The organism is bacterium (assembly GCA_037143175.1).
Lineage (GTDB): Bacteria > Verrucomicrobiota > Kiritimatiellia > CAIKKV01 > CAITUY01 > JAABPW01.
The window spans coordinates 1-57671 of sequence record JBAWZF010000003.1 but is presented as its reverse complement, the minus strand read 5'-3'; the positions used below and the strand labels follow the sequence as shown (position 1 = coordinate 57671).

Sequence of the window (57671 nt, the reverse complement as noted above, 5' to 3'; positions counted from 1 at the left end):
CAACGCCGCCCCACATCTGATCCATCGGATCATCCGGGAACGCCTTGCCCAGCACCTTTTTGACGCGTTCTTTGAACTTCTCGCACAACCCCTTCAGGTCTTCGGTGGTCATGTCGGTGTCGGATTTATATCCCTTTTTGGACTTGAGCTCGTGCATGATGCCTTCCAGCTGCATGCGGATGCCTTTGCCCTCGGCGGGTTCAACGCCTTCAGACTTCTCCATCACCACATCCGAGTACATCATGATCAGGCGGCGATAGGAGTCGTACACAAAACGCTCATTACCGGTTTTGGCGACCAGACCGGGAATGGTCTTGGTGCAAAGCCCAACGTTCAAAACGGTTTCCATCATGCCGGGCATGGATTTGCGGGCACCTGAACGGCAGGACAGTAGCAGGGGATCCTTGGCATCACCGAACTTCATGCCCATTTCAGTCTCCACCTGGCGCAGGGCCACTTCCACCTCGGTGGTCAGGCTCTTGGGGAAACAGGATTTGTTCGCAAAGAAATCAACACAACATTCGGTGGACACGGTAAAGCCCGCAGGAACGGGAAGACCGAGAATACACATTTCCGCAAGGTTCGCACCTTTGCCGCCCAATAGGTTTTTATCACTGGCTCCGCCCTCGGTTTTACCGCGGCCGAAACTATACACATACTTTTTACTCGTCGCTGCCATACCCAATTACTCCTCTTTATTTTGACTCGCGTCGCAACCCGCGCCGCGAAACTAATCCTCTGCTGAAAAAAATAGATCTATCCTGATAATTCAATTGCAGTACCCCCGCAAACCAAACCTTCGGCAAAGTTCGGCCACGAAATTAATATCGTGACAGGTGTTCGCCGGATGCCTGCGGAATTGCAGACTGGACAACCGAACGTGAATCGCTACCATTAACCGTCGCAATATAAGGAAGGTAAAGATTCTCCGCAAGGGGTTTCTTGCAGATTTTTGAATAAAACTGAAAGGAAGTTGTTCTGTGAGCAAAATTATTGATGTAGTGGCTAATACGATTCGCGGTCTTGCGATGGATGGTGTGCAAAAAGCAAATTCGGGGCATCCCGGAATGCCCATGGGTATGGCCGATGTTGCGGCCGTCCTGTTTTTGAATCATCTGAATCATTGTCCGTCTCGCCCCGATTGGGCGAATCGTGATCGTTTTGTATTGTCCGGCGGCCATGGCTCCATGCTGCTTTATAGCATGCTCAATTTAACCGGATATGACCTGCCTCTCAGTGAGCTTGCCCAATTCCGGCAGTGGGGCAGCAAGACGCCCGGTCATCCAGAGTTTGGCCATACCCTCGGGGTAGAAGCCACTACGGGGCCCCTGGGTCAGGGCTGTGGGATGGCCACCGGTATGGCGCTGGCGGAGCGCATGATGGCCGCCCGCTTTAATTCCGGCGTGTTTACCCCGGTCGATCACCATACCTATGTGTTCTGCGGTGATGGCGACCTCATGGAGGGGGTCTCGCATGAAGCCTTCTCGCTCGCTGGCCATCTGGGGTTGAATAAACTGGTGGTGTTCTATGATAGCAACCGCATCACGATCGAAGGTGGTACCTCGTTGAGCTACAGTGACGATGTGCGCAAGCGTTTTGTGGGTTATAAATGGAATGTGCTTGAGATAGACGGCCATAATGTGGACGCGATCGATAAGGCCATCGTGACCGCCAAGGCTGAGAAAGAGCGGCCCACCCTGATCATCACCAACACCCATATTGCCCACGGATCACCGAATCTGCATGATTCCCATAAGGCGCATGGCGAACCCTTGGGAGCGGCGGAAGTCAAAGCAACGAAGAAGGCGCTGGGCTTGCCGGAAGACCAGGATTTCTATGTTTCGGAGCAGGTGCGCGAAGTGTTTGCTGTCCGCGCCCGGGAGTTGGAGGCCAAAGTGGTGGCGTGGGAAGCCAATTACAAGAAGTATGCCGCGACCTATCCAGATCTGGCCAAAACCTGGCAGGACTGCGCTAAACAGGAATTGCCGGCCGATCTCGAAAAAGCGATGCCGGTTTTTGAAAAGGCGGAGGCAACCCGCGTTTCCTCAGGTAAGGTGATGCAGGTTCTGGCCAAGTCCCTGCCCTGGTTCGTGGGGGGCGCGGCGGATCTGGCGCCAAGTACCAAGACCTTCCTGGATGGGCTTGGCTCGGTATTGCCCGGTAAGTTTGATGGACGCAATCTGCATTTCGGGGTACGTGAACTGGGAATGTCGGCGGTGTTGAACGGCATGCAGTTGCATGGTGGCTTCCGGGTGTTTGGAGCCACGTTCTTTGTTTTCTCCGATTACTGCCGGCCCACCATCCGGGTCGCAGCATTGATGAGCCTTCCCACGATCTATGTGTTCACGCACGACAGTTTCTATGTGGGTGAAGATGGCCCGACGCACGAGCCTATTGAACAAATCGCCAGCTACCGGTGCATGCCGAACGTTTCGGTGATCCGGCCTGCCGATCCCACCGAAACGGTTTCTGCCTGGATCGCGGCACTCAAAAATCAGTCCGGCCCTACACTCCTGTTGTTGACCCGTCAGAATCTGCCGGTGATTGATCGCAAGGTCTATCCCGCGGCCTCGAATCTTGAGAAGGGCGCCTATGTTCTGTGGCAAAGTGGTTCGGGAACACCTGACCTGATTCTCATTGGGACGGGCTCCGAGGTCAGCCTAGCGCTGGATGCGGCGAAGGAATTGGTCAAGGAAGGCAAGAATGTGCGCGTAGTGAGTATGCCCTCCTGGGATCTCTTTGAAAAGCAGAGCGCGGAGTATCGGGCACAAGTGCTGCCGATGGATTGCAAGAAACGCCTGGCGATTGAAGCCGGCAGCTCCATGGGGTGGGCAAAATATGTTGGATGCAAAGGCCGCACGTTGACTATCGATCATTTTGGCGCTTCGGCTCCCGCCGGAGTCCTGGCTGATAAATTCGGCTTTACCACAGCCAATGTGGTGAAGTTGGCAAAAGAGGTTTTGGGGTGATCCGGTTTTATTTGCTCTTTGCCGATGCTAGCTCTATCATACGCTCATGAAGGTTGCTTTATCACCTATTGAATCACAATTCGCCACGACTGACGAAGCTGAGGCTTATGAGCAGTGGTTTTGTGCAAAAGTCCAAACGTCATTGCGGTTAGCTGATAAACCTGATTCAATCCGTATACCCCATGATGAAGTAATGGCGAAGGCTCGCGCCCGAATAGAAACAAGGATTAAGGATAATGCAGCACGTCGTCTGGCTTGAAACGGCAAGCCAAGATTTATCCGAAATCCTTGGTTACATAGAGGAACGCAATGTGCTTGCAGCCTTAAATTTGCAAGAATCAATCGAGTGCGCCGTTTCTCAATTACCTTTTCATCCTTACCTCTATAGACTTGGTCGCGTCTCGGGTACCCGGGAGCTGGTCGTACACCCAAATTATCTGGTGATATATCGCGTTTGCGTTTCCTCCATTGAGATCATCAACATCTTACACTCCAGGCAGCAATATCCAGATTGAACACCACCTATGGCACGCTTCATCATTCATGGCGGGAAACGGCTCTCAGGAACATATGTTCCAAGCGGCAACAAGAATGCCGTTCTGCCGATGCTGGCGGCCTGCGTTTTGACGGAAAAGCCGGTGACTCTGGAAAACGTTCCGCTGATCGAGGACGTGCATACCATGCTCGAACTCCTGTCGGGTTTGGGCGTGGAGATTGGGGTTAAGGACCACACGGTCACGCTTTGCGCCAAAGGGTTGCGACGCAGCAAACTGGATCCTGTTTTATGTCGCAAGGTGCGGTCTTCCATTCTGCTTGCCGGCCCGATGGCGGCCCGTCTCGGCAAGGTCACGCTCTCTCCGCCCGGCGGGGATGTGATCGGGCGACGCCGGCTCGACACCCATTTTCAAGGGTTGCAGGCTTTGGGAATTGAAGTGGAAGGCGGCCAAAATTTCGTTTTCCGCCGGAAACGACTCGAGGGTGCGACCATGGTCCTCGACGAAGCCAGCGTAACGGCCACGGAAAATGTCCTGATGGCTTCAACTCTGGCCCGCGGGGAGACGACCATTTTCAATGCTGCCTGCGAGCCCCATGTGACGGATTTGGCCATACTGCTCAACAAGATGGGCGCCCAGATCTCCGGCATTGGCACCAATCGTCTGGTGATCAAGGGGGTAGAGACTCTAGGGGGCGCGACGCACAGAGTTCAACCCGACTACATTGAGATTGGTAGTTTTGTCGCCGCCGCTTCCGCAACGGGAGGCGACTTGCGTGTGACGGGCGTGGAACCGGAGCCGATGATGATTATCGGTAAAACGTTCCAGAAGCTGGGAATCAAAATTCAAATGGATGGAACCACGGTGTTGCTGCCGCCCCGTAGATCGTTACGGGTTACCCGGGATTTTGGCGGTGCCATTCCGAAGATCGAAGACGGGCCCTGGCCGAGTTTCCCTTCGGACTTGATGAGTGTCTCCCTGGTGGCGGCAACGCAGACGAAGGGTACGGTCTTGTTTTTTGAAAAGATGTTCGAAAGCCGGATGTATTTTGTGGACTACCTGATCGGCATGGGCGCGGGCGTGGTGGTGTGTGATCCGCACCGGGTGCTGGTAACGGGCCCTTCCCGTCTGCATGGCACCAACATGGCCAGTCCTGATATCCGTGCCGGTATGGCGCTTCTGATCGCCGCCCTCTGTGCCAAAGGGGAGAGCGTCATCCATAACGCCCAGACCATTGATCGCGGTTATGAGCGCGTGGAAGAACGCCTTCGCGTTCTCGGGGCCGACATCGTGCGGGAAAACTGAAACGAGACCATGTTTGACATTCACCAGGAACTGGAACGGCGCATTCTTCATGGACTGATCTGTGAGTGGAAGAATGCCGTGGGTTTTCTGTCACCCACGCTCAGGAGCCGACTGACACTCCCCGCCTTCGAGCTACGCGACTTCGAGAAGCGCTGGGCCGAATGGCATCGCGAACGACGCCTCATCGCTTTCAGCCGCAAATTAGTCCTGAACCATCGCTGGATGACTGTTCGCGAAGTGCTGCTCCACGAGTTGGCCCACCAGTTGACGGATGAGGTTCTCGGAGGAACCGACCAGCCGCATGGCGTACGGTTCCAGGAGGCCTGTCGCCTGCTGAATGCGGATCCACGTGCGGCCGGCGACTTCCCCTCGCTCTACGAAACAATCAATACAAGTGGGCTTGATGATAACGACCGGATCCTGCTGCGCGTGAAGAAACTGCTGGCTTTGTCGGAAAGCGCGAACCGGCACGAGGCCGAATTGGCCATGACGAAAGTCCATGAGACGATTGCCCGCTACAACATTGACCTGCTCTCCAGTCCGACAGGCCGGGCATACTGCAGTCTGTGTCTCGGCGAACCGCAATTACGGCAGTCGGCCGACGAATATGCCTTGAGTCGGTTACTACAGGACTACTATTTCGTTGAGGCTGTGTGGATATGCGCCTATGTAGTCGACAAAGAACGCATGGGCCGGATCCTCGAGATCAGCGGCACCACGGAGAATGTCAAGATGGCCGGCTATGTGTATGATTTTCTCAAAAGGACCATCAAGGACCAGTGGCGGGTTTTCAGGAAGGGGCGCGCCGGGACACCGGGCAGCAAGGTTGATTTTGCACTTGGTCTATTGAGTGGTTTCTCAGAGAAGCTGAAGACACAGGATCATAATCTCGAGAAGGATAGTCCCGCGACGTATGCGCTGATGAAGCGGGATGATGTTCAACTCACAACTTATTTGCGGACCCGGCATCCCCGGCTCCGGAAGATGTCCGGCTCCGGCCGCAGTATCGACGAACACGTCCACCGTGCCGGCCAGAAGGTGGGCCGCAATACCATCCTCACCAAACCCATCGAACACGGAACCGCCCGCCGCCGTTTCTTGTTGGGGTAAACGCAGGAACCACTTGGAGAAGGGCGAGGTTCGTCCGAGCCGTTGGTTGTGCCGGAATCAGAACAGCCGGAAGCACGGCCAGAGCGGGAGGGCCAGTAACTACCACTGGTGTTCGGCTCGGAATAGGGTGATGCATGTTGGGGGGAGACTCTTGAGAATTTCGGAAACCTGGCGGGATTCGCCTGGCAGCTTGAGAAAGGGTCTTACATCCGCCAGGGGCTGGACCACAAACCGGCGCTGGGCCCAGCGGGGGTGGGGGAGATCAAGGATGCCATCCGCTCGCGTGATGTTGCCTGCATAAAGTACATCAATATCAATCACCCGTGGCGCGTTCCGATCTTCCGTGCGAACCCGCCCCATGTCGGTCTCGATTTTATGAATGGCCTCTGAGAACGCTGAAAGATCCATGTCAGTCTCGATGATGACGACGGTGTTGAGGTATTGCAGGGTCTTGTATTCCGGCTTCACGTCCTCCGGTGCCGTTTCATAAATCGGCGCCTTGGCAAGAACCTGGACGCCAGGGAGCACGTCAATACGATTGGTTGCCTCCCGCAAATTTTCAAGTCGATGATCCAGATTGGATCCCAAGCTTAATCCGATTTCCATAAGAGCACTCCGTGGTAAAGTTGTTGAGTTGTCCGGTTGTTGAGTTGTTGAGTGGAATTTATCCCCAGCAACTTAACAACCCAACAACTTGACAACTGATTTCAGCGCAAGCCTAACACGTCCTGCATGTCGTAGAGGCCGGGTTTCTGAGTGACGAGCCAACTTCCGGCGTGGAGTGCGCCTTTGGCGAAAGCGTCCCGGCTGGTGGCGCGATGACTGATCTCAATGCGTTCCCCTTCTGTGGCAAAGAGGACGGTATGATCCCCGATGATATCTGCCGCCCGCAGGGCATGGATTCCAATCTGACCCTTAGGCCGTTCCGAACCCAGCCCCTCGCGACCATAGATGGCGACATCCCTGAAATTCTGATTCCGGCCATGGGCAACCTTCTCTCCGAGCCGCAGTGCCGTTCCGCTGGGCGCATCTTTTTTGAAACGGTGATGGGCCTCGGTAATCTCAACGTCGTAGTCCAAGCCTAGCGCCTTGCCCGCCTGTTCTACCAGGGCGAACAGGAGATTAACGCCGAGGCTCATGTTGGGGGCTGAGACGATGGGAATGACCTTGGTCGCCTGATCTACGACGGCGCGTTCGTCGGGATTCAGTCCCGTTGTGCCAATGACTACGGCTTTCTTGTATTCGACCGCATACTTGAGGGTCACGGGGACATTTTCGTGGAAGCTGAAATCAATGAGAACATCAGCAGCTTTGACTGCGGCGGCGATATCGCTGGAAATAAGCAAACCACTTTCGCCAACTCCGGCGATCAGGCCGATATCCTTACCGCACAATGGACAGGACGCCGATTCAACGGCCGCCACCAGTTGAAGCTGTGGCATCAATTTTGAACACCGCGCCAAAGCCTGCCCCATCCGTCCCGCTGCACCGACAATCGCTACTTTAATCATAATAGTACTCTCCGAATTAGATGAGGGTGAGAATAGGACGTATCGGCGGTGTCGTCAACGAAACAGGAAATCCAATCAGTATACTTCGTCATGTGTCCCTATGTTTACAGGGATGATGGTCTTCCCCTCGACAAGGAATTCGATTGTAATACGATAGGAAATGTTGATCGAAACGGAGTGGAGATCTTCGAGCGGGCCCTTGAGTTTGTGGAGGCGAAGGGAAGGATGGAACGGGTCAAGTTCCATTAACTCCAGAGTTTTCTCGTACTGTTTTAGCAGTGCGGGATGCTTGCGGATAAACTTTGCGGCACGTCGGGTATAACTATGCGTGAAAACAAGATTATAGTTCATCCTGAATCCGTTGAATGTGCCCCTTGATCGTGGTGTCAGCAATACGCCCGGCATGATAGTCGGCACGCGCTTCACGTACGGCTCCTGAAAGCTCCAATTCGCGTAGGGCGTCATATTTTTCGACGGTCATCACTACATAGCGGCTTTTGCCGTGAACGGTGATAATGGCCTCGCCATCCTGACGCAAAACAGACGGAAAGGCCGAGACACCTCTACGTTTAAGATCAGCAGCAGTTAAAGTACTCATATGAACCTCATTAACAATATCATTAATAGTACTAAAGCTTGTCCTCTTCGTCAATTCTGTCAGCATGATTCATGTCATAAGATGTTGGTGGTGTTAGTATTGCATTTAGAATTCTTCTGTCAGTTATAGGCAACTGACAGGAGTAATTTTCGCAGATATAGGCGGTGGCTTTACCGTCAACCATGCAGACATTTTTCAAAAAAGGTAAGTATTGTGCCAGAAATGCCTGCCCGGTTTCGCCCTCTGCCAGCAGCAGGACCTTGTTGGGAATGAAGCGTGAATGAACTTCCCGCAGGAGCGTCCGGGTGTCGGTTGCTTCCGGGAGCCCGGCGATAATGATCTGCCTGGGAGTGGTGAGCTGAAAGTCGAGCGCCACAAGCAACTGTGGCATGGCCGACGGGGTATGTTGTAGCCGATTACAGAATGTGGAGAACAGTCGCCCGGCACGGGCACGATACACTTGGCTGTCAGTCATCTGGGCGAGACGCAACAGATTCAGTGCGGAAACCGAATTGGATGATGGTTCGGCGCTGTCATAGTCCTCCTTCATCCGTAACAAGATGCTCGGGTCGCTGGCGTCGGTGCTGAAATAGCCGCCAGCTGAGCTATCCCAGAATAATTCATCCTGCTTGCATTGTAATTCAATGGCCCGCTTCAGCCAGTTTACATCAAATGAAGCCTCATAAAGATCGATCAAGCCCTGAATGAAAAAAGCATAGTCATCTGCAAAACCATAAACCGATGCAGCTCCCGCCCGGTAACAGCGCATGAGCTTGCCGCTCCCGGGGTGTGAAAGATGTGAGTCAATAAACGTGGCCGCCCGAAGTGCGGCAGCCAGGTAACGGGGTTCGTCCAGACATTGCGAGGCGCGGGCAAAAGCTGAGATCATCAATCCGTTCCAGGCCGTTAACGTTTTGTCGTCCAGATGCGGCCGCGGGCGCACGACCCGGATCCCCAGAAGTTTCTGGCGGGCGGTCGCAAGTGCAGCGCGGATGGTATCTGGCGACTTTCCGAATTTCTTGCCGGCCTCCTCCGGAGTATGACGAACGATGAGGATGTTCTTGTTGTGAAACTCGTTCTGGGGATCGCTCTCAACGTTCCCATCAGGATTAACGCCATAGTAAAAATTGAAAATCTCCGCATACTCATGACCCAGTACAGTGACGATTTCCTGGTGCGACCAGACATAAAACGCGCCCTCGGCGTGTTCTGCTGGATTGCCCGGGACAGGACTGTCCGCATCCTCGGCGCTTAAAAATCCACCCTCCTTGCCAGTCAGGTCGCGCAAGACGTAATCCAGAATATCCCGAGCCACTTCTGCGTAAAACACGTCATGGGTGATCTGAAAAGCGTCCAGATACGAGCACACGAGCTGTGCCTGATCATAAAGCATTTTCTCGAAGTGGGGAACGTGCCATTGGGTGTCAACGGAATAGCGGTGGAAACCGCCGCCGAGATGGTCGTGGATTCCGCCCTCCGCCATTTTGCGGAGCGTGAACAGGCACATCTCGAGTGCGTCCTGTGTGCCCGTCTGCCCTGCGCCCTGTCGCAGGGTGCGGGCGTGGTAGCGCAGCATGAAATTAAGGGCGACAGGACGGGGGAATTTAGGGGCATTGCCAAAGCCGCCATTATGAGGTTCATAGGTGATCTTGAGTTGCTGGTAGCCTTGTTCAAGAAGTGCAACCGCGGGCGCGCTGCCTTCATCGGCATGGAAAGCGGCCAATTGTTGTAACTGCCGGGTTACATCATCGGCAGAGGTGATAATTTTAACCTTTTGTTCCCGCCAGGCCTTGGCGATTTGCAGCAGCAGGGATTTGAAGCCTGGCCGGCCCCAGCGATCTTCGGGTGGATAATACGTTCCGCCAATAAAGGGCTTCAAGTCGGGGGTGAGCCACACACTCATGGGCCAGCCGCCTCCGCCGGTCGTGGCTTGCACGTAAGTCATATAAACACGATCCACATCAGGCCGCTCTTCGCGGTCTACCTTGATGGAGATGAAATGATCATTGAGGATGGCCGCGACCGCCTCGTTCTCGAAAGACTCATGTGCCATGACGTGGCACCAGTGGCAGGTTGAATAGCCTACTGACAAAAAAACGGGTTTTCCTTCACTCCGCGCTTTCGCGAAAGCAACCTCACCCCAGGGATACCATTGAACCGGGTTGTGGGCGTGCTGGAGAAGATAGGGGCTCGTTTCGTCGATCAGGCGATTCGTGTGCATCAGAAAGGGTTTCTATCAAAGGGATATGAGGGGCGCTGTCCCTTGAATTGCCAATCCATAAAATCAAGAAAAACGCTCCAGTCTGCCAGGTCATGGGCATGGCCGCCTTCCCGGTAAGCGATGCCAATTTTCTCCTCAGCCTTGAGGAAGCGGTAGACTTCCCTCGCGGCCAGATAGGTTTGCCAGGTTCCGGTCGGATTTGCCCAGAGATCCCCTAGCGCTTCAGTTGTCAAGAGCGCGCGCGGGGCAATCAAGGCCTTGAGATAATGCTGGTCAAACGGGAGTTCGGATTCCCGCCCCAGATACTCTTTTAAGGTCGGACCATACCAATAGGGAAAGCCGCGCAGACAGTCGGCCAGGGTTTCGGATTGGGGGCCTTGGATTTTGTAGGAGCCTGCTCCGCCCGCCCCCGAATTGTTGGCCGCCGTGAGGGCAATGCGTTCGTCGGTGGCCCCTGCCAGTAAAACCGTTTTCCCGCCGCGCGAATGCCCGGTGACAGCGATCTGGTCTGCCCTGACAAGACTCATTTTGACCAGGGCGTCAATGCAGCGGTGATAGCCCCAGGCCCAGGCGGCAAGGGCCCCGTAGGTTCCTTCAGGATAAACCCGGTAGAGACCCGAAACGCGCTCGGAGTTGTTGATGTCTGGAGCAAGTTCAACGCGGTTGAATTGGGCCAGAATCGCGCCCCGGCTCAGGACTTCCCGTGCGACTTCATCGGTGGCATAGCGCCAGCAGGTGTCGCCGGTAAGGACGACGGGGAAGGGGCCATTTCCCGGCGGTATGAGTGTGGTCATGAGGAAGCTGAACTTGCGATCCAGTCCAATGATGATCCGCCAGGAGATAAAACGACTACCTTCAGGATTTTGAATTGTGGTCGTGTGAAGCTCCTCTGCATAACAGCAGTCCGGTTTAGGTGGGAGTCCGCCGTATTCAATCCCTACGATCAGATCTTGCATCTCGCTACGGCGTTTGAGCCAGCTCGCAGGTGAAGTGACTGGGGTACCATTCCGGAAATGAAACAGGTCACGTAATACTGGGTCAGGTTTCAGGTTCATTGGTTTTCAACTTTCAACTCGTAACTTTCAACTCGTAACTCGTAACTAAAAATGTTCCTCATGCATGATTCCGAAGTTTGAGCTCCAGCGGGTGAGGATCAAGATAATATTGTTCCTTCAAATACTCGATGCCGTGCTTAAAGACGTAATGGCGCAGCATGGTAACAGGAACAATCAACGGGAGCAGGCCTTTGTGGTATTGGGTGATAATGTCGGCCAATTCCTTCCGGTCTGCGTCGTCAGCCTTCCCTCTTAAGTATCCGGCCATGTGTTGGAGGATGTTGGTATGCTTCGGGACAGTGGCCAGAATTTTCAGAGCGCGCATTAATTTGGCTTCATAGATGGGGCTGTGAGCACGCGCTTGCGCAGGTTTGAGCGTCGCTAGCTCGCGCCCCATTTCCCGCATGAGGGATTCGTGATGAGCTTGAATGAGCAGCTTGTTCCGGGCGTGGAACGTCATGAGTGCCGCCAGGGTAGGGGCGGTACTGACGGCCTTTCTGAAACGCCAGAGTGTAAAAACACGTTCAATGAAGTTCTCGCGCAGATCCGGGTCATTCAGCCGGCCCTCATCCTCGCAAGGTAATGTGGGAAAATGGTCCATGAAAGCCTTGGCAAACAGGCCAGCTGACTTGCCGCCCACCATCCCTTTGTCAGTATAGACCTTGACGTTCTCCATGCCGCTACTGGGTGAACGGGATTTGAAAATGTAGCCGTAGAGACCCTCCTGCTCCAGTTCGGTGACCCGGCGCGCGGCCCATTTCAACATGCGTTCGGTGTGGTCGATTTCGGTACGGGTTGTCATGAGTCGTGGATTGGCAGGATTGCCGACCAGCCGCATCGACTCACGTGGAACGGTCAGCCCGCATTCGACTTCAGGGCAAACTCCGACGAACTCAAAATACTGACCCAGCGTATCCGTGATGAAATGGTCATGCTTATGCTGGCCGTCATACCTGACCGGTTGACCAAGCAGGCAGGCACTGACACCGATCCGGATTTTTTCAAGTTCTGCCATAGGATCCCTGCTTACGTAGCAGTTAATCTTGTTTATTTCGTTCCCGGCGTAACCGGAAGCAACAGTGCCTTCTCGATGGCCGCAATGATGTTCTTGTCTTCGGGAGTCGTCCGGCTGCCAAAGCGGTTGAGGATATGGCCGTCGCGTCCGATCAGGAACTTGTTGAAGTTCCAGGCGATCTTGCCGCTAAATTCCGGGTTTGTCGATTTGTCGGTCAAGTATTTATAGAGAGGGTGGATATCCCCGCCTGTGACCACAATTTTTTCAAACATGGGAAACGTCACGTGAAATTTCGAAGAGCAAAACTGGGCAATCTCCTGATTACTGCCGGGCTCCTGGAAGAGAAAATCATTGGAGGGGAAACCTAAAACGACCAATCCGCGATCCTTATAGGTTTCGTAAAGTTTTTGTAAGCCGGAATACTGAGGGGTGAACCCACACCGACTGGCAACATTGACGATCAGCAAAACCTTACCTTTATATTCCGAAAGGGAAGTTACGGTTCCGTCGATCTGCTTCATATTGAATTCATAGATGCTACTCATGGTGTTGGTCTCCTTTTGTTGTCCCTGCACGACGTTCGCCAGGAATAATCCCGGAATAACGAGCCGGAGGGCTTTAAGCAGATTGTGTCGTGTAAATGATTTCATAACTGTCACTCCTCCTTGTCAGACTTGCTGATGAAAAGTATGTTGCATGAGCGTTTCATGGGATCCAGGACTATCAGCGTTCACCGGCTTGCGCTGGACGTAAGTTCCGTCAGGTTGCATGTCCCAGGCGCTGCGTTGGTCGGACAGGTGTGTTTGCAGGATCCAATGAAGTTCCGTTTTTAGTGCCCTATCCTCAATAGGGGTAATCGCCTCCACCCGACTTTCCAGATTACGGTGCATCCAGTCGGCGGAACCAATATAATACTCGCCATCAACCTCCTGCTCTGCGCCATTCCGGAAATGGTAAATTCTCGAGTGTTCAAGGAATCGGCCGATGACGGAGATTACCCGGATATTTTCGCTGAGGCCCGGCACCCCGGGTTTCAAGGTGCAGAATCCCCGCACGATAAGATCCACCGTGACCCCCGCCTGGCCAGCCGCATACAGGGCAATGCAAATATCCCGGTCTTCCAACTGATTCATCTTGGCAAGAATATGCGCAGGGCGTCCGGCCTGGTGATGCTCGACCTCCCGCTCAATCATCGATAGGAATCGACGCTTCATATTGGCTGGAGCGATCAGGAGCTTGCGGTAGTCACCCTTACGGTTCCGGCCGGTCAGGTAGTTGAAAAGATCAGCAATATCGGCCGTCAAGTCCGGCCGGCAGGTTAGGAGACTGGTGTCCACATAGAGTCGCGCGGTTTGCCGATGATAATTACCCGTTCCGATATGGGCATAGCAACGTGACTCGCCGCTCTCGCGACGGACCACCAGAGTGGTTTTGGTGTGGGTTTTCAGGCCTTCTACCCCATATACGACATGCACACCGGCACGTTCCATTTTCTGGGCGAGGACAATATTCTCGTGTTCATCAAAACGGGCCTTCAATTCAACCAGGCAGGCCACTTGCTTGCCTGACTCCGCCGCCCGGATGAGTAACGGCACAAACGGGCTGTCCTTGCCGGTTCGATACAGAGTCATTTTGATTGCCAGCACATCGGGATCGGCGACGGCATCCTTAATCAGGCGCAAGACGGTGTCATCAAACGATTCATAAGGATGATGCACCAGGAGATCTCCCGCCCAGATCACATCAAAGATCCGCGAATCCTCACCTTGGAGTCGGCGCGGAACCAGCGGGGTCCAGGGCTTGAACCGGAAATCAGGGAACGGCAATGCGGCAATGTCCCGCAGGCTACGGTATTCCACCAGGGCGGGCATCTCGTAAACATCCTCCGCCCCGAGTTCAAGGGCTTCCATGAGGATCAGTCGGTTGATGGGGTCGGCCCCCTGCGGACATTCCAGCCGAACAACGCATTCCATGCGACGCTGGCGGACTTGCTCCTCGACCGCCTGAAGCAGATCCTCGACATCATCAAGATCGGCATCCACCTCCGCATTCCGGGTCACCCGGAACGGCATGACGCCGCTTATCTTCATGTCGGGGAACAGGCGATCAAGATGATGGGAAATTAAATCCACTAGCGACACAAACCGATACGCCCCCTTGAATCCCGCCGTTTCGATCCGGATCCATTGCGGCAGGGTATCAGGGATCTTCACCCGGGCGAAAGAGCTTGCCCCGGTGGAGGGGTCGTTCAAGGTGATAGCAAGGGAGAGCGAGAGATTGGAGATGAAGGGGAAGGGGTGCCCTACATCCACTGAGAGAGGGGTCAGAACGGAGAACACGGTTTTATCGAAAATGACAGTGGCGACGCGCTTTTCCTCATCCGTCAGTTTATCCCACCCGAGAAGGTGAATTCCCTGCGCTGCCAGAGCGGGCTTGATGGTGCGGTGATATCCTTCAGCTTGCTGGTTCAGCATTTCCTGAATGGTGACATGGATGGCGTGCAGGAGGCCTTCGGAAGTCTTTTCGCCAGTTGAATCTAAATTTTTAGCGCCAGTCCAGATTTGCTCGCGTAACCCGTAGACCCGCTTCATCACGAATTCATCCAGGTTGGACGTAAAGATCGCGAGGAAGTTGACCCGTTCCAGCAGCGGGGTCCGCTCATCCAGGGCCTCGCTCAACACGCGCCGGTTGAACTCCAACCAGTTTAAATCGCGATCCAGAAAACGCGATCCGGGTGCGGGTTTGTTACGGCTTCTTCGGGGTTTAGGTTTTGGAGCGCTCATACCCCCGGCACATCCCCCATGCAGGTTCCCACCAGTCGGGCCGTCTTCACCCATGGGTGGTTGGTCGGTACATATTTGACGATGCCGGCGACTTTTTCCAACGGGACCGGAATACACTCTTCGCCTCGTACGGCCACCATCACGTTATAAGTCCCTGCCAACAGCAACTCTCCCGCCTTGGTGCCCAATCGTGTGCAGAGGAGTCGGTCAGCTGCAGAAGGCGTTCCTCCGCGCTGGACATGTCCCAGTGAGGTTACCCGCGCCTCGAGGCCGGTTAACTGCTGGATATGCCGCGCCACCCGACTCGACATCGGCTCTTGAACCAGGTGGATGCCATTGGTGTCAATACTCGGGGCGAACGGGTCCGGTTTCTTTTTCCCCGACTTCAGCCCTTTTGCCAACGCCTTGGCTTCATCTTTAGAAATGGCCCCCTCCGCAATGGCAACAATTGAGAATCGTTTACCCTGGTGACGGCGGTTACGGAGATGTTCTGCGATAACATTGAGGTCATACGGAATCTCCGGAATCATGATGACATCCGCGCCGCCGGCAATTCCGGCCCCGAGGGCCAGCCATCCCGCCGCATGCCCCATGATTTCGCAGACAATGACGCGATGATGGCTGGTGGCGGTGGTATGAAGCCGGTCAATGGCTTCGGTCGCGATGCCGAGTGCGGTATCATATCCGAACGAAATATCGGTCAGGGCGACATCATTGTCGATGGTCTTGGGCAGCGTCAGTACATTGATGCCGCCCGATTTGTGGAGATGCAGGGCATTCTTCTGGGTTCCACCGCCGCCAAGGCAAACGAGACAGTCTAATTGCAACCGGCGGGCATTGGCGATGGCGACATCGGTCATGTCCATAATCTTGTTGCCCATCTTCATCTTATGGGGCTTGTCGCGGCTGGAGCCCAGAAAGGTTCCGCCAAGCGTCAGGATTCCACTTACTTGGAGATCCTCAATCGGAATGGTACGGTTTTCAACCAGGCCCCGGAATCCATCAAGAATCCCGATGACCTTCATGTCATGGTGGAGTGCGGCCTTGGCGACGCCGCGAATGGCTGCGTTTAATCCCGGGCAGTCCCCGCCAGAGGTCAGGATTCCAATGCAACGAGCACGTGTTTTTTTGGCCATGATAATGTCCTTTCCGTCGGGGAGCCATGATGGCGGCCCAAGTGGATAAGACCAAAAAGAGGGGGGCATATCAACCTTAGGATTGTGGCTCAACGGTATGACGCACAATTTTCCCCTCGATCAAGTAGATTAAATCTTCGGCAATATTTGTTGCATGATCACCGATCCGCTCCAGATGGCGGGCGATATGCATGAGTTTGAGCAAGGGTTCCAGGTGATCAGGCCTGCGGGTAATCTCCGCCTTGAGGCGGGCGGCCATCGCCCGGTTCAAGGCATCCAGTTCCGCATCCGCCAAACGTATTCCACGCGCTGCCGCGACATCGACGTTAACAAAGGCATCCAGTACTTTTTTTAACATCTGCTGCGACTTGGCGGCCATTTCGCCCAGTTGCAGCGGAATGACAATGGGCGGCATATCGCATAAGAGTAGCGCGCCTTGGGCAATGTGGGCCGCAAGATCACCAATTCGCTCAAGGTCATGATTAATTTTCAAGACGGCAATCAGATACCGGAGATCAGCGGCCACGGGTTGATGTAAGGCCAGAATTTTAAGGCACTCTTCCTCAACGTTGACTTCCCGGGTGTTGGTCTGGGTTTCGTGATCTATAACGGACCTCGCCAGGGCGGCATTGCGGGTCTCTACCGCGCGAACAGCATCCGAGACCGAGTCCTCAACATTGGCGCACATCTCAAGAATCTGCAGCTTCAGTTTGTCAATCTCACGTTGAAAATGAATTCTCATAATACCTCTTTCATCAACCAATAACATCACCCTCACCCCAACACTCTCCCCTCAAGGGAGAGGGAGTTATTTGTCTGTTTCCTCTCCCCTTGAGGGAGAGGATCAAGGTGATGGGTTTCTTCTCACCCGAATCGGCCTGTAATATAATCTTCCGTCTGTTTTTCTCTGGGCTTGGTAAACATGGCCGTCGTTTGCCCATACTCAATCAATGATCCTTCATACATAAAGGCGGTCAAGTCTGATACCCGCGCCGCCTGCTGCATGTTGTGGGTCACAATGATAATGGTATATTTCCCGCGCAGATCATCTATCAAGTCCTCGATTTTCAAAGTGGCCCGTGGATCCAGTGCCGAGGTGGGTTCATCCATCAACAGGACTTCAGGATCCACGGCCAGAGCCCGTGCGATACAGAGGCGCTGCTGTTGGCCCCCGGATAACCCCAGCGCATTCTGTTGCAGGCGATCCTTGACCTCATCCCATAACGCCGCCCCGGTCAAACTGCGTTCGACAATCTCGGCCAATTCATTCTGGTTAACCTGCCGGTGGAGACGCGGGCCATAGGCCACGTTGTCAAAAATCGATTTCGGAAAGGGATTCGGCTTCTGGAAGACCATGCCGATCCGCCGACGCAGGGTGACCACGTCAATACTTGGTGAATAAATGTTTTGGCCGTCAAAAAGTAATTCACCGTCCGTCCGGCAACCCGGGACGAGGTCATTCATCCGGTTCACTGCCCGCAGCAAGGTGCTTTTGCCGCAGCCGCTGGGGCCGATGATGGCGGTAACAATCCCGCTACCGAAAGACAAGTGGACATTTTTGACTGCCTGATTGGTCCGGTAATAAACAGAAAAGTCAGAGGCCTGAACATGGGCGACTCCATCTGGTACTTTTTCCAGCCGTTCCTTATCCATTGCATTTTCAAAGTGTTTCATTTTGGAACTCCTCTCATCCTCTCAGCCGCTTAGCAACCCGGGCCCGCATCAAAATGGCCGCCAAGTTTAACAAGAGCACCAGCGTGACAAGCACCAGTACAAGCCCGTACTGGACATGTCGGATCTCATCCATAGCCTCATGTTCAGTTGCCAGGTTATAAATGTTCCAGGAAAGTGCGGGTGTCGGATGGCTGAACACCTGCCACAGGGCAAGGGGTTTGCCAACGCTGACTGCCGCCGTAAAAATAATCGGGGCCGTTTCCCCGGCCGCGCGGCCCATGCTGATCACAATGCCAGTAAGAATCCCCGGTAATGCGGCAGGGAGAATAATCGTCATGACCGTGTGCCAGCGTCCGGCGCCCAGACTCAGGGCGGCTTCCTTGTAGGTTCGGGGCACAGACAATATGGCCTCCTCCGAGGCACGAATCACGGTCGGGAGAATCATCAGCGCCAAGGTCATGGATCCCACCAGGACACTTTTAGAATGCGACACACCCAACGTGTTAATGAAGAAGGCGAGGCCAAACAGACCGAAAACGATACTTGGTACTCCCGCCAGAGTGCTGATGCAGGTCCGCAGAAAACTTACGAAGGCGTTCTCCGGAGCGTATTCGGTCAAATAGATAGCCGCAATCAAACCCATGGGGATGGCAAAGAGCATCGCGCCAACCGTCAGATATAATGTGCCCAACAACTCGGGCCAGATGCCTCCAAAGAAATGCGAGTCAAAGGATTCATCTGTCAGAAATTGCCAATACACCGTCTTGCGGGGTAGCAGCATACGGTCGAGATTCTTCTCGAGATACGGGAAGAGGGCCGCCAGAGAGGTACCGGCAAAATCATCGACCCGTGGCTGCATGACCTTCACGCTTCCCCGTTCAGGATGACTGTAGTCCCATTCTTCGCGGAACATTACACGGGCCAGTTTGACCTGGGCCCGGTCCCAGCGGGTCTGCCCGAATTGATCCCGCATGAGCATCGGACGCTGAGTGCCGGGGGCCGGCCCCAAAAGGGCATGGAGTGCTTTCTTAAGTTCCTTGAAGGATGGCATGACTTTTCGCCGTTCGGCGGATGGCATGGTTTCCAGTTGTTTTTCAAACTCTGACATCATTTGGAAGACCGGTTCCCGCGCGGTTCGTGCGGAGGCGATTTCCGCTTCGATTTCCGGCCGGTTTCCCCGCTCAAACTTTTCCATCATCAGCCGGCGGTGTTCCACTGTGCCGGTAAAGAAAATGGCACCCACGCCACGGACAAACATAGGGGCCAGCAAAATGAGTAGTGCGGAGGTCATCAACACAATCGCCAGCACCCCCGAGGCGGTGAAGGAACGGTCCAGCATTTTTCGGGTTTCCAGGTGCATGGCTTATTTCCCCACTTTCCGGCGGGTGCGTCGTACACCCCATTCGCTGACCAGATTACAGATAAACGAAAACACCAGAAGGCAGAGCGCCATGGCGAAAAGCACATGGAAACGGGAGGAACCGGTGGCCTGGTCAGCCTCGCCCATATCTCCTGCGATGGTGGCCGTAAGGGTGCGGACCGGTTGGAGCATGTTGTACCAGGGTTGTGGAATCTGGGCGGCATTACCCGAGGCCATCCACACCACCATGGTTTCGCCTACGGCCCGCATCACGCCCAGAAGGACAGCCGCCATGATGCCGCTGCCCGCCGCCGGAAGAATGATTCTGAATATGGTTTCAGATCGCGTGGCTCCGAGCGCATAGCTTCCTTCCCGCAGCTCGCGGCCAGTGGCCTGAATGGCATCTTCGGCGACGCTCACCACGGTAGGCAAGGCCATGATGCCCAAGATGATCGAAACATTCAGCGCGTTGGTGCCGCTGCTGACTGTGATTCCACCCAGTAACACGCTGAGTTTCCAGAGGCCCCAGAAGGTAGCCACGCCCAAACTGGCTATTAACGCCCATCGCAACCAGAACCGGAGGTTCGTTGCCAGTCGATCCGTTAACAGGTCGCTGATCACAACGATAATAAGCACAGACAACGGTGTGCCGATGATCCAGCCCGCTACCTGGAGAATATGCCCACCGCGCTCCTGCAGGAGGGGCGCAAAAACAACCAGAGCGAAAAACCCGTAGGCGACCGAGGGAATGGCCGCCAGAATCTCAATCACCGGCTTGACCACTTGCCTTACTGAAAATGGAAGAACATCACTCAGGCATACTGCGGCCGTGATGCCAAGAGGGACGGCCACTAGCGCCGCCCCGAGCGTCACCAGACCGCTTCCAATAAAAATGGCTAGAGACCCGAATTCCGGGGCCGCCGCCGAGGGATACCAGTGGGTGCTGGTGAAAAACTGTTTAAAGCCCTGCAATTGGAAAAAAGGCAGGGCATCTCGTGCAATAAAATAGAAAATAAACAATACCGCAAACGTTGAAAGAGAGGTAATGGCCAATAGGAAGCCCGATCCCAGAAACCCCATCAAACGTTGCTGCCGCCGGGCGCGATGGCTCAACAACAGAGATGAGCCCTCACGCCCGGTGGCAGCTGTTTCAGATTGGATCGAACTCTTAACCATAATGCTTTCAAATGGCTATTGGTTATTCGGTATTTGCTATAGGGTAAGTCCCAATAACTCGTAACGAATAACCAATAACCTTCGCCTTCCGGAGAAACTACTTCACCGGAACATAACCGGTATCTTCGATGATCCGCCTGCCTTCTTCGGTCTTGCACAGGTTCACGAAGTCATACAGGGCTGTTCCCTCTTTCGGCCGACCGTTCGTGTACATGTACAGCGGGCGGGCAATCGGATACGTTTTTGCGATCACCGTTTCGGGTGTAGGGGTGATGCCGTTGACCTGCAACGTCTTAACCCCCTCCGTGAAGGCAAGCCCGACATAGCCGATGGCTGCTTCGGTGCTCAGAACGCGCTGGCGAATGGCGCCACCGCTGCCAACATATTCCGCTCCCCCCATCAGTTTGGCATCCATCAGCACCAGGGTGTTGAAGCTTTCGTAGGTGCCGCTGTTGGTGTCACGGCTGATGACCACGATCTTCTGATCCTTTCCGCCAAGCTCTTTCCAGTTGGTGATCTTTCCCGTGTAGATATCCCTGATTTGCTCAATGGTGAGATTGCCGCGAGAGTTCGAGGGATGTACGATGACCGCCAGACCGTCCAGCGCCACGACATTCTCAATCGCGAGCACGCCGGCTTCCTGTGCGGCCTTTTTCTCCGAGTTTTTCATGGGGCGTGACATCGTGGCAACGTCACAGGCTGCGTTAATCAGGCTCTTGGCCCCATTCCCGCTACCGGATTCGCTCACTGTAATGTTCACCCCCTGATGTTTGCCCATGTAGTACTCGGCAAACGCCTTTGCCACCGGTCCAACTGTAGTTGAGCCGTCCACCACAATCGAATTAGCGTCTCCGGCCATCGCCGCCCCGAGACCCATTCCCACCACCGCCATCATCGTCATCACTTTATTAATCTTTTTCATGTATTTTTCCTTCGCGTCTCACATCTTACGTCTCACGTCTTACACCTCAAAACGCCGCCACCAGATCCAACTGCATGCGGTCATAATCCGTTCCGCCTTTGGCGATTCCTTTATCATCCTTGAAATAAGCCGCACCCAACTGGAGGTTCTTCATGACCTGGTACTTGGCATAGACCTTGTGGCCCTTGCCGTCGGTACCGCCGCCCCAACGATCGGAATCCGTCCACATTCCCAGCGTGGCATCCTTTTCAAGTTCGGTATAGCTGTAGCCAGCTTCAAAAGTGCCAATCCGCTTGGCCTTACCCACTGAAACACCATACAGATGGCCTTGATCGAGGGTGTCGGCATCGGTGTTGGAGAGCTCCTGGGCGAAGATCGAGACCGGGACGCCGGCGACCCACATATCAAGTGAGGCGAAGTACACCACAGGGGTGAATTCCGTCGCCCATGCCTTGTTGGTGGTCGTTCCGCTGACCGTTCCTTTTTTGGTGCTGTTACCATAGCTGTTGTTCTTGCCTTCCCAGTCAATCACGTCATATCCCTGCATGTTCTGGAAGCCGTAGTAGCTGGCACCCACCGTCAGGGCCACTTCGGGAATGAACTGGAATTTCAATGCGCCCTGACCGGCCAACAGTTGAGCCGCATCCTTGCTATCGCGTTCCTGAATCCAGATATACCCGGCGTTACCGTAGGCCGTAACCACGTCATTACCGGTCTGGCCTTTGAACGCCAATCCTTCGGGAGACAGGTCGCCATCCCAGATCAGGTCGTCATTCATGGTGATGAAGGGATTCTTCATTTTGCCAGCGTAAGCGTGCGCCTCAGTCGTGGTCGCATCACCCAGGAAGCTATAGTCAATATAAGCCATATCCAGCTTCATATCCTTTTTCTGTCCGCCGTCACCGAGGGTCTGGTTGCCTGAAATGGGGTCATTCCCCCCAGTTGAAAGGCCGATCACCGCCTTGGTTTTATCGTTTACCTTGGCTTCAGCCGCGAGCCTGGCGCGAACCCGGTCGCGTTGACGTGTATAGGTTTCCTTGTCCGCATTTTTCTTGGCATCGTCGTTGATCGTCTCGTACCGGTACCGGAAGTCGCCCTTGAGGGTGATAGAGTCCGCCCAGGTTTTCGAGGCTGGAGCCGGAGTCGCCGCGGGCGCATTGCTTTCCGCCGCCAGGCACGTCCCGCTCACACCTGCCATCAAAACTAATCCCGCCATCACTTTCTTCATATCCTTGTTTCTCCTTATTGTTAGTTGTCTGTTCATGGCGGCCATTAAACAAAACCCGTGTAAGAAGAAGATGAGCGGCAGGTTAGAAAATGGTTAGGGCTTTTGGGGGTAAAAACTGGCCCGCCCACGATTGACAGAGACACCTGAAAAAACTACGGTTGTAACTTGCCGGTAGTGGTTATGCAATTCAAGGGAAACACCATGCAGACCAACGTGAATAAAAGCCGCTCAGATTCTGTCGAGGCCACGGCCCGACGAATCCTGAATGCGCAATTACTATTGATGGAGGCTAATGCTGAGCGCGCTGCCCGGATACACAGTGTTAAAGCCGTCCATGACCTGCGGGTGGCGATCCGGCGTTTCCGTGTCGCTTTACGCGTCTTTGGCGATCTGATGCCGCATACGGTGGTGAAGCGGCTCCGGCGGCGGTTTCAATGGTTGAGCCATCAATTGAGCCCGATCCGGGACGCCCAGGTTTGGCATGGTTGGTTGGCGCGAACCGTGGGGCGGAGAAAAGCGCCACTTCCCGCGGAATTGCATCAATGTGTGAAGGAGGCGGAGACAGCCTGTCTAGAACAAGTCCAGACCCTTGATCAGGTCTTGAAGGGGGCGCCTTTCAGGGTAACTCGAAAATGTTGTCAGCGGCTACGCTGCGATCGGTCTGCCCGCCCTTTTCTGGCGGGAAAGTTGCATCGGGCGTATGAGCGCCTTTGTCGGGCCGGAGTGTCACTTGTTGACGCAAAGGGGGAGAAGGTCCATACCCTGCGTCGCCGTTGCCGGCGCCTCAGATACCTATCGGAATTCGCTGAGCCCATGTTAGGCAGGTCTGTTCACAAACTGACCCACCATCTAAAGCACGTATCCACTGCGCTTGGTGAACGGCATGATGCGGAAGTCCAGTTACGGATATTGAATGACATGGAAAGGCCGCCCGAAGATCTTTGCAAGATGGTGACCCGCCGGAAACACGAAGCGCGAACTAAGTTTACTAAGGCCTGGAGGAAGCTTATGGCTTCGCATTTCAGGCAGCGCGTTCTGGCGGAATTGCAGGCAGCAAAGCAAGAAGGGACGGGAATATGAAAATCTATCTTTTGCGGCATGGAAGTGCTGTCAGCGTCGGTGAACAGGGCGTGTGTACTGATGAGGAGCGGATGCTTACAAAGGAGGGGCGGGAATGTACCGCGACCGTCCTCCGCAGATTGCGTAAGGTGTGTAAGCTGCAGCAGATATGGACGAGTCCGCTCGTCCGGGCACGGGAGACGGCTGAAATTGCCAGTGAGATTCTTGAACCGCATGTGCAGGTCTCAACGTTGGAACACTTGAGGGCAGGGGCGGATCCGGCGAGAATCTTGCGGTGGCTGAAGACCTGTACCGACGATTCAATCATGCTCGTTGGCCATATGCCAGATCTGGCCATGCTTGGATCTTTACTCACTTTGCAGGTGGAGGCGGAGGGGATGGCCCTCAAGAAATCCGGGATCTGTTGTATTGAATTCGAGGGGCAGATCAAAGAGGGAAACGGCCGTCTTATGTGGCTGGTTTCTCCCTCATTTCTTTCAAAGATAGAAGATCACTGAAAACAAAGGAGGGTGTGATGGCCAAAACAATACTTGGGATCGTTGGAAGCTACCGGAAAAACGGAATTATTGATCGGTTGGTGACAGAAGCCCTGTTGAGTGCTGAAGCCTCAGGTGCTGTGACGAAAAAGATTTACCTGACAGATGCGCAGATTGAGTTTTGCACGAACTGCCGACATTGTATGCAGGAGCCCGGGCCGGAACGGGGAAAATGTATTCATGATGATGATATGGAAGCCATTTTGAAAGAATGGGAGAAATGTGACGGACTTATCATTGGCTCTCCCGTAAACTTCTATAATGTGACGGCAGTTACCCGTAAGTTTATGGAGAGACTGATTGGCTTCGCTTACTGGCCCTGGGGTCAGCCCAGTCCCGTGATGAGGAGCAAGAAAAAAGACAAAGCCGCCGTTCTGATTACAGCGACGGCGATGCCCGCCATAATGGGCCATTTTTTCACAGGCGCCCCGCGAGCCCTGAAATTAACGGTAGAGACCATGGGCGCCAAACCTATCAAGACCATTTTTGCTGGTCTCGCTGCGCAACAGGAAAAGTCGCCTCCATCGGAGAAGGCGATACGTCAGGCTCAAGCGGCCGGTCGTCATCTGGCAGGGTGATTATTCATCAGGTTGTCAGCATAGGACGCAAGGTGTCGGCCCAGATTTGATAACCAGTCTCATTCGGGTTGGCCAGGGGCTCACCCCCCCCATAAATGGGTAATAGAATCCCCAATCAACACAATCTCCGGATCGACGGCATCCTTCACCCTGAGGACATCCGCATGACGCGACCACCAGTCATAAAAGTCGTTTTCCAATTTTGATTTTGGGACTACGGCGGAATTGGCCGGCTGCTGTTTCATGAGGCCTGAATCTGTCATAAAATCCGCATTCTCTTCAAGATGAAAGACAGCAATTGTAATTATGACAACGCCTCCAGTAGCAGGGTCTTCATTGTAGGGCCGCCGCTTGCCGGCTGGCCGTTAATATTTGCGTTTATACAGTCTTTCGGCCAGCCGACAAGCGGCGGCCCTACGAACATAATCCATAATGCGAATTGCTGGATGAAATAAGGATGGGATTGGATTTGCAAAGGTATTGGCGTATAAGAGCTGAAAGGAATTTTTGTTTCATGAGAGCAGTAATATTCGATATGGACGGGGTACTGACTGACTCCGAGCCACTGATTTGTGCGGCGGCGATGGAGATGTTCCGGGAAAAGGGTGTGACGGTACAACCTGAGGACTTCCATCCGTTTGTTGGGACGGGTGAAAATCGATATCTTGGGGGCGTGGCGGAAAAATACGGTGTGACAATGGACATTGAGGTGGCTAAGGAACGCACCTATGAGATCTATCTGGCCATGGTGCCCAAGCAACTGGAAGCGTTTCCGGGCGCGGTTGAGCTGATTCGAAAATGCCGGGCGGCTGGGATTCCCTGTGCGGTTGCCTCTAGTGCTGATCGCATCAAGATCGAGGCCAACCTGAACAAGATTGGACTGCCGCCCGATACCTGGCAGGCCATTGTGACGGCGGAAGATGTCGAGAAGCGGAAACCCGACCCCGCAATCTTTCTGATGGCGGCCAAGCGGCTTGGGGTGATTCCGGCGAAATGCACGGTAGTTGAAGATGCGGTCAACGGGATTACCGCTGCAAAAGCAGCCGGGATGCGCTGTGTGGCAGTGGCTTCTACCTTCCCTGCGAGTCTGCTGGCCCAGGCGGATCTCGTTCGTTCCTCCATTAGTGAGGTTGCGTTAGCGGATATCAGTTGAGCGTTAAAAGTGTGAAGACCTTTGCAGAGATTGTTGCCAGCCGGTTCAGTTGCCGGGCCTACCGGCCTGACCCGGTGCCCCATGCGGCAGTGGAGCAGATTCTTGAGGCGGCGCGGGTAGCACCTTCCGCCTGCAATCGGCAGCCGTGGCGGTTTACCGTAGCCACGGAGCCGGCGCTCCGTACCCAATTGTTGGACGAAGGGACTCTCCCTGGCTTGGGAATGACGTGGGCGGCAAACGCGCCAGTCATTCTGGTATTGGGCATGAAGAAGTCCCTGATCACGCATCGGATGGCGCCGCTACTCTCGAAAGTGGAGTACCCCCTGCTTGATCTGGGGATAGCGGGCGAACATGCCATTTTGCAGGCGACCGAACTGGGGCTGGGCACCTGCTGGATCGGCTGGATCCGTCCCAAAGAGGTGCGCCGGATTGTAGGCTGGCCCTCGGACATTATGCCCCAAGCCCTGATCACCGTGGGCTGGCCTGCTGCCCTCCCGCAACGGCCTTCCCCGCGCCTTTCTCTTGCTGAGATTGTGACTTGGCGCTAGTCTCGCCGACATGACCATGCCGATTCTCCTTAAAGATCTGACGGCTGTGGAGTTGCACGCTGCATTGGCGCCATGGGGGGTGTCGCTTCATTTGGCGCGGCAGCTCCAGGCGGCGGCGGTGCGACGTGACGAAATCCCGGAACGACTCCATGCGGTTTCGCCCAAACTACTGGACCGGGTCAGGGCAGAGGTGAGATTGCCCCGCTTGATTACGCGCAGTAAGGTGGTCTCGCCTCAGGATGGGTTCTCGAAATACCTGTTTGAGGGAGATGGTCCCGAGTCATTTGAAGCGGTTCGCATTCCGATCCTCCATCGCCCCGATGACCCAAAATATATCGTCTGCGTGAGTTCCCAGGCAGGTTGTGCCATGGGCTGCTCATTTTGTGCGACGGGTCAACAGGGGTTTAAGCGAAATCTGGCTGCCTGGGAAATTGTTGATCAGGTAATCCGTATTCAGGCCGATTCCGAACATCCGGTTCGTGGAGTGGTGTTTATGGGGATGGGCGAGCCACTCCTCAATTACGAGGCCGTCATCCGGGCGGCCCGGATCCTCTCGGAGCCCTGTGGCATGGCGATTTCGGGGAAGGCGATCAGCATTTCCACCGCCGGGGTCGTGCCGGGGATCCGACGTTTCACGGCTGACCGGTTGCCATTCCGTTTGGTGGTGTCGCTGACCAGTGCGGATCCCGGACGGCGGCGCGAACTGATGCCCGTCGAGGTGCTCTATCCGCTGCCTGAGCTGATAGTGGCCGTTCGTGAATATCATCTTGCCACAGGACTCAGGGTCACGCTGGCCTGGACGATGATTGCGGGCTTCAATACCCGGCCGGAAGACGCGATACAGTTGGCCGAGTTTACCCGGGGTTTGCCACTTACACTCGATTTGATCGATGTGAATGACGCCACCGGCCGATTCCTTCCGCCTTCTCCGCATGAACTGGCTGGCTTTCGGGACGCTCTGCGATTGCATCTCAAAATGCCGGTAGCTCGCCGGTATAGCGGAGGACAGGATATTCATGCTGCTTGTGGGATGCTCGCGGGGAGCATTGGGGTTAATGGTTATTCGAATGAATCAGGGATTCCCTGATTGTCAAAATCCCTGATTTTAATAAGTTACTGATAGTAGTATTAGGAGGACGCTCAATGAAACTCTGGCAGTTGGGGTTGATGGGTGTGTCGGTGCTTATGGTGGCAGGGGGAGGTTTCGGAAAGGAGCCTGACGTGAAGATACTGGCAGGGAAAAAGGTTGTGATGATCATTGCCTACCGTGATTTCCGTGATGAAGAATTTTTCACCCCGTATTCGGCGCTAACAGAAGCGGGGGCTGAAGTAGTTGTCGCCAGTTCACATGAGGGTAAGGCGAGAGGGATGTTGGGAAAAGTAGTCGATGTAAATCGTCTTGTCGGTGACGTGGCTGTAACAAATTTTGATGCCGTTGTCTTTATTGGTGGTTCCGGGGCGCAAGAATATTTCAACAACCCGATTGCCCATCGGTTGGCACAGGACGCCGTCTTTTACAAGAAAGTGCTTGGGGCCATTTGTATTGCGCCCGAAACACTGGCGAATGCAGGGGTTTTGAAGGGGAAAAAAGTAACCGGCTTTGCATCCATCAAGCCGGCCCTTGGTAAAGCCGGTGCGTTGCTCCAGAATCAACCGGTGGTGTGTGATGGTTCACTCATAACGGCCGATGGCCCGCAATCCGCAAGTGGATTTGGGGCGGCTGTTGTAGAGGCGCTGAAATGAAAATCAGCCGGTTGCTAGTTATTGGTTATTGGAGAATTTCTGATAACAATTAACAAATAACGTTTTCCTTACGCCAGCCCCACCAGTTTCAGGCATTCGGCCAATTTTTTCTTATTGGCTTCGCTGGTCTCGCAGAGGGGCAGGCGATAAGTCTCTTCAATCATACCGGCCATGGCCATGGCGGCCTTGATCGGGATGGGATTGGTATCAACAAACAGATCGGTGAAGAGCCGGTAGTATTTCATATGCAAGGCGCGGGCCTCATCCCAACGGCCAGCCGCGGCGGCATGTACCAGATCGGCAACAGGTTTTGGGGCAATGTTGGAAGCCACGCTGATCACTCCCTTGGCGCCTAAGATCATCATCGGGAGTGTCAGGGAGTCGTCGCCGGACAACACCGTAATGTTACAGGCGCTGAGAATCTGGCTGACACGATCTACGCTACCGCCGGCTTCCTTCACGCAAACAATTTTCGGGTGCTTGGCAAGACGGGCAATGGTGGCCACTTCAATTTCCCGGGCTGACCGGCCGGGGACGTTATAGAGCACCACAGGGAGACCCAGATCCGCCACAGCAGAAAAGTGACGATACAAGCCCTCCTGGTTTGGCTTGTTGTAATAGGGCGTCACCTGAAGTGTGCCATCAGCACCGACGTTCAGCGCATGGCGGGTCAGCTCAAGCGCCTCGGCAGTAGAATTGGCGCCAGTGCCGGCAATGACTTTGATTTTTCCGCGGCAGGCGGCAAGGGTGACTTCAATAATCTTCTCATGCTCCTCAACGTCAACGGTGGGGGATTCCCCGGTGGTACCAACAGGAACGATGCCATCGATGCCGCTGGCGATTTGCATGGCAATCAGATTCTGCAGTTTTCCATAATCCACACTCCCGTCCTTATTGAACGGCGTGACAATAGCTGTATAAGCACCTGTAAACATGACGGTCTCCATTTGCGTGATACAAGGACGATAGATCATCCCTGTGCGAATCGCCAATAAAATATTACTTCAGAGCTTCCCCGCGAACCAGATCTTCCCAGGTCTCGCGTTGACGGATTTGAGTGGCCTTGTTTCCGTCCACCATGATTTCGGCAGCACGCGGGCGGCTGTTATAATTCGAGGACATGGAGAAGCCATAGGCCCCGGCACTCAAGGCGACCACCAGATCACGTTCTTTTACATCCGGCAGTTCCCGGTCCTGCGCCAGAAAGTCACCAGACTCGCAGATGGGGCCCACGAGATCGCCCATCACCGTTTTGTCAGTAGCATTAACAGGGATGATTTCGTGATAGGCCTGATAGAGTGAGGGCCGGATCAGATCATTCATGCCGGCATCCACGACGATAAAGGTCTTGAAGTGGCTTTTCTTCACATATTGAACGCGTGACACCAGAATGCCGGCATTACCGACGATACTGCGGCCGGGCTCCATGACCACTTGCAGGCCCAGCTCCTTCAGGGTGGGTAACATGATGGAGGCGAAGATCCGGGGATCCAATGCCTGTTGATCAGGTTTGTAATTGATCCCCAGCCCGCCCCCGATATCCAGATGTTTGAACGTCGGATATTTGACTTTGAGCTGACGGCAGAAGTCGGCCACCTTGGCCAGTGCTTCGCCGAACGGGGCGGCATCCAGAAGTTGCGAGCCGATATGCATATGCAGGCCGGCGATTTCAATGTTGGGCAAGGTGGCGGCCATTGCATAGGCCTGCATCGTGCGCTCGAAATCGAGGCCGAACTTATTTTCCTTCTTGCCGGTGCTGATGTACTTGTGGGTTTTGGGGTCCACATCCGGGTTGACGCGGAAGGCGATTCGGCCCGTGACGCCGAGCCGTTTGGCGCATTCGGAGATGCGGAGGGCTTCAGGTTCAGACTCGCAGGTGAAAAAGGCGATCTGCTCAGTCAGGGCGTATTCAATTTCCTCGCGGGTTTTGCCAACCCCGGCAAAAACAATGGTGTTGGCCTTGGCGCCCGCCCGCAGGACGCGGAATAGCTCCCCGCCGGAAACGATATCAAACCCGGCGCCTTCTTCGGCGAGGGTCTTGATGATGGCGGCATTGCTGTTGGCCTTGACGGAATAGCAGATCAGCGGCTTGACTTCAGCCATGGCTGAGGCAATGGCCTGATAGCGTTCTTTGAGATGCGTTTGGCTGTAGACATAAAGCGGGGTGCCATAGCGACGCGCCAGCTCCTCAACGGATACCCCCTCGGCGAACAACTTCCCGGATTGATATGTAAATGCCTGCATAGCTTCCTTTGTCTTTCGTTTTGGAGCGTGCATAGCTATCAAAAGATAGCGGGAATGTCAAAAGTGTGTAGCGTTACTTTAAATTCGATCAAGTAAATCCCCCATTTCAGGGTCTGTTGGTGCCCGGACCATTCCCAATCAACATCCCATTCTGCCAAAGTTTGCCACTGGTAGTTCTCGCCCAGTAACTGTTTCTCTGTCTCGTATTGGCGGACAGGAATGAAGAAAACGAGGGCCCGGCCCGCCTTCAGGTTGGTATCAACAATCTTGCGCTTGCTGTTTTGCAGTTCTGTGTCCGGGGTCTTTTCATAGAATGTTCGCATTCGCTGTGTGCGTTCAGGCTGACGTCTGGGCTCTGTCTCCGCTCTTTGAGCATTGGTTGTCTTGAAACGGTCTAAGCCCTGCTTTTGATTGAAGGCCTCCAGTTCATAGAGGGTGTAGGCCGCGCGCTGTCCCATGGAATAGCACATGGGTGCTTGTGAGAAGATGACCGCATTTGAGGGAATATGGATTGCCAGCTGCTCTGCCGCTTGTGCCAGCGCCTGGGGATTCTGTCCGATGGGTTTCCCTTGCACTTGATGCTGCAAGCCCGCGAAGTTCAGGGAGCTGAACAGACTTACCAATACCAGGATGGTTCCTGTGCGTACCGCTCGTGAAGCTGGAAACTGATCGACCATCGCGTAGGCAGAACCGATGCACACCGGCAACGTGCTCATAAGGAAACGCAGCCATGCCCAATTTTCAGTCACCCAGTAGTAACTGGTGTAGGTGATGAATATGGAAAAGAACCAAAGCAACCTCACAGCGCGATCCACGGGTGGACCCCACAACAACAGGCCTACCAAACTGAGAGGGAAGAAGACCGGCAGAAAATTACGGGGTAACAATACGGTGAGACGCCCGAAGTGATTTATAAAATAGTCCAGGGAAAAGCCTCCCTGCTCGCCGGAGAGGGCGTAGCCTGTCACTGTCAGTCCGCCGAACTGAGTGTAATTGTAAAAGGCCAGCAGCCCGACGAATACCCCCCAGGCGCTCATCATTGCCGTGACTCCGAGCCAGGGTATCCGGCCTGCGCGGTACCCTTTCCAAAGTCCGGCGGCGGCCACTACGACCATTGGCAGAACGAACAATGCATCGGTGGGCCGCACGGACACAGTGGCCCCAAGAGCCGCCCCGGCGGCCAATCCCCAGCTGAGTTTCGGTTGTGCCATCCATCGCCACAGGAAATACATTCCCCAAGTGGTCAGACAAATACTGGTCGCGTGAGACAGCAGATAGGCACAATAAAATGAATATTCCGGTAGCAGCACCAGGGTTAATAAGGCCATGACCGCACTGAACGGCTTGAGCCACAGGCGGAATAGAAGTCCGGCCCCGATCAGGGCCAGCCCTCCCATGATGGGACTCACCATAAACATGCCCCGGTCACCGGCAAGCCGGTAAGCAATGGCCATGAGCGCCGAATAGCCGGGTGGATACTTACTGGTGACCTGTCCCGGGGCGGCCTCCACCCACATATGATGCTGATATTGAAACGGGTCGGTGGTGTTGACGAATAGAGGCTGTCCCTGGGCCATGCGCTTGGCCAGAAAGAGATAGGCGTCCGGATCCGTTTCGGCAAAGCCGGGAGAGAAACCGCGCACCTGACATAAAATGTAGGCCGACACTATGGCTGCAAAGGCGCCCCATGCCAGCCAGTGCCCGGCAGAGTGCAGAGGGGAAATAGTAAGATCACTTTTCATGGGTGAGAAGGTGCCAGAAGAGAGGTGGAAACACAAGGAGCGGCTTCATGCGATGGTAAATGGGACAGGGTATTGTGGTCTTTTATCAGGTACATTCGGGTTGAGCAACATGGGGTGATGTGCTAAATTTCTGTTGTGATTAATGTTGATACATACCTTAAGAATGCCGCTACCACGGCGGTTTTGATGGATGTGGGCATTGAGTTGATGCGCCAGAACCTGCGACGACGCAATCCTGTTGCGAATGAAACACAGATTGATCAGCTGTTGTCCGCGTGGTTGCACCGTACGGAGGATCCGATCCCCGGAGATACTGCTGGCAAGGTTCGAATTCGAGAGTGGGGGCAATGAATCATCTGGAATCTCTGTTACAGCAAATTGCCGCATTGTTCAATCACCAGCATGAAGCATGGGCCTTGGTGGGTGGATTAGCCGTTTCCGTCCGGACGGAACCGCGGTTTACGCGTGATTTGGATCTGGCTGTTTCCGTTTCAGATGATCGCGCAGCTGAAGCACTCATTCACAGCTTGCATACGGCAGGGTTTCGTGTTCTTGCGACAGTTGAACAGGATGCGACGCATCGCTTGGCCACCGCACGTCTGGCGTTACCAGGGGAACAGCCTTCCGGCCTGATGCTCGACCTACTGTTTGCCTCTTCAGGGATTGAGGCGGAGATCTGTGCTGAAGCTGAGATTCTGCAAGTATTTCCTCATGAAGAGACTCAACTGTTTCTCTCACCATTCTGAACATTATGTGAATTATGTCAAAAATTCCTGGTTTGCTTAAGTTTTAGATGCGTTTTCCCGGAATTTCTACTGGTATTTTATTGACGGGAAAATGAATTAGAATATTATTGTGGTATGAAAGTCAAGACATCCATCACACTATCAGGCGGCATCCTAGTGGCCATTGATCGTAACTTGGGCGAATTCAAGAGCCGGTCGGATTTTCTGGAATGCGCTGCAAAAAACTACCTGACGCAACTTGCTCGCAAGGAGAAGGATAGTCGGGATCTTGAAATCATTAATCGTAAGGCCAGTTCTCTCAATCGTGAGGCAGAAGATGTTCTGGACTTTCAGGTGGCGCTGTGAGGCGTGGAGAACTCTTCAGGGTTCTTCATCCAGGTTCGCAGGACCCCAAGCACTCCAGGGTTTTTGTCCTGGTTAGCCGGCAAGTACTTGTTGATTCCAAATTTTCCACAGTCATTTGCGCTCCCGTCTACTCTGCCCACGACGGACTCTCCACACAGGTCGTTGTTGGCATTGATGAAGGACTGAAGCACGAAAGCAGTATTCACTGTGACGAGTTGGTCAGCCTCCCAAAAGCGCGTTTGTCTCAATATGTTGGCGCGCTTTCCTCGAGAAAGATGCAATTGCTTGACGAGGCACTTTTAGCTTCGCTCGGGTTGGATTACTAATCAAATTAGATGAAGGAGAAAACGTGAAAAATATCGGAATCGTTGGTTGTGCGCACATTCATACCCCTGGTTTTGTAAAGGCGATCTTGAATCGCTCCGACCTCAAGGTGACCAAGGTCTGGGATCCGAATCCCGCCCGTTCGCAGAAGCGGGCCGCCGACCTGGGGGCGGCAGTGGTCAATAAGGATGATCAGCCGTATGATCAACTTCCTGCCGCTCTGCCTGCGGGCTTTGGGAGTTGGCTCGATGCGATCAGTGGTAACACGAGTTCCCGGGTGGTTTCTGTTCGCGAAGCCGCCTAACAACCCGCCGTCATGGAAGCCATGTACAAGGGGGCTGCGACCGGCAAATGGGTTGCTCCCCAGTCCATGAAATGATTCTGCTTTGTTTGCATCAGCATATAACGTAAACCATGGAGAACGAATTTGGCAGTGAAAGGATATTCGATGAAAACAGGGATCATATGGGTCATGCTGGCGGCGTTGTGTTTAGGCCTGAGCGGTTGTGGATACAATCGCATCCAATCTTCGGATGAACAGATCAAGGCTGACTGGGCGGAAGTGCTCAACCAATACCAGCGTCGCGCCGATCTCGTGCCCAATCTGGTTAACGTGGTCAAAGGCTATGCCGCCCATGAAAAGGAAATCCTCACCAAGGTCGCGGATGCCCGGGCGAAAGTGGGGGCGATCCAAGCCACTCCGGAGTTGATTAACAACGAGGAGGCATTTGCCAAATTTGTGGCCGCTCAACGAGAGCTTTCAAGCAGTCTGGGTCGATTGTTGGCTGTGGCCGAAAATTACCCGCAACTCAAGGCGGATGGCGTCTTTCGCGATCTGCAGGCGCAGTTGGAAGGGACTGAAAACCGGATTGCTGTGGCCCGTAACCGTTATATTGAAGCCGTCAAAAACTACAACGTCACGGTGCGATCCTTCCCTTCAAATCTCACCGCCAAACTGTTTGGCTACACGGTTAAGCCGACATTTACTGTCGAAAACGAAAAAGATCTGGCCAAGCCTCCCTCGGTTGACTTCAAGTGAATCACCTGTTTCGGCAGCATGTTGTTACGCTTTTAGCCCTGCTGGTTGTGGGGGCCACGGTTATGGCTGCACCGGTACCGGTGCCTGTCTTAAAAAGCCGTGTCACGGATTTGACGGGGACCTTGAACGCTGGCCAATGTCAACAATTGGAGGGGGTTCTCCAACAGTTCGAATCCACCAAAGGCTCACAGGTGGTCGTATTGATTATTCCCTCCACAGGCGAAGAAACCATAGAGCAATTTGGTATTCGTGTTGCGGACGCGTGGAAGATCGGACGACAGGGAGTCAATGACGGAGCCATATTGTTGGTCGCCAAGAATGATCGGACCTTGCGCATCGAAGTGGGGCGCGGGCTGGAGCGGGCGCTGGAAGTTTTTTCAAAGTTACATGTATGGGATACCTCCGAGAACAATGGCGTCCTGATTTACCTGTTACTTGCCGACCGGCATGTTGAAATTGTGGCGGACCGCGGAGTTGACAAAAAGGTGGGCTCAGAGGGCTGGGAACCGATCTGTCGTCACATGGAACACTGCTTTGCCGCCGGAGGTTTTGAAAAGGGCATTTTGGAGGGCATCCAGTCTGTAAGCGAAATTCTCGTTAAAGAATATCCCTCCCTTGGAGTTTCAACGAACGAATTGCCTGATGAACCGGTGATATTGAAATGAGTCGACATGACTGACATCGTATTATTCGTTTGTACCGGAAACTTTTATCGGAGCCGGTTTGCCGAAATGCTTTTCAATGCTCTGGCACCTGCGTACGACGTCAAAACCCGAGCGGTGTCGCGAGGATTGAGCACGGAGCGGATTTCAGGGGACATGGGTAGCATTTCCCCTCATGCATTGAAGGGGCTGCGGGCCCGTAAGATCAACCCCGGCGATGCGATTCGACTTCCCATCCAGATTCAGGAGTCGGATTTTGCGGAGGCTTCGCTCGTGATTGCCATTGATGAATGGGAGCATCGCCCCATGATTGAGCAATGCTTTCCGGAGTGGGTTAATCGGATCCAGTATTGGCAGGTGGCGGATATTCAGGATCTTGATCCTGAGGTAGCCCTTTTCGCCTTGGAGTCGCGCGTACGAAACTTGTTGGAGCAGATCAAAAATGAATGAAGCCAGTTCCCCCGCCATTGAGGTAAGCCACGTTGTCAAACGGTTCGGTACGGTGACGGCGCTGGATGATATTTCAATGTCCATTCCCGCCGGTGAGATGTTTTTTCTGCTGGGTCCCTCGGGCTGCGGCAAAACAACCCTCCTCCGGATTTTAGCCGGGCTGGAGACCCCCGATACCGGGAAAGTGTTCTTTAATGGAAGGGATGTTGCAGAGCTCCCGGCCCACGAGCGAGGGGCCCCGATGGTATTCCAGAACTATGCGCTTTGGCCTCATTTAAACGTTCATGATAATGTGGCTTTCGGCTTGGTGGAGCGCCGTGTGGCGAAGCTGGAAATCAGGAGCCGCACTGAAGATGTATTGAAGCGGGTCGGACTGGCGGGATTGGGGGAGCGGATGCCGGGGCAGCTCTCCGGCGGACAGCAGCAGCGGGTGGTTCTGGCGCGTGCCCTGGTGCTCAATCCGGCGGTCATTCTCCTGGATGAACCCCTCTCAAATCTTGATGCCAAGTTGCGGGTTGAAATGCGGCATGAAATTGAAACCCTCAGGCGCGACACGGATATAACTTTTATTTATGTCACCCATGATCAGGCAGATGCGCTGGCGCTGGCGGATCGTATGGCGGTAATCCATTCAGGGAAGGTGAGTGCGATCGGAACGCCGCTCGAACTTTATGCCCGTCCCCCCAACGTTTTTTGTGCGGATTTCCTGGGAGAAGCGAACTTCATCGATGGCGTGGTGAATGGGGCGCAGGTGAAAACCAAACTGGGGCAATGGGCCTGGCAGAGTGAGGATAAGGCGCCTCCGGTTGCCTCCGGCTCCTGGTGCTGTATGGTACGTCCTGAAAATATCCAGTGTGTGGAAGGACCGGATGCCAGCGTGAATGCGTTCCAAGCCGAGATCACGGGCGTGAGAGTGAATGGTGCCACGGTGACGGTGTCCTTGGAGGCGGCCGGGGTACCATTGAAAGCGACGGTGTTAACTCAGCGCTGTCTTGGGTTTAAGAAAGGTGACACCCGTTGGTGGGCGGTGACGCCGGAAAATGTCGTTTTGCTAGCCCCATGAAAATTCGATTAGGCACACCAATTTCTGTCACGCTCATTGTGGCCGCACTGGGAATCTTTCTGGTTTGGCCGATGGCGCATGTGTTCGGGCGCTCGTTTTGGGATGACCGGGGCTTCACGCTGATTTATGTGGCCGGGCTGTTCACCAATTCCGTTCAGCTTCAGGCGGGGCTGATGAGTTTTCTCATAGCCACCTGTGTGACCCTTTGTTGTGTCGGGGTTGCCCTGCCGATGGCCTGGGTATTTGCGAGGCGTTCCTTTCCCGGAAAGGCCCTGTGGTCGGGGCTGCTATTGCTCCCCATGATTCTTCCGCCGTTTGTGAGTGCCGTGGGAATGAAGATTATTTTTTCACGTGCCGGGGCACTGAGCACGTTGCTGATGAATCTCGGGATTGTGGATGGACCGGTAGACTGGCTGGGGCATTTCCCGCTATTCGGGATTGTCCTTCTGGAGACGTTGCATCTCTTTCCGATTCTCTTTCTCAATCTCGTTGCCGCCCTGGCCAACATTGACCCATCATTGGAAGAGTCGGCCCTGAATCTGGGCGCATCCCCGATGCGGGTATTCCGGCGTGTCACGATGCCCCTGGCGATGCCGGGGCTGTTTGCCGGAATGACGCTGGTGTTCATCTGGTCCTTCACGGAGCTTGGAACGCCTCTGGTATTTGGACTGCGGCGAGTGCTGCCGGTGGCGATTTATGACAGTGTGGCCGAAATCGGAACCAACCCTTCAGGGTATGCGATGGTCACCTTCGTCCTGGTCATTTCCGCTCTCGGATTCTGGATTAGCAAACGCCTGTTGTCCCGACATCGCTCAGTGGCCACATTGGGACGATTAAGCCAGGCCCGGCGTGAAGTTCCCTTATCCTTCAGAGGGTCCCTGCTGCTCTATTTGCTGGTGGGGGGCGTGTTGTTTGCAGCCGTACTGCCGCAAATCAGTGTCGTGTTGTTGTCGGTGAGTCATCGCTGGTTCCTGACGGTACTTCCGGAAGGATTCACGCTCGAATTCTTTGGGCAGGCGCTTAATTCGGAGCTAACGCGGACGGCCTTGGTCAACAGTCTTTCCTTTTCCCTGATTGCGACGGTGCTGGATCTGTTGCTCGGGTTCGGCATTGCCTGGTTGTGTGTGCGTAAGAAGATATGGGGCAGTGACTGGTTGGATGCCCTGGCGATGTTGCCACTGGCGGTGCCGGGGTTGGTGATTGCGTTCGGGTATATGGGCTGTTTTTCCGGTTCGTTCCCGAACACCCTGTTGGATCCGCGCATGAATCCCATGATTCTGTTGTCGGTGAGTTATGCGATCCGCAGGCTGCCCTACATGGTCCGGGCGGCGCATGCCGGGCTGGAGCAGGTCAGTTCCACCTATGAGGAGGCGGCGGCCAATCTCGGGGCGACCCCGTTCAGAGTGGTCTGGCGTATCACGCTCCCCTTGATTTCAGCAAATTTGCTGGCTGGCGCCATTCTCTGTTTCTCCTTCTCCATGCTGGAGGTGTCCGACAGTCTGATTCTGGCGCAGTCTGAAAACTTCTACCCGATTACCAAGGCGATTTATGCCCTGCTTGAAAGTCTGGAGAACGGGCTGAATGTGGCGGCCGCCCTTGGGGTATGGGCCATGGCCCTGCTTGGTGCCGGACTTCTGGTAGCTGCGGCCCTGATGGGCAAGCGCTTCGGGCAGATGTTCAAGGCGGGGTAACATGAGTCTCCTGCCCGACAAAATGCTCTTCGCGTCAAACGAGGCTTTTTGTAACATGCGTGAAATCAGTGAGTTGTGAAAAAGTCTCATCATGAGACTTTTATTACTCCGGCCATTAAATAGTAGCGACTCCGCGCGCATGGCGAAGAGGCAGTCTGATAAGTCAGACAGGGCGGACTCCCAGAATCTTATTTGAGCGGCTGGTGGTCTTCTGCTATAAGTCGTTCATGACAAGCAGGTTCTTATTTGAGCGGAAAACGTTCGTGTGAAAGTCTGAGAAAGATCAATCCATGAAGCTGTTGCACTACGTCGAGATCGAGAACTTTAAGCGCTACGGGAATATCCAGCGTATCGAACTGGATCATCCTGCCGTGCTCATTGGCCCGAACAATTGCGGAAAGACGAGCGCCTTACAAGCCATCGCCCTCTGGTCCATCGGCTTGCGGACCTGGCGGATGGAGTCGGAGAACTCGAAGGCGGAAAAGAGGATAGGGAAGGCGCTGAACCGGCTCGGCATCCTCTCGGTGCCGGTGCCAAAGACGAAACATTTCTGGCATGACCTGAAATCAGGGAGCGACCTGCGTATCACGGTGGCGGTGGATGTGAGCGGGCAGCCTGTGCCGGTGACGATGACATTCAAACACCATGCCAGCGATGAGATTGTGTATTGCCAGCCGACCTCCGAGACGCTGGCCAATGAAGGCGCCATCGAGGCGGGGGCAAAGCTGGATGTCTCGCTGCTCTACCCGATGTCGGGCACTTCGGCCGATGAGGCCGTGATCCAGCCGAACCGGATCAACTACAACCTCGGCTTGGGGCGCACAGCGGAAGTTGTCCGAAATTTGTGCCTGATGGTGCAACAGACGGAGCCGAAGGACTGGCTGGAAATCACGGAACTTATGCGACGGCTCTTCCGGGTGCGATTAACGGTACCGCGGGAGAATGAAATCGGGGCGGTGGAACTGGGGTATGAACAGGGTGGAACCGGGGGCGTACTGGACTTGTCATTATCCGGGCGCGGCTTCCAGCAAATGCTACTGATCTTTGCCCATCTCTATTCGCACAAGCGCAGTGTGCTGCTAGTGGATGAACCGGACGCGCATCTGGAAATCCTGCGTCAACAACAGGTCTATGTGCTGCTGCGCGACATCGCGCATCGGAATGGCTGCCAGGTGGTGATGGTGACCCATTCAGAGGTGGTATTGCGCGAGGCATTGGAGACGAACCTGACGCTCATCCTGGGTGGTCAGGCGGAGAATCTGGCAAAGAAAACGAACATCACGAACGCATTGAAACATTTTGGAGCCGAGCACTATGTCAAGGCACGGGAGACGAACCATGTTTTCTACGTCGAGGGGAGTACCGATGTGGACATGCTGCGCGCCTTTGCCGAAAAGTTGGAACATCCGGTTAAGGCCGCGCTTGACGATGGCGCCCGGCTGAATGTGTATTACCTGCAAGATAACTTCCCTGGCGCTGAACGCAATTCGGACGAAGAACTGGAACGTGTAGAAGGGGGTTATGGCATGAATGCCGCCGAGCATTACCACGCACTTCGCAGCATGATCCCGGACTTGCGCGGGTTGGTAATCCGTGACAACGATGGCCTGCAACACCGCGAAGGTATCCAAGCCGCCCTTGAGAGTCGCATGTGGAAACGCTATGAGCCGGAAAACTACTTCATTACGCCGGAACTTCTGCTGGCTTGGGCGAACAAAACCATGCCCGGGGAGGATCTGTTTGCCTCAACACGGCAGCGACTTTTGGACGAACTGATCCTTGAGCAGGTGTTTGATGGTAGCGACGTCGACTTCTCGAACTATCAGAAGGTGGACGCCTCCACCCGGAAAACTCTCTGGCGTGCGCAGACACAGAATAAAAAATTGAGCCTGTTCGCCGAAGAGTTCTATCGTCGGCTGGCCAAGGAAACCGGCACACGCATGCTGGCAAGGAAGGGGAGCCTGCATGAACTGGTGTCGCTCTGTGAGGCCAACGACCTGAACGGTGAAGTGCGGGAGAAGTTAGATGCCCTTCGGCGGTTAATAAATCCATGAAGACCGACACCACCGAAAAAGGACTCGAAACCCTGATCATGCGTCACATGACCGGGACGGACGGCTTTCGGGATGACTTACGAGGAGTTGAGTAGGGATGCAGGGGGATTTTCCGGGCATAATCAGGATTCAATTCAGGCTATTATTTGAAAGTGGAGGCGTAAATGACTGGTAAAAAAGTGGTGGGCAAGACCAAGGCAATTAAGGCAAAAACCAAGCCGGCAACGGAGACCACGCCGGTTCAGGAAGCGTTGCAGGTGACCTGGTTGCTGAAGGGAAAACTCAAGAGCGCCCAAATTGCCTTTCTCCGTATCGGCGAACTTCTGGTTCAGGTACGGGATAAGAAGCTTTATGCGGAACTCAAGCATGCGGACATGGAAGAATACGCCCGGGAACGACTCAGTCTCAGCCGGGCAACGCTCTACCGTTACTTGCAAGCCTATGACTGGGTCAAGTGTTCGCATCCCGAGTGGCTTGAGGATAAACCCAAGGGGTTCATCCCGGATCTGAGCGATATTGGCGATATGATTTGGATGGAGGATCAACTTAAGCGCACGAATCTTGCCGCCGGGGACCGGAAGGGGCTGGAAGAGCTGATGCAGAAAGCCCAAACCGGAGAACTGCGGCAAGGTCAAGTAGCCGCCTACAGGCAGAAGGATGGGAAGCCCACCGGAACCATCGCTGCCTATCTGGGGAAATTCAGGAATCTCCGGACCCAGTCGGCAAGGGTCAAGGGAATGCCGCCCGAAGTCATCCGCTACCTTGACAACGCCATCGAGATCCTGAAAAATCAGCAATAGGTAAAACAAGGAGGGAAGATTATGAAGGGAATAATTCTGGCGGGTGGCTCGGGGACGCGACTGTTTCCGCTGACGAAGGCGGTGAGTAAGCAATTGCTGCCGATTTACGACAAGCCCATGATCTATTATCCCCTCTCCGTTCTGATGTTGGCGGGGATCCGGGATATTCTCATCATCAGTACGCCGCACGATCTCCCCCTGTTCCGCCACTTATTAGGGGATGGCTCGCAAGTGGGTGTTAAGCTCAGTTACGCCGAACAGCCCAAGCCGGAAGGGCTTGCTCAGGCCTTTATTATTGGTCGCGACTTTGTGGGGCGTGATTCGGTGTCGCTGATCCTTGGCGATAACATCTTCTACGGACATAATTTTTCGGCTGTGTTGAAAGAGGCCAGCCAGTTGAAGGCAGGCGCTCTGATTTTCGCCTATCCCGTGGCTGACCCGGAGCGCTATGGCGTGATTGAGTTTGATGAACATGGCAAAGCGCTCTCCCTGGAAGAGAAGCCCGAGCATCCAAAATCGAAATACGCGATTCCCGGTCTTTACTTCTATGACAACGGAGTGCTTGATATTGCGGCCAAGCTGAAGCCATCACCCCGCGGTGAATTGGAGATCACCGATCTGAATCTGGCCTATTTAAAGGCGGGGACATTACGGGTACATTCCCTGGGGCGGGGTTTTGCCTGGCTCGACACCGGTACCCATGACTCGATGTATCAGGCGGCCAGCTTTGTCCAGACGGTCCAGATACGACAGGGGTTCAAGATGGCCTGTATCGAGGAGATTGCTTTTGCGATGGGGTATATCTCCCGGGAGCAACTCAAGGCATTGGGCCGGGAAATGGTGAAGAATGAATATGGACAGTATCTGATTCGCATGGCGGAGGAAGAGTAATTATGGCACTGCAGGTAATCCCCCAGGCGATCCCTGAGGTCAAGTTGGTCATTCCGGATGTATTTGGAGATTCGCGTGGTTTTTTCCAAGAAACGTTTCATGCCGAGAAATACCGTGCAGCTGGCATTACGGTGTCATTTGTGCAGGACAACTGGTCGCACTCCACCAAAGGAACATTGCGCGGACTCCATTACCAATTGCCTAATCCCCAGGACAAGTTGGTTTGGGCGGTGAGTGGTGAAATCTTTGATGTGGCCGTGGACGTTCGGCGCGGTTCGCCCACTTTTGGCAAGTGGGTGGGTGCGGTTTTGTCAGCGGCGAATCACCATCAGTTTTTCATTCCGGCCGGTTTTGCGCATGGGTTTTGCGTCATGAGTGATGAAGCGGACTTTGTGTATAAATGCAGTGCCTATTATTCACCGAAAGATGAAAACGGTATTCTCTGGTCGGATCCCAGCCTGAATATTCCCTGGCCGGTGTCCGCTCCCATTCTTTCTCAGCGAGATGCAGGGCTGACGCCATTAACCGACATGACTCGGGCAGCACTGCCTGCATATAGGTGATGTAGGGCCGCCGCTTGCGGCGTGCCGAATTTCTGGCGTGCCGCAAGCGGCAGCCCTACTACTCCAGATCCGTCCGCGGCTTGAAGAACTTGGCCTGAATCTTCTCCATATAGAGATAGATGCCCGGCGTCACAAAAAGGGTGATCACCTGGGCAAAGATCATCCCCCCGACGATCACCAGGCCCAGCGGTTTCCGGCTGGAGGCATCCGTTCCGAATCCCATGGCAATCGGCATCGCGCCCAGGATAGCGCACAAGCCGGTCATCAGGATCGGGCGGAAACGGACCACGCAGGCATTGTGAATGGCGTCATAACTGTTCATCCCTTCCGCTCTTCTCTGCAACGCGAAATCAATCATCAGAATGCCGTTCTTTGTGATGAGTCCGAGCAAGACGAACACCCCGATGTAGGCATACAGTGAAAGGGTGCTGCCAAATATGAACAGCGTCAGAAAGCCACCGAACAGCGCCACCGGCAGGGTGGTGAGAATGGTGAAAGGATGAATGTAGCTTTCGTAAAGCATTCCCAGCACGATGTATTTCAAAAAGATGGCAATCAACAGCAGGATGCCGAGACTGGCGATCGACTTTTTGAATTCCACGGCATCCCCGATGAAGGCTCCTTGTACGGTGGGGGGAAGGACGGCGGCAGCCTTGGCTTCAATGGCGGCCGTAACAATACCCAGCGGTATTCCCGGAAAGGGGCTGAAGGAAATGGTGGCCGCTTCATGCTGTTGGGCATGAGGAACATTTTGAGGACCCGCGTCCTCTGACCACTTGATAATCGATTGCATGGGAACCAGCGGACCATACGAAGAGCGCAGATAGAGTAGCGCCAGATCGGTAGGAAGTCGTTGATTGGATTTCTGAATTTCAGGGATGACCTGATATTGATCCTGGTCGGTAGTGAACTGGGTCGCATAGCCGCCAGCAAAAGAAATCGCCAGGGCCTGTTCAATGGAAGTGGCTGTTATTCCCAGCGCCGAGGCTCGGGTCCGGTCAATGGTGATATTCAAACGGGGCATATTGAGTTTGACGCTGTTCTGGGTTGCGAAGGGGACCAGGAAGGGGATTTTGCGGATTTCCTGCTCCAACTGAAATGCCGTTTTATAGACCGTATCCCGATCTAATCCCTTCAGGAGAAAACCGTAATCGCTGCCCTGGGCGGTGGAGTCGACGCCGGAACTGATTTTGAGAACCGGCATCGCCTTCATGGCGCAGAGGCCATCCGGAATCATCATCGCCTTCATCATCAGGCTTTGGGAAATCTGAGCAATGGGAGCGCGTTCGCGTGGCGACTTGAGGCGGATGAATACAAAGCCCATGCTTTGGTCAGCACCCGGAAATATACCGGTGACGCTGCCGATACGGGTTACCGCAGGGTCCTGGCGTAACACGCCCATGACCTTGGTTTGATAGGCTTGCATCTGTTCCGAGGAAGACCCTTGGGGCATCAGCATAGCGCCGAAGATGAAACTGCTGTCGCCCGGCGGCAGAAAGTCGCCCGGAAGGGTGAAGTAAAGTATTCCGGCACCGATAATGCAGAGGACCCAGGCGACCAGTGCCAGCCACTTGTGTCGAAGTTGGAAATGAAGGGCTATGCCGTATTGCCGGATCATGCCCTGGATGAAGGCGGTGATGCTGCGTTGCACTGCATTGGGTGCCTTTTCATGATGCAGAATGCGGGCACACATCATGGGAGAGAGCGTCAATGCCAGGATCGTTGAGACGATGATGGCAAAAATAACCGTCAGCGCGAATTCGCGAAGGTTCCGGCCGACGGCGCCCCCCATAAATACCAGAGGCATAAAGACGATGATCAGGGCGGCACTGGTGGAAATGACGGTGAAAGAAATTTCCTTCATGCTTTGCAAGGCGGCAGGGATGGGTTTCTTGCCTTCCTCCAGATGGCGCACGGTGTTCTCCAGAACCACGATGGCGTCATCCACCAGAAAGCCGACGGCCAGAATGATGCCCATCAGAGACAGGATATCAAGGCTGAAGTTGGAGGGCAGCATCAGGAGGAAGGTGCCCAGCAGAGAAATCGGAAGAACAATGCTGGGAATCACCGTTTCACGGATGCGGCCCAAAAAGAAAAAGATAACCAGGACCACCATGAGGAGGGAAATCCCCACGGTGAGCTGGACATCAAGCAGGGATTCCTTGATGGGTTCCGAACCGTTATACATGGTCACCATGGTAATGGTGGAGGGAAGTTCGCGGCGGGCTTCATCCAGCGCCAGAGTCACCCGGTTTGCCACGGCAACGGTATTGGCACCACTGACACGCGAGAGGCGCATCACCACGCATTGACTGTGGATGGGTTCCGAGCCGCTGGCATAGCGAATATTCACCAGATCGTTGGCCAGGCTGTCGACGCAATGCGCCACGTCCTTAACACGGATAGGGGCATTGTTGCGGGTGGTAATGATGATTTCACCATATTCGCGGGCGGTGCGTAATTGACCCTGCGGCTCAATCACAAAGGTGCGCTGGGCGCCATTCAGGCTGCCGCCCGGAACATTGGCTGTACCGGCCTTAAGTGCCAGCGCCAGTTCATCGACTCCGATTTTATACGCGGCCAGTTTGTCAGGGTCGAATTGAATGCGAACGGCATTTTTGGCGCCGAAGGCCTCTACCTTGGAGACCCCGTCAATCATGCTTAATTTCCGGGCGACCACGTGGTTGACATAGTCGTACAGTTCGCCATGGGGCATAATATCCGAGTAGAGGAGCAGATAATAGATGGGGGCATCGGAAGGGTTGAACTTCTGATAGGTGGGCGGGCTGGGCAGATCGGTGGGGAGGTTGCGAGTGGCCCGGGTAATGGCCGCCTGAACATCCGGGGCCAATAAGTCCACATTACGATTCAAACTGAATGACAGGGTGATGGTCGTGAGCCCCTGTTTGTTGTCAGAATACATGGAATCCAGGCCGCTGATCTGGGTGAATTCGTTTTCAAGAGGAGTGGCCACCGTGGACGCCATGGTCGCAGGGCTGGCGCCCGGATAGGCAACAGTAACCTGAATCACGGGATAATCCACGGTAGGAAGACTGTTGACAGGTAGTTGAAGATAGGCCCATACACCGCCCACCACCATCAGGGTAGTGAGTAGAATCGTCATGACAGGACGGCGGATAAAGATTTCTGAAAAGCTCATAATAGTCTCTCTCTATTCTGTTTCCTCTCCCCTTGCGGGAGAGGATTAAGGTGAGGGGTATCTTGGCAGTATATGGGTTTATTTCTTTTCTGTTTTCGCAGGCGGTGTCGCTGCCGCCGGTAATTTAGAGGCATCCATGACGGTGGCGCCGGGCCGCATCATCATGAGTCCTGCCGTGATGATGGATTCGCCCGCCTGGACGCCTTCAGAAATCTGAAGCAGGTTGTTGTGCCGCACACCGGTCTTTACCGGGCGTAGTTCGGAAACACTGTTCGAATTGGCGACATAGAGGTAGGGGCCATTTTTGCCAAACTGAACGGCGCTTTCCGGGACCAGGATGGCATTCGGGATGACGGTTGCGATGATGCGGATGTCGACAAACTGTTTGGCCCACAGCGTTCTATTCGGGTTCGGTACCTCACCCCGGAGCAGGATGGTGCCGGTCAGGGGATCCACGGCATTATCCATGAACGAGAGGGTGCCCTGGTAACTGTTGGTGTCGCCACGGGGAGTGAGTTCGACGGCGATGGGGCCTGCCGCCAAAGCTTTTCGGATCTGGGGGAGATATTGCTCGGAAATGGTGCATTCCAGACGAAGCGGGCTGTTGTTCCGGACGTTGGTCAGGCGTGAAGCTCCCGCCGCCACCAGATTCCCGGCATCCACGTAACGCTTGGAGCAAAGGCCGTCGATCGGGGAAACGAGGGTACAGCGAGAGAGGTTAAGCCGGGCTTGTTCAAGCGCCGCCTGATCGATGGTGAGCTGTGCCTCCAGGGAGGTGACCTTGTTGCTGATGGCGTCAAACAGTTCCCGTGAGATCAGTTGTTTTTCCTGAAGTGGCTGGTTACGTGCGACAGTGGTTCGAGCAAGTTCCAGCGATGCCTTATCGGCGGCGATCATGCCTTCAGCCTGTTGCACTCGCGTCTGATAGTCCCTCGGATCAATCTGGAAGAGCGGTTGACCATTGGTGACAACGGCACCTTCCTCAAACAACACGCTGATGAGTTGTCCTGAGACTTGAGGAATGATATCCACGCTCTCCTTGTCCTGGGTATTTCCGTAGGTGGCGATGATAATGGGGGTATCCACTTGGATCGCCGGGGTCATCATGACCATGACCGGTGGCGGAGTAAACGGGGCGGCCGCCTTTTTGCCGCAGGAGCTGGTGGCAAGCACGAGGGCGGTGAGAGTGATGGCAGTGGTGGTCAAACGGATGGTGTTCTTCATGTTTACTTGATCCCTTTCTCAATTAATCCTGTGGCATGCGCCAAATGAGCCAATGCCGTGAAAACTTCCTGTCGTGCAACAATTTGCTGGCTACGGGCCTGGGCAAGTTGGGTCTCGGCACTCAGGACGTCGAGAATGCTTTTGACGCCTGATTTATAACTATCGATTGCCAGTTGCTGTGCCGCCGTGGCGCTGGTTAAGGCGGAGAGGCTGAAGTCCTGCAATCGCAGGGCGGTTTCATAATTCTGGAAACGGGTCCAGATTTCCGCGCTCGCGCCCAGTTCCGCCTGCTTGAGTTGGGCACGGGTGGCTTCGGCTTGCGCTTCGGCAGTGCGTTTTGTGCTCAAGGTCTGGAAGCCGTCAAAGATATTCCACTTCACGCTCACGCCGCCAATATAGGACCAGTCATTAGCGAAAGTTTCGCGATTGCTCAGGCCATAAGGTTCATAGTAGTCGCGGGCGATTGAGCCATTGAGATACAGGGAGGGCCAACGGGAGGCATTTGCCACCTTGATGGCGGCTTCCCGGGCGGCCAGTGAAGCCCGCAAGGCGGCAAGATCAGGACGACGCTCCAGGGCGGCATCAATAAAGTGCCGCATCTCCTGGTTGGAGAGCGATACGGGGATAGTCGTGGAGGGTGCGGCGATGTGGAGCATCGTATCAGCCGGCAGCCCTGCGGCCTGCGCCAGCAGGCCCCAGCTGATCTTTTGCAGTCCTTGGGCATTCGCCAGCGCGTAAAGTGTTTGATCGTAAAGGGTTTGCGCTTGAAGCACTTCCAGATCCACGCCGACACCAGCTTTACGGCGTTCGGTTGCCGCTTCTAGGATGACCTTGGTGTCCGAGGCGTTTGTGGCGGCCGCTTCCACCGCCGCCTGGGCGCTGATCACTCTATAATAAGCGATCTCAGCGGTCAGGAGGGTATCCTGAATGGTTCGGTTAAAGGCAAAATTACTGGCATAAACGGTTTGGAGCGCCTGTTCAACGGCAGCACTGCGGCCCCCGCCGAAGTTGAAAACAAGATAACTCAACTGCAGGCTGGGCCCATAAGTCAGATTGTTCTGGCTAAAGCTTTCGGGCCGGGCATCAGTGGTGGTTCGGGTCATTCCCGCCCCGGCGGTGACGCTGGGCATGAAGTAGCCCTCAGCGAACCGGACCTGCTCGGAAGCCGCGCGGGCTTCCTGCCAGGCCTTACTGGTGGCGGCATTATTATGAAGGGCCAGATCCACGATATCCGGTAGAGACAGAGGCTTGGAAAGGTCGGTGGGCGTCTCGGCCCGCACGGCTTCCCAGACGAGATCCTTGCGGTGGGCATCATTGGGCGCATCCCAGGCCGTGGTAGCCGAAGGGGGCGGAGGAGCTTGCACACAACCGGTGATCAAACCAGCCAACAGGGAGGTGGAGAGTAATTGAAGGGAAAGTATTTTCATAATTTTCGACCCGATTTTTTGGTATGAGTGGCCTTTACTAGAATGTCTACAACGTTACGGATATAGTCATCAGGGGCGGCTGGCGTGTAGCCAAACAGCGTCTCGCACCAGGCGTAGTGAGAAAGGGCTCCCAGAAAAGCCTGAGCCTGAATTTCCGGGGATTCCATTTCCATGCGGCCGGCTTTGATTTCCAAGTTAAAGTATCTACACAGCACCTCCATTTTTTGAATAGGCGGAGGGAGTTCATCCGGAGAATGATGCTTGGGAATAGTAACACCACTTGAAGTGATCATCATGATGCGGGGCAAAATCAGGCGAAGGTGTTTGAGAAGCTGCGTTCCCGCTGTTTCAAGCGTGGCCCGGATATCGCCTTTTCCGGCGGACGTTAGTAGGCAATCACTCCATGAGGGGACATTCCCGTCCACATTCATGGCGGCAAGGAATAGATTGCATTTACTCTTGTAGTGTTTGAACAGAGATCCTTCTGACACGTCCGCCGCCTTGGCAATAAGTGCGGTACTGGCTTTGTACCCGTGGGTCATAAAGACCTTACGGGCCGCCTCAAGAATCGCATCAGGTTGTATGGATACTGGTCTGGACATGGCAAAACTCTAGTTCTTTAAAAAGTAAGCACTCACTCATTAATAAATTTATATGAGAATGTCAACGATTTCTCGATCGGAGTGAAAAATATTCCAAATGTGAGGTGATCGATTCATGTGGAAAACCCTGATGTAACAATCAGGGACTCCCTGATTGATGAAAAAATGCATTTTGCAATGATCTGCCTCGTCAACGAGCGAGGTGGTGCGTGTCATTGATGATGCCACACCCCCCTGTGGCAGATGTCTCGCAGCTATTCCTCCGCAAGTAATGGCCGAACATCCCCCACCTCCTCGTTGACTTTTCCATATCACCCAATTGACTTTTAAGTGACACGGGCGTATTTAATGTCCTCAAATGTCTAATCAATACTTTTGGTGAAACCATGCAACTAGGTGTTCATGATGTGGCGAGAATTCTGAATGTTTCTGAGAAATCCATCTATCGGTGGATTCAACAGGGGCAACTTCCGGCGTACAAGGTCAACGATCAGTACCGGTTCAACCGGGCTGAGCTCCTGGAATGGGCCAATGCGCAGAAAATAAATGTTTCCGCGGAAATCTTTCAGGAGCCCGATACCTCCATCGAACTGATGCCGGATCTTGCTGATTCGATCGAGGCGGGGGGGATCTTTTACCGCGTGGCGGGGAATGACAAGGAGTCCGTATTGCGGTCCGCAGTGGAGGTGATGAAGTTACCTTCTGATATGGATCGGGACTTCCTGCTCCGGGTGCTCATGGCGCGCGAGGCCATGGCATCAACGGGGATTGGCGATGGCGTGGCTATTCCCCATGTTCGTAATCCGATTGTTCTTTCGGTCAATCACCCTGCGATTTGTCTCTGTTTTCTCGAAAAGCCGGTGGAGTTTGGTGCGATTGATGATCAACCGGTCCACACCCTGTTCACCTTGGTCACTCCGACGGTCCGGGTTCACCTCTATCTGCTTTCACGGTTGGCTTCGGCGTTACTGGATCCGGCGGTTAAGGTTGTTTTGAATCGGCAGGCGCCCCGTGAAGAGATTCTTGCCACGTTGCGGGCTCTTAAAAAATGAATATCATGCTGATAGCCTTGGCAATCATGCTGTGTGGCGGATGGCTTTCGTTGATCTTTAGCCGCTCGCCCCGTTGGGCAACCGGGTTGGGCGTGGGGTCGGTCGTAGTGGGGTGTCTACTGGGATTGGGGCCTGCTTTTCAGGGATTGCTGGGGGGTGGAGTCGAGTCGTTCCGTATGCCGTGGGCGGTGCCGGGGGGTGAGTTTTATATCCAGCTGGACGCCTTATCTGCCTTCTTCCTGATCCCTATTTTCGGGCTCTCTGCGTTGGCGGCTGTGTATGGGGGCAACTATCTGCTGGCGTATCGGGATCGCAAGATGCTTGGCGCATCATGGTTTTTCTTCAATCTGTTTGTGGCCGCGATGGCTTTGGTGGTGTTGGCGCGCCAGGCGGTTCTCTTTATGATGGCCTGGGAAGTGATGTCGGTGTCGGCATTTTTCCTAGTGACCTTTGAGCACGAAAAAAAGGATGTCCGGGTTGCCGGATGGATCTATCTGGTGGCGTCGCATGTTGGGGCGGCTTTCTTACTGGCGATGTTTTTGTATTTGGGCCGCGCCTCGGGGTCGCTCGACTTTGACACCTTTGTTGTGCCGGGTGCCATGGCCGGACGGGTGATTCTGTTACTTGCGCTGGTTGGCTTTGGGATCAAGGCGGGCATGGTTCCCCTGCATATCTGGTTGCCGGAGGCACACCCGGCGGCGCCAAGTCATGTTTCGGCACTGATGTCCGGGGTGATGATCAAGCTGGGGCTTTATGGGTTGTTCCGGGTCATGATGTTTCTGGGCACCCCGGCGGTCTGGTGGGGTCCCATGTTTGTGACCATCGGGTTTGTCGGCGCCGTTTTAGGAATATCGTTTGCGTTGTTTCAGCGCGACCTGAAGCGGGCTTTGGCCTATTCCAGCATCGAAAATATGGGCCTCATTTTGCTGGCGTTGGGCATTGGATTGTGGGGGCTGACCAGCCAGCACCCCGTGGTGGCGGCGTTGGGCTTGGCGGGTGCTTTTCTACATATTTGGAATCATTCCCTGATGAAAAGCCTGATGTTTCTCGGAGCCGGCTCTGTGATGCATGGGGCTGGAGGAAGGGATATGGAGCGGCTGGGCGGCTTGATGAAGCGCATGCCCCGGACGGGTACGGCCATGGTGATAGGTGCGGTGGCGATTGCCGCCCTTCCGCCATTGAACGGGTTTGTCAGCGAGTGGCTGATCTATCTGGCGCTGCTTCACGGGGGCATGGAGTTTTCGGGTGGGGGTAGTGTGATCATGCTGCTGGGAGTTGGGTTATTGGCGTTGGTGGGTGCCATGGCGTTGTTATGCTTCGTAAGGCTTGTGGGCATCGTCCTGCTGGGGGAACCTCGTAGTGACGAAGCGAGTCACGCCCATGAGTCATCGCGCTGGATGACGGCCCCCCTGGCCGTTCTCGCCGGACTCTGCATTCTGGCGGCGCTTATCCCCGGCGTTCTTGTAAAGGCCTTTGAGGGCGTGATTGGGGAGGTCTTTGGCTTATCGGTGGGACCGTTTGAGGCCGCCTTAAGTGCCTCTTCTGCGCTTACGGTTTTGGGTGACGTGAATTTGGTGATCTGGGGATTGATTGGGTTGGTGGCGTTATTTTTTGTCTTTGCACGACGGCGCGGTGGGGTGGCGGCGGATACGACCTGGAACTGCGGCTATATGGCACCGGCGGCGAGTATGCAATATACCGGTCAATCATTTTCAGAAATGATGGTGTCGCGTTTATTTTTAAAATCGTTTCGCCCCAAAACTCATGTGGTGGCCCCCAGAGAGGTATTTCCTGTTGCGGGTAAAATGACCACAAGTTACCCGGACACCCTGAGCCGGGTGTTGTATCAGCCTTTATTCAACTGGCTCGCAGGTCGTTTTGCCAGACTGCGTTGGTTGCAGCAGGGGAAGATCCAGGTTTACATGATGTATTTCGTTGTTGTGCTCCTGCTGGCTTTTGCCTGGCAGGTTATTCGGTCATGGTTAAATTATGAGTGAATGGTTGGTCATATTAGGGATAGCGTGTCATGCCTTCAGCGGTGTCCCGGGTCTATTTCTGCGTCGTGATCCGGCGGCGGGCCAGTGGCTGGCGATGAGGCTGGCAGTACTGGGGTCGGCCCTTGGCATTACGGGCGCTTTAGTCGCGCTATGGTCACCAGCGCAACTCTTTCCGGTCATGCGGCTTGATGCGATTGCAGTCATTTTCCTGATTCCCATTTTTCTGGTTTCGGCGCTCGGGTCAATTTATGGGCTGGAGTATTGGGCGCAGGCGGAGCATTCCGGCAATGGGCGGAAGTTGCGGGTATTTTACGGGCTGGTCACAGCGGGGCTGGCCGGGGTGGCGGTAGCAGCGAATTCCCTGCTGTTTTTGTTTGCCTGGGAAGTCATGGCGCTGAGTGCGTTCTTTCTGGTCAGCACAGAGGATCATGATCAGGAGGTGCGGGATGCAGGGATGCTGTATCTCGTGATCACCCATTTTTCCACCCTCTGTCTTTTTGCGCTGTTTGCGATCTGGTATGTCGCGACCGGATCGTTTGCATTGGGGGCATTACCCGCCGGGGCGGTGACTCCCACGATGGCAACGGTGCTCTTTATGTTAATGGTGGTGGCGTTTGGGTTCAAAGCCGGACTGATGCCGTTTCATATCTGGTTGCCGAGCGCTCATGCCATGGCCCCGAGCCATGTCTCGGCCATGATGTCGGGGGTGCTGATTAAAATCGGCATTTACGGGCTGGTTCGCATGGTCTCGTGGCTGCCCGATCCTCCGGCTTGGTGGGGCGGCACGCTCCTGGTGCTGGGGACAGTGTCCGGCGTGTTGGGAGTTGTGTTCGCGCTGGGCCAGCATGATCTCAAACGGCTTCTGGCTTATCACAGTATTGAAAATATCGGTATCATTGTGATGGGCCTCGGGCTGGCGCTGGCGGGCAGGTCTCTGCACGTGACGGCGTGGATCGTGCTGGGGTTGGCTGGGGCCTTGTTGCATGTTTGGAATCATGGATTATTTAAGGCCCTGCTATTCCTGAGCGCGGGTTCGGTGATTCATTCCACCCATACCCGGGTGATTGACCGACTGGGGGGACTGGCGGCCGTGATGCCCTTTACGGCCCTGCTTTTTGCCGTGGGCGCGGTCGCTATTTGCGGCTTGCCACCCCTGAATGGATTTGTAAGCGAATTGCTGATTTATCTGGGCTTGTTCAGGACGTTGGGAATAGGGGCCGAACCGTCATGGGGGGTGGCCGCCTTTGCCGCTGCCATGCTGGCGTTGATCGGGGCTTTGGCCGTAGCCTGTTTTGTGAAGGCGTTCGGGGCAATTTTCCTCGGGGTGGCCCGGTCTGATTCCGCCCGTCATGCGCATGAATCCGGGAGAGTCATGACCGGGTCGATGCTGGTGTTGGCTGTCTGTTGCTTTTGTATAGGACTGTTTCCCTGGGCGGTGAGCCTGGTATTGGAGCTGGGGATTGCGGCGTGGGTACCCGGCCTGAACGCAGAGCTGCCGGCCTTGAGAACGCTGGCCCCGCTGGGCTGGATCAGTATGGTGGCGTTTACCCTGATTGGATTGATGTTCCTGATCGGTCTGGGGCTTGTGAGGCGTCTTCACCGGAGCCGGGTGACGGCGGCGGGAACGTGGGATTGCGGGTATGCGGCACCGACCCCGAACATGCAGTACACGGCTTCCTCGTTTGCGCAGATGCTCGGCAGCTTTTTTGTATGGGTACTGCGGCCAGAAGTGCTTGTTTCAGAAAAACAACCGGTATTTCCGGGACGAATGCATTTTCGCAGTCATGTGATGGATGTGGTGTTGGATGAGGTGTTGAGACCTGCCTACCAGATCGGGGTCAGGATTTCGTCGCGGTTCCATTTCTTTCAGGCAGGGAATATCCATGCCTATTTGGCGTATATCGTGATTTTTCTGATCGTGTTACTGCTGTGGAGATAAGTGAAACTATCTCCCTCTCCCTTGAGGGGAGAGGGTTGGGGTGAGGGTGTATTTATGAGTCAAATTTTAGTGCACATTTTCTTACTGTTGGTGTTGCCGCCCCTGTTGTTGGGTGTCATTGGTAAAACCAAGGCATTATTCGGCGGACGGAATGGGCCCCCCTTCCTGCAGCCCTATTATGATTTGATCCGGTTATTCAAAAAGGGCTCGGTATTCAGCACTACCACCACCTGGGTATTCCGGGCAGGTCCTGTGGTGGGGTTGGCCACGGTGTTGCTGGCAGGGATGTTGATTCCGTTTGGGGGCCATAGCGCGCCGGTATCCTTTGCCGGCGATATGATTCTGTTCGCCTACCTCTTTGCGTTGGGCCGGTTTTTCACAGCATCGGCTGCGCTGGATACGGGGTCGGCTTTTGAGGGAATGGGTGCGGCGCGGGAGGTCACCTTCTCATGTCTGGCCGAACCGGCCCTCTTCTTCTGCTTTCTGGTGTTGGCCAAGTTGTCGGCCTCCCTTTCATTGACGACCATGCTGGATGGGACGTTCCCGCTGGGCGCTGGCGTGGCGGCCCCGTCACTGGTTCTGGTGGCGGCCAGTCTATTTATTGTGCTGCTGGTGGAGAATTCGCGCATTCCTTTTGATGATCCGAATACGCATCTGGAACTTACGATGATTCACGAGGTGATGGTGTTGGATCATAGTGGGCCGGCTCTGGGAATGATCCAGTATGGTGCCGCGATGAAACTGTTTGTGATGGGCGCGGTTCTGTTGCGTGTTGTGGCCCCGTTTGAGGCTGCTAATGTCTGGGCCGACTGGGGTTTGTTTGTGGTGGGCATATTGATTCTGGCGGTGGTCATTGGGGTAGTGGAATCCGTGATGGCACGTTTCCGCATGGTATTTGTGCCCACGTTTCTCGTGGCGGCCTGCCTGTTGTCGGTTTTTGGTGTGATCTTATTATTGAGGTAGAAGATGAATAAATTTATAGATCCTATTTTGGTGCTGGTGCTATTGCTCAACTTTGTGGCGCTGGGGGCGAGCCGGATGCGCACGGTCATCCAAGCCGTCGCGGTGCAAGGCATGCTTCTGGGTGTGTTGATCGCTCTCGCGCATGGTTCCCTGGTGTTATGGGTGGCGATGATGGCACTGGTGACCATCCTCCTCAAAGGCGTGGTGATTCCCCGCATGCTTTTTGATGCGATCCGGGATGTGGTGATCCGGCGCGAGGTGGAGCCGATCGTCGGGTTCATCGCTTCCCTCTTCCTGGGGGCGGTAGGGACGGGGTTGGCGGTATTGTTCGCCCGAACCCTGCCCATAGCCCACGGCGATGTGGGCTCTCTGATTGTTCCGGCAGCGCTCTCCACGGTGCTGACCGGGTTTCTGATGCTGACCACGCGCACGAAGGCCATTACGCAGGTCGTGGGGTATCTGATCCTGGAGAACGGGGTCTTTATTTTCGGTATGCTCCTGATGGAAGCGATCCCGTTCCTGGTGGAACTGGGTGTGCTGCTCGACTTGTTTGTCGCCATTTTTGTCATGGGCATCATCATTCATAAAATCAGCAGGGAATTCTCCTCCGTGAGTACCCAGATGCTGTCTGAGTTAAAGGAGTAAAAATGGCCTGGTTTCTATTTCTAGTTCCGTTGGTATTTGCTTGTGTGGCGGCGGCCACTCCCTCCAACCGGTGGCGCCCCTGGCTGGTGCCGATGGGGGGGTTGACGCATCTTCTGCTGACCGGCTTTGCGGTGACGGGGCAGCCCGTGTCGGCATTGAAGGGCTGGGTGGTCCTCGATCCCATCAGTACGCTGGTGCTGGGATTTGTCAGCACGGTCTTTTTTCTCTGTTCGCTGTATGCGCCCGCCTATCTGGCATTGCGGCAGGAACGTTCCAACCGGGTATTTTGCGCCTGTCTGCTGGCCATGTTGGGGATGATGACGCTGGTAATTATGGCTCATCATCTCGGACTGATGTGGGTGGCCATTGAGGCAACCACCCTGGCGACGGCGCCATTACTTTTCTTCAATCACAGTCCCCGTTCGCTCGAGGCAACGTGGAAATATCTATTGATTGGCTCAGTGGGTATTGCTCTGGCCCTGCTGGGCACCTTCTTTTTGGCGTACTCGTCGATTCATGAGGGCTTGGAGCCGACGTTGTTGTTGGAGGATCTGGTTCATTTGGCACCCCGGCTTTCGGCGCCCTGGCTGCATGCGGCGTTCGTTCTGTTGTTGGTGGGGTATGGAACCAAAATGGGATTGGCGCCGATGCACACCTGGAAACCGGATGCCTATGGGGAGGCGCCGGGGTTGGTTGGCGCCCTGCTGGCTGGCGGGGTGACGAGTTGTGCGTTTCTTGCGATTCTCCGGTTCTATCAGATATGCAGTAATGCCCCTGAAGCGGCGTTTGCCCGGGAGATCCTCATCTTTATTGGACTCCTCTCCATGGCAGTGGCGGCGGTGTTTGTGATCCGGCAGCGCGATTTTAAACGGATGCTGGCGTATTCCAGTGTCGAGCACATGGGCATTCTTGTTCTTGGGATCGGGATCGGCGGGGTGGCCACCTATGGCGCTCTGCTGCATATGATCACCAACGGCCTGACCAAAGGTGTCATGTTTCTGTCGGCGGGTAATATCCATCGAGCTTACGAGAGCAAAAGCACGGACGACGTGCGTGGGGCCATGCAGCGGTTGCCGATTTCCGGTCCGCTCTTTCTGGCGGGATTTCTCATGGTCACCGGGTCGCCGCCAGGCGGTCCGTTTATCAGTGAATTCACCATTCTGATCGGGACGATTCACGCCGGTAAATACTGGGTGGCCGGTCTTTTCCTGGCGCTGCTGGCGATTGTGTTTATCGGGATGGGGGCGACGGTGCTGCGGGTGGTTCAAGGGGCTCCCTCGGCCAAGGCGATGGCGACGCCCTATCGCGACCGCCCGCAATTGGTGATTCCGATCATTATCTTATTTGTGTTCGCATTAGCGTTGGGAGTGTGGATTCCGCATTCACTTGATACCCTTCTGCAACAGGCTGCGGCGTACTTGGAGGGAGGACATCCATGACATCCATTTTGAAGTGGTTGCCGGTTCATAACGGAGAGAGACATGCCCGGAGCGAGATCCCCTGGCTGGAGGGGGCGGTATTCAGGAGTTCCCTGATTGATGCCGTGGCCGATGGTGCGCATGTGGCGGCTTTCTTCGGGCGTTTGCCTGAAGATGGGCAAGGGGTGGAGCTCATGGCCGTGCTGGCCTGCCGGGATGATGGAAATTTCCGGGTCGCCCGGATGCGGGTGGAGGGGGAAACCTTTCCGTCGCTCACTCCTGCTTGTCCACAGGTTCATCTGTTTGAGCGTGAGATCGCTGAACAATTCGGGTTACGACCAGAGGGCCACCCCTGGCTCAAGCCCGTGCGGTTTGTGAAGTCTGACCGGGCGGGCCACGACGCCTGGGGGCGGGCGGAGAATACCACGCCGGTGG

At 54.8% G+C, this 57671-nt stretch carries 58 protein-coding genes (1 of these 58 running past the window's edge); 33 read left to right on the top strand and 25 right to left on the bottom strand.

Going from position 1 to position 57671, the window contains the following annotated elements; translation table 11 throughout:
- Window positions 1-679 carry the 5' end (the start) of a pyruvate, phosphate dikinase gene (gene ppdK / locus WCI03_02020; GenBank protein MEI8138626.1) on the bottom strand. Its footprint begins 2042 nt before the window's first position, so the window shows 679 of its 2721 coding nt (coding positions 1-679); its start codon is at window positions 677-679; the stop codon falls past the left edge of the window.
- A gap of 301 nt (window positions 680-980) precedes the next feature.
- On the opposite strand from ppdK, the gene tkt reads away from it, so the two are divergent.
- The 5 genes from tkt to WCI03_01995 are packed head-to-tail and all read left to right on the top strand — an operon-like array spanning window position 981 to window position 5878.
- Window positions 981-2969: a transketolase gene (gene tkt / locus WCI03_02015; protein MEI8138625.1), complete on the top strand. Its 1989-nt coding sequence runs from the start codon at window positions 981-983 to the stop codon at window positions 2967-2969.
- Between the two features lie 46 nt (window positions 2970-3015).
- The gene (locus WCI03_02010; GenBank protein ID MEI8138624.1) at window positions 3016-3228 is read left to right on the top strand and encodes a stability determinant; all 213 of its coding nucleotides are present in this window, start codon (window positions 3016-3018) and stop codon (window positions 3226-3228) included.
- A complete protein-coding gene (locus WCI03_02005; protein ID MEI8138623.1) occupies window positions 3206-3484 on the top strand; it encodes a type II toxin-antitoxin system RelE/ParE family toxin in 279 nt (92 codons plus the stop codon). The genes WCI03_02010 and WCI03_02005 overlap by 23 nt, the downstream gene beginning before the upstream one ends.
- Window positions 3485-3493: 9 nt before the next feature.
- Window positions 3494-4768: a UDP-N-acetylglucosamine 1-carboxyvinyltransferase gene (gene murA / locus WCI03_02000; protein MEI8138622.1), complete on the top strand. Its 1275-nt coding sequence runs from the start codon at window positions 3494-3496 to the stop codon at window positions 4766-4768.
- Window positions 4769-4777: 9 nt separating this feature from the next.
- Entirely contained in the window at window positions 4778-5878 is a 1101-nt protein-coding gene (locus WCI03_01995; GenBank protein MEI8138621.1) for a DUF2786 domain-containing protein, read from the top strand.
- A 99-nt stretch (window positions 5879-5977) separates the two neighbouring features.
- Here the strand turns inward: WCI03_01995 and folK are convergent, their stop codons facing one another.
- The 16 genes from folK to WCI03_01915 all read right to left on the bottom strand — a co-directional run bounded on the left by folK (window position 5978) and on the right by WCI03_01915 (window position 22557).
- Entirely contained in the window at window positions 5978-6484 is a 507-nt protein-coding gene (folK, locus tag WCI03_01990) for a 2-amino-4-hydroxy-6-hydroxymethyldihydropteridine diphosphokinase (protein ID MEI8138620.1), read from the bottom strand.
- A 101-nt stretch (window positions 6485-6585) separates the two neighbouring features.
- Complete coding sequence (dapB, locus tag WCI03_01985) at window positions 6586-7389, bottom strand: 4-hydroxy-tetrahydrodipicolinate reductase (protein MEI8138619.1); 804 nt, start codon at window positions 7387-7389, stop codon at window positions 6586-6588.
- Between the two features lie 75 nt (window positions 7390-7464).
- Window positions 7465-7740, bottom strand: a complete 276-nt coding sequence (locus WCI03_01980) for a plasmid stabilization protein (protein MEI8138618.1) — start codon at window positions 7738-7740, stop codon at window positions 7465-7467.
- Window positions 7730-7987, bottom strand: a complete 258-nt coding sequence (locus tag WCI03_01975; GenBank protein MEI8138617.1) for a type II toxin-antitoxin system prevent-host-death family antitoxin — start codon at window positions 7985-7987, stop codon at window positions 7730-7732. The genes WCI03_01980 and WCI03_01975 overlap by 11 nt, the downstream gene beginning before the upstream one ends.
- Before the next feature lie 31 nt (window positions 7988-8018).
- Window positions 8019-10208 carry a thioredoxin domain-containing protein gene (locus tag WCI03_01970; protein MEI8138616.1) on the bottom strand — a complete coding sequence of 730 codons (2190 nt, stop codon included), beginning with the start codon at window positions 10206-10208 and terminating at the stop codon, window positions 8019-8021.
- A complete protein-coding gene (locus WCI03_01965; protein ID MEI8138615.1) occupies window positions 10208-11263 on the bottom strand; it encodes a hypothetical protein in 1056 nt (351 codons plus the stop codon). Before WCI03_01965 ends, WCI03_01970 begins: the two co-directional genes overlap by 1 nt.
- 58 nt (window positions 11264-11321) lie before the next feature.
- A complete protein-coding gene (locus tag WCI03_01960) occupies window positions 11322-12278 on the bottom strand; it encodes a DUF523 and DUF1722 domain-containing protein (GenBank protein MEI8138614.1) in 957 nt (318 codons plus the stop codon).
- A gap of 32 nt (window positions 12279-12310) precedes the next feature.
- Window positions 12311-12928 (bottom strand): glutathione peroxidase, encoded by a 618-nt coding sequence (locus WCI03_01955; protein MEI8138613.1) that lies wholly within the window; start codon window positions 12926-12928, stop codon window positions 12311-12313.
- An 18-nt stretch (window positions 12929-12946) separates the two neighbouring features.
- Complete coding sequence (ppk1, locus tag WCI03_01950; protein ID MEI8138612.1) at window positions 12947-15061, bottom strand: polyphosphate kinase 1; 2115 nt, start codon at window positions 15059-15061, stop codon at window positions 12947-12949.
- The gene (locus WCI03_01945) at window positions 15058-16197 is read right to left on the bottom strand and encodes an ATP-dependent 6-phosphofructokinase (protein MEI8138611.1); all 1140 of its coding nucleotides are present in this window, start codon (window positions 16195-16197) and stop codon (window positions 15058-15060) included. The genes ppk1 and WCI03_01945 overlap by 4 nt, the downstream gene beginning before the upstream one ends.
- Window positions 16198-16273: 76 nt before the next feature.
- On the bottom strand, window positions 16274-16939 hold the full coding sequence (phoU, locus tag WCI03_01940) for a phosphate signaling complex protein PhoU (protein ID MEI8138610.1): 666 nt from the start codon (window positions 16937-16939) through the stop codon (window positions 16274-16276).
- 122 nt (window positions 16940-17061) lie between these two features.
- Window positions 17062-17850, bottom strand: a complete 789-nt coding sequence (gene pstB / locus WCI03_01935) for a phosphate ABC transporter ATP-binding protein PstB (protein MEI8138609.1) — start codon at window positions 17848-17850, stop codon at window positions 17062-17064.
- Window positions 17851-17884: 34 nt separating this feature from the next.
- Window positions 17885-19231 carry a phosphate ABC transporter permease PstA gene (gene pstA, locus WCI03_01930; GenBank protein ID MEI8138608.1) on the bottom strand — a complete coding sequence of 449 codons (1347 nt, stop codon included), beginning with the start codon at window positions 19229-19231 and terminating at the stop codon, window positions 17885-17887.
- A gap of 3 nt (window positions 19232-19234) precedes the next feature.
- Window positions 19235-20407: a PstC family ABC transporter permease gene (locus WCI03_01925; GenBank protein ID MEI8138607.1), complete on the bottom strand. Its 1173-nt coding sequence runs from the start codon at window positions 20405-20407 to the stop codon at window positions 19235-19237.
- A 97-nt stretch (window positions 20408-20504) separates the two neighbouring features.
- Window positions 20505-21329, bottom strand: a complete 825-nt coding sequence (locus WCI03_01920; protein ID MEI8138606.1) for a phosphate ABC transporter substrate-binding protein — start codon at window positions 21327-21329, stop codon at window positions 20505-20507.
- Between the two features lie 46 nt (window positions 21330-21375).
- Window positions 21376-22557 (bottom strand): putative porin, encoded by a 1182-nt coding sequence (locus WCI03_01915; GenBank protein ID MEI8138605.1) that lies wholly within the window; start codon window positions 22555-22557, stop codon window positions 21376-21378.
- 201 nt (window positions 22558-22758) lie between these two features.
- Here WCI03_01915 and WCI03_01910 point away from each other — a divergent pair, with 201 nt between their 5' ends.
- Genes WCI03_01910 through WCI03_01900 form a run of 3 tightly spaced genes read left to right on the top strand, consistent with a single transcriptional unit; the run spans window position 22759 to window position 24751 of the window.
- On the top strand, window positions 22759-23637 hold the full coding sequence (locus WCI03_01910) for a CHAD domain-containing protein (GenBank protein MEI8138604.1): 879 nt from the start codon (window positions 22759-22761) through the stop codon (window positions 23635-23637).
- Entirely contained in the window at window positions 23634-24134 is a 501-nt protein-coding gene (gene sixA / locus WCI03_01905) for a phosphohistidine phosphatase SixA (GenBank protein ID MEI8138603.1), read from the top strand. The genes WCI03_01910 and sixA overlap by 4 nt, the downstream gene beginning before the upstream one ends.
- A 17-nt stretch (window positions 24135-24151) precedes the next feature.
- Window positions 24152-24751: a flavodoxin family protein gene (locus tag WCI03_01900; protein ID MEI8138602.1), complete on the top strand. Its 600-nt coding sequence runs from the start codon at window positions 24152-24154 to the stop codon at window positions 24749-24751.
- A gap of 80 nt (window positions 24752-24831) precedes the next feature.
- Here WCI03_01900 and WCI03_01895 read toward each other — a convergent pair whose 3' ends face one another.
- Complete coding sequence (locus tag WCI03_01895; protein ID MEI8138601.1) at window positions 24832-24996, bottom strand: hypothetical protein; 165 nt, start codon at window positions 24994-24996, stop codon at window positions 24832-24834.
- A 269-nt stretch (window positions 24997-25265) separates the two neighbouring features.
- Between WCI03_01895 and WCI03_01890 the strand changes: the two genes are divergently transcribed.
- Genes WCI03_01890 through WCI03_01875 form a run of 4 tightly spaced genes read left to right on the top strand, consistent with a single transcriptional unit; the run spans window position 25266 to window position 28195 of the window.
- Window positions 25266-25904: an HAD-IA family hydrolase gene (locus tag WCI03_01890; protein ID MEI8138600.1), complete on the top strand. Its 639-nt coding sequence runs from the start codon at window positions 25266-25268 to the stop codon at window positions 25902-25904.
- Complete coding sequence (locus WCI03_01885) at window positions 25901-26452, top strand: nitroreductase family protein (GenBank protein ID MEI8138599.1); 552 nt, start codon at window positions 25901-25903, stop codon at window positions 26450-26452. The genes WCI03_01890 and WCI03_01885 overlap by 4 nt, the downstream gene beginning before the upstream one ends.
- A 22-nt stretch (window positions 26453-26474) precedes the next feature.
- Window positions 26475-27539: a radical SAM protein gene (locus WCI03_01880; protein ID MEI8138598.1), complete on the top strand. Its 1065-nt coding sequence runs from the start codon at window positions 26475-26477 to the stop codon at window positions 27537-27539.
- Between the two features lie 56 nt (window positions 27540-27595).
- On the top strand, window positions 27596-28195 hold the full coding sequence (locus tag WCI03_01875) for a DJ-1/PfpI family protein (GenBank protein ID MEI8138597.1): 600 nt from the start codon (window positions 27596-27598) through the stop codon (window positions 28193-28195).
- Between the two features lie 68 nt (window positions 28196-28263).
- Here WCI03_01875 and dapA read toward each other — a convergent pair whose 3' ends face one another.
- The 3 genes from dapA to WCI03_01860 form a co-directional block, all read right to left on the bottom strand.
- Window positions 28264-29130 (bottom strand): 4-hydroxy-tetrahydrodipicolinate synthase, encoded by an 867-nt coding sequence (gene dapA, locus WCI03_01870; GenBank protein MEI8138596.1) that lies wholly within the window; start codon window positions 29128-29130, stop codon window positions 28264-28266.
- Window positions 29131-29194: 64 nt separating this feature from the next.
- The gene (gene lysA, locus WCI03_01865; GenBank protein ID MEI8138595.1) at window positions 29195-30439 is read right to left on the bottom strand and encodes a diaminopimelate decarboxylase; all 1245 of its coding nucleotides are present in this window, start codon (window positions 30437-30439) and stop codon (window positions 29195-29197) included.
- Window positions 30440-30477: 38 nt separating this feature from the next.
- On the bottom strand, window positions 30478-32181 hold the full coding sequence (locus WCI03_01860; GenBank protein ID MEI8138594.1) for a glycosyltransferase family 39 protein: 1704 nt from the start codon (window positions 32179-32181) through the stop codon (window positions 30478-30480).
- Window positions 32182-32316: 135 nt separating this feature from the next.
- Between WCI03_01860 and WCI03_01855 the strand changes: the two genes are divergently transcribed.
- The 14 genes from WCI03_01855 (at window position 32317) to rfbC (ending at window position 42809) form a co-directional block, all read left to right on the top strand.
- Complete coding sequence (locus WCI03_01855; protein ID MEI8138593.1) at window positions 32317-32532, top strand: hypothetical protein; 216 nt, start codon at window positions 32317-32319, stop codon at window positions 32530-32532.
- Complete coding sequence (locus tag WCI03_01850; GenBank protein ID MEI8138592.1) at window positions 32529-32927, top strand: nucleotidyl transferase AbiEii/AbiGii toxin family protein; 399 nt, start codon at window positions 32529-32531, stop codon at window positions 32925-32927. The genes WCI03_01855 and WCI03_01850 overlap by 4 nt, the downstream gene beginning before the upstream one ends.
- A gap of 114 nt (window positions 32928-33041) precedes the next feature.
- Window positions 33042-33272, top strand: coding sequence for a hypothetical protein (locus WCI03_01845; GenBank protein MEI8138591.1), 231 nt, complete (start codon window positions 33042-33044; stop codon window positions 33270-33272).
- Complete coding sequence (locus WCI03_01840; GenBank protein ID MEI8138590.1) at window positions 33269-33598, top strand: type II toxin-antitoxin system PemK/MazF family toxin; 330 nt, start codon at window positions 33269-33271, stop codon at window positions 33596-33598. Before WCI03_01845 ends, WCI03_01840 begins: the two co-directional genes overlap by 4 nt.
- 23 nt (window positions 33599-33621) lie before the next feature.
- Window positions 33622-33900 carry a Gfo/Idh/MocA family oxidoreductase gene (locus WCI03_01835; protein ID MEI8138589.1) on the top strand — a complete coding sequence of 93 codons (279 nt, stop codon included), beginning with the start codon at window positions 33622-33624 and terminating at the stop codon, window positions 33898-33900.
- 144 nt (window positions 33901-34044) lie between these two features.
- A complete protein-coding gene (locus WCI03_01830; GenBank protein MEI8138588.1) occupies window positions 34045-34635 on the top strand; it encodes a LemA family protein in 591 nt (196 codons plus the stop codon).
- Window positions 34632-35300: a TPM domain-containing protein gene (locus WCI03_01825; protein ID MEI8138587.1), complete on the top strand. Its 669-nt coding sequence runs from the start codon at window positions 34632-34634 to the stop codon at window positions 35298-35300. Before WCI03_01830 ends, WCI03_01825 begins: the two co-directional genes overlap by 4 nt.
- A gap of 6 nt (window positions 35301-35306) precedes the next feature.
- The gene (locus WCI03_01820; GenBank protein ID MEI8138586.1) at window positions 35307-35747 is read left to right on the top strand and encodes a low molecular weight phosphatase family protein; all 441 of its coding nucleotides are present in this window, start codon (window positions 35307-35309) and stop codon (window positions 35745-35747) included.
- The gene (locus WCI03_01815) at window positions 35740-36810 is read left to right on the top strand and encodes an ABC transporter ATP-binding protein (GenBank protein MEI8138585.1); all 1071 of its coding nucleotides are present in this window, start codon (window positions 35740-35742) and stop codon (window positions 36808-36810) included. The genes WCI03_01820 and WCI03_01815 overlap by 8 nt, the downstream gene beginning before the upstream one ends.
- A complete protein-coding gene (locus tag WCI03_01810; protein ID MEI8138584.1) occupies window positions 36807-38501 on the top strand; it encodes an iron ABC transporter permease in 1695 nt (564 codons plus the stop codon). Before WCI03_01815 ends, WCI03_01810 begins: the two co-directional genes overlap by 4 nt.
- A 290-nt stretch (window positions 38502-38791) precedes the next feature.
- Window positions 38792-40555: an AAA family ATPase gene (locus WCI03_01805; protein ID MEI8138583.1), complete on the top strand. Its 1764-nt coding sequence runs from the start codon at window positions 38792-38794 to the stop codon at window positions 40553-40555.
- A 164-nt stretch (window positions 40556-40719) separates the two neighbouring features.
- Window positions 40720-41355 (top strand): hypothetical protein, encoded by a 636-nt coding sequence (locus WCI03_01800; protein ID MEI8138582.1) that lies wholly within the window; start codon window positions 40720-40722, stop codon window positions 41353-41355.
- Between the two features lie 21 nt (window positions 41356-41376).
- Complete coding sequence (gene rfbA, locus WCI03_01795) at window positions 41377-42246, top strand: glucose-1-phosphate thymidylyltransferase RfbA (protein ID MEI8138581.1); 870 nt, start codon at window positions 41377-41379, stop codon at window positions 42244-42246.
- Between the two features lie 8 nt (window positions 42247-42254).
- A complete protein-coding gene (rfbC, locus tag WCI03_01790; protein ID MEI8138580.1) occupies window positions 42255-42809 on the top strand; it encodes a dTDP-4-dehydrorhamnose 3,5-epimerase in 555 nt (184 codons plus the stop codon).
- Window positions 42810-42867: 58 nt separating this feature from the next.
- Here rfbC and WCI03_01785 read toward each other — a convergent pair whose 3' ends face one another.
- From WCI03_01785 to WCI03_01770, 4 genes are all read right to left on the bottom strand, one after another.
- Entirely contained in the window at window positions 42868-45969 is a 3102-nt protein-coding gene (locus tag WCI03_01785; protein MEI8138579.1) for an efflux RND transporter permease subunit, read from the bottom strand.
- 78 nt (window positions 45970-46047) lie between these two features.
- Window positions 46048-47193, bottom strand: a complete 1146-nt coding sequence (locus WCI03_01780) for an efflux RND transporter periplasmic adaptor subunit (protein MEI8138578.1) — start codon at window positions 47191-47193, stop codon at window positions 46048-46050.
- Between the two features lie 2 nt (window positions 47194-47195).
- Entirely contained in the window at window positions 47196-48620 is a 1425-nt protein-coding gene (locus tag WCI03_01775) for a TolC family protein (protein MEI8138577.1), read from the bottom strand.
- On the bottom strand, window positions 48617-49222 hold the full coding sequence (locus WCI03_01770; protein ID MEI8138576.1) for a TetR/AcrR family transcriptional regulator: 606 nt from the start codon (window positions 49220-49222) through the stop codon (window positions 48617-48619). The genes WCI03_01775 and WCI03_01770 overlap by 4 nt, the downstream gene beginning before the upstream one ends.
- A gap of 386 nt (window positions 49223-49608) precedes the next feature.
- On the opposite strand from WCI03_01770, the gene WCI03_01765 reads away from it, so the two are divergent.
- The 7 genes from WCI03_01765 to WCI03_01735 form a co-directional block, all read left to right on the top strand.
- On the top strand, window positions 49609-50274 hold the full coding sequence (locus WCI03_01765; GenBank protein ID MEI8138575.1) for a PTS sugar transporter subunit IIA: 666 nt from the start codon (window positions 49609-49611) through the stop codon (window positions 50272-50274).
- Window positions 50275-50279: 5 nt separating this feature from the next.
- Window positions 50280-52271, top strand: coding sequence for a proton-conducting transporter membrane subunit (locus tag WCI03_01760; protein ID MEI8138574.1), 1992 nt, complete (start codon window positions 50280-50282; stop codon window positions 52269-52271).
- The gene (locus tag WCI03_01755) at window positions 52264-54210 is read left to right on the top strand and encodes a proton-conducting transporter membrane subunit (GenBank protein ID MEI8138573.1); all 1947 of its coding nucleotides are present in this window, start codon (window positions 52264-52266) and stop codon (window positions 54208-54210) included. Before WCI03_01760 ends, WCI03_01755 begins: the two co-directional genes overlap by 8 nt.
- A gap of 54 nt (window positions 54211-54264) precedes the next feature.
- Window positions 54265-55173: an NADH-quinone oxidoreductase subunit H gene (locus WCI03_01750; protein ID MEI8138572.1), complete on the top strand. Its 909-nt coding sequence runs from the start codon at window positions 54265-54267 to the stop codon at window positions 55171-55173.
- A gap of 3 nt (window positions 55174-55176) precedes the next feature.
- On the top strand, window positions 55177-55818 hold the full coding sequence (locus WCI03_01745) for a hydrogenase (GenBank protein MEI8138571.1): 642 nt from the start codon (window positions 55177-55179) through the stop codon (window positions 55816-55818).
- Between the two features lie 2 nt (window positions 55819-55820).
- Window positions 55821-57257, top strand: a complete 1437-nt coding sequence (locus WCI03_01740) for a proton-conducting transporter membrane subunit (GenBank protein ID MEI8138570.1) — start codon at window positions 55821-55823, stop codon at window positions 57255-57257.
- Window positions 57254-57671: NADH-quinone oxidoreductase subunit C (locus tag WCI03_01735; protein ID MEI8138569.1), on the top strand; the 418-nt coding region annotated here is incomplete at its 3' end. The genes WCI03_01740 and WCI03_01735, both read left to right, overlap by 4 nt.

Coding starts and splice junctions, on each gene's coding strand:
- WCI03_02010 (MEI8138624.1), top strand. CDS start 3,016: ATGAAGGTTGCTTTATCACCTATTGAATCACAATTCGCCACGACTGAC.
- WCI03_02005 (MEI8138623.1), top strand. CDS start 3,206: ATGCAGCACGTCGTCTGGCTTGAAACGGCAAGCCAAGATTTATCCGAA.
- murA (MEI8138622.1), top strand. CDS start 3,494: ATGGCACGCTTCATCATTCATGGCGGGAAACGGCTCTCAGGAACATAT.
- WCI03_01995 (MEI8138621.1), top strand. CDS start 4,778: ATGTTTGACATTCACCAGGAACTGGAACGGCGCATTCTTCATGGACTG.
- folK (MEI8138620.1), bottom strand. CDS start 6,484: ATGGAAATCGGATTAAGCTTGGGATCCAATCTGGATCATCGACTTGAA.
- dapB (MEI8138619.1), bottom strand. CDS start 7,389: ATGATTAAAGTAGCGATTGTCGGTGCAGCGGGACGGATGGGGCAGGCT.
- WCI03_01980 (MEI8138618.1), bottom strand. CDS start 7,740: ATGAACTATAATCTTGTTTTCACGCATAGTTATACCCGACGTGCCGCA.
- WCI03_01975 (MEI8138617.1), bottom strand. CDS start 7,987: ATGAGTACTTTAACTGCTGCTGATCTTAAACGTAGAGGTGTCTCGGCC.
- WCI03_01970 (MEI8138616.1), bottom strand. CDS start 10,208: ATGCACACGAATCGCCTGATCGACGAAACGAGCCCCTATCTTCTCCAG.
- WCI03_01965 (MEI8138615.1), bottom strand. CDS start 11,263: ATGAACCTGAAACCTGACCCAGTATTACGTGACCTGTTTCATTTCCGG.
- WCI03_01960 (MEI8138614.1), bottom strand. CDS start 12,278: ATGGCAGAACTTGAAAAAATCCGGATCGGTGTCAGTGCCTGCCTGCTT.
- WCI03_01955 (MEI8138613.1), bottom strand. CDS start 12,928: ATGAAATCATTTACACGACACAATCTGCTTAAAGCCCTCCGGCTCGTT.
- ppk1 (MEI8138612.1), bottom strand. CDS start 15,061: ATGAGCGCTCCAAAACCTAAACCCCGAAGAAGCCGTAACAAACCCGCA.
- WCI03_01945 (MEI8138611.1), bottom strand. CDS start 16,197: ATGGCCAAAAAAACACGTGCTCGTTGCATTGGAATCCTGACCTCTGGC.
- phoU (MEI8138610.1), bottom strand. CDS start 16,939: ATGAGAATTCATTTTCAACGTGAGATTGACAAACTGAAGCTGCAGATT.
- pstB (MEI8138609.1), bottom strand. CDS start 17,850: ATGGATAAGGAACGGCTGGAAAAAGTACCAGATGGAGTCGCCCATGTT.
- pstA (MEI8138608.1), bottom strand. CDS start 19,231: ATGCACCTGGAAACCCGAAAAATGCTGGACCGTTCCTTCACCGCCTCG.
- WCI03_01925 (MEI8138607.1), bottom strand. CDS start 20,407: ATGGTTAAGAGTTCGATCCAATCTGAAACAGCTGCCACCGGGCGTGAG.
- WCI03_01920 (MEI8138606.1), bottom strand. CDS start 21,329: ATGAAAAAGATTAATAAAGTGATGACGATGATGGCGGTGGTGGGAATG.
- WCI03_01915 (MEI8138605.1), bottom strand. CDS start 22,557: ATGAAGAAAGTGATGGCGGGATTAGTTTTGATGGCAGGTGTGAGCGGG.
- WCI03_01910 (MEI8138604.1), top strand. CDS start 22,759: ATGCAGACCAACGTGAATAAAAGCCGCTCAGATTCTGTCGAGGCCACG.
- sixA (MEI8138603.1), top strand. CDS start 23,634: ATGAAAATCTATCTTTTGCGGCATGGAAGTGCTGTCAGCGTCGGTGAA.
- WCI03_01900 (MEI8138602.1), top strand. CDS start 24,152: ATGGCCAAAACAATACTTGGGATCGTTGGAAGCTACCGGAAAAACGGA.
- WCI03_01895 (MEI8138601.1), bottom strand. CDS start 24,996: ATGAAACAGCAGCCGGCCAATTCCGCCGTAGTCCCAAAATCAAAATTG.
- WCI03_01890 (MEI8138600.1), top strand. CDS start 25,266: ATGAGAGCAGTAATATTCGATATGGACGGGGTACTGACTGACTCCGAG.
- WCI03_01875 (MEI8138597.1), top strand. CDS start 27,596: ATGAAACTCTGGCAGTTGGGGTTGATGGGTGTGTCGGTGCTTATGGTG.
- dapA (MEI8138596.1), bottom strand. CDS start 29,130: ATGTTTACAGGTGCTTATACAGCTATTGTCACGCCGTTCAATAAGGAC.
- lysA (MEI8138595.1), bottom strand. CDS start 30,439: ATGCAGGCATTTACATATCAATCCGGGAAGTTGTTCGCCGAGGGGGTA.
- WCI03_01860 (MEI8138594.1), bottom strand. CDS start 32,181: ATGAAAAGTGATCTTACTATTTCCCCTCTGCACTCTGCCGGGCACTGG.
- WCI03_01850 (MEI8138592.1), top strand. CDS start 32,529: ATGAATCATCTGGAATCTCTGTTACAGCAAATTGCCGCATTGTTCAAT.
- WCI03_01845 (MEI8138591.1), top strand. CDS start 33,042: ATGAAAGTCAAGACATCCATCACACTATCAGGCGGCATCCTAGTGGCC.
- WCI03_01830 (MEI8138588.1), top strand. CDS start 34,045: ATGAAAACAGGGATCATATGGGTCATGCTGGCGGCGTTGTGTTTAGGC.
- WCI03_01820 (MEI8138586.1), top strand. CDS start 35,307: ATGACTGACATCGTATTATTCGTTTGTACCGGAAACTTTTATCGGAGC.
- WCI03_01815 (MEI8138585.1), top strand. CDS start 35,740: ATGAATGAAGCCAGTTCCCCCGCCATTGAGGTAAGCCACGTTGTCAAA.
- WCI03_01810 (MEI8138584.1), top strand. CDS start 36,807: ATGAAAATTCGATTAGGCACACCAATTTCTGTCACGCTCATTGTGGCC.
- WCI03_01805 (MEI8138583.1), top strand. CDS start 38,792: ATGAAGCTGTTGCACTACGTCGAGATCGAGAACTTTAAGCGCTACGGG.
- WCI03_01800 (MEI8138582.1), top strand. CDS start 40,720: ATGACTGGTAAAAAAGTGGTGGGCAAGACCAAGGCAATTAAGGCAAAA.
- rfbA (MEI8138581.1), top strand. CDS start 41,377: ATGAAGGGAATAATTCTGGCGGGTGGCTCGGGGACGCGACTGTTTCCG.
- WCI03_01785 (MEI8138579.1), bottom strand. CDS start 45,969: ATGAGCTTTTCAGAAATCTTTATCCGCCGTCCTGTCATGACGATTCTA.
- WCI03_01780 (MEI8138578.1), bottom strand. CDS start 47,193: ATGAAGAACACCATCCGTTTGACCACCACTGCCATCACTCTCACCGCC.
- WCI03_01775 (MEI8138577.1), bottom strand. CDS start 48,620: ATGAAAATACTTTCCCTTCAATTACTCTCCACCTCCCTGTTGGCTGGT.
- WCI03_01770 (MEI8138576.1), bottom strand. CDS start 49,222: ATGTCCAGACCAGTATCCATACAACCTGATGCGATTCTTGAGGCGGCC.
- WCI03_01765 (MEI8138575.1), top strand. CDS start 49,609: ATGCAACTAGGTGTTCATGATGTGGCGAGAATTCTGAATGTTTCTGAG.
- WCI03_01760 (MEI8138574.1), top strand. CDS start 50,280: ATGCTGATAGCCTTGGCAATCATGCTGTGTGGCGGATGGCTTTCGTTG.
- WCI03_01755 (MEI8138573.1), top strand. CDS start 52,264: ATGAGTGAATGGTTGGTCATATTAGGGATAGCGTGTCATGCCTTCAGC.
- WCI03_01750 (MEI8138572.1), top strand. CDS start 54,265: ATGAGTCAAATTTTAGTGCACATTTTCTTACTGTTGGTGTTGCCGCCC.
- WCI03_01745 (MEI8138571.1), top strand. CDS start 55,177: ATGAATAAATTTATAGATCCTATTTTGGTGCTGGTGCTATTGCTCAAC.
- WCI03_01740 (MEI8138570.1), top strand. CDS start 55,821: ATGGCCTGGTTTCTATTTCTAGTTCCGTTGGTATTTGCTTGTGTGGCG.